This is a genomic window from Streptomyces sp. NPDC026500 (assembly GCF_055567635.1).
The window spans coordinates 284,484-342,154 of record NZ_JBVHQB010000004.1 but is presented as its reverse complement, the minus strand read 5'-3'; the positions used below and the strand labels follow the sequence as shown (position 1 = coordinate 342,154).

Annotated in this window: 47 protein-coding genes (2 of these 47 cut by a window edge); 32 read left to right on the top strand and 15 right to left on the bottom strand. The window is 71.2% G+C overall.

Going from position 1 to position 57,671, the window contains the following annotated elements:
• The 12 genes from ACZ4N5_RS09810 to ACZ4N5_RS09755 all read left to right on the top strand — a co-directional run.
• Window positions 1-921: the 3' portion of an MFS transporter gene (locus ACZ4N5_RS09810; RefSeq protein WP_467756576.1), read on the top strand. Its footprint begins 339 nt before the window's first position; only the last 921 of its 1,260 coding nucleotides appear in the window; its start codon lies off the left edge, out of view; its stop codon occupies window positions 919-921.
• A 9-nt stretch (window positions 922-930) separates the two neighbouring features.
• Window positions 931-2,292 carry a Pup--protein ligase gene (gene pafA, locus ACZ4N5_RS09805; protein ID WP_019066118.1) on the top strand — a complete coding sequence of 454 codons (1,362 nt, stop codon included), beginning with the start codon at window positions 931-933 and terminating at the stop codon, window positions 2,290-2,292.
• A gap of 128 nt (window positions 2,293-2,420) precedes the next feature.
• Complete coding sequence (locus ACZ4N5_RS09800) at window positions 2,421-3,428, top strand: FKBP-type peptidyl-prolyl cis-trans isomerase (RefSeq protein WP_467756575.1); 1,008 nt, start codon at window positions 2,421-2,423, stop codon at window positions 3,426-3,428.
• A 60-nt stretch (window positions 3,429-3,488) separates the two neighbouring features.
• A complete protein-coding gene (locus tag ACZ4N5_RS09795; RefSeq protein ID WP_467756574.1) occupies window positions 3,489-3,860 on the top strand; it encodes an FKBP-type peptidyl-prolyl cis-trans isomerase in 372 nt (123 codons plus the stop codon).
• 225 nt (window positions 3,861-4,085) lie between these two features.
• On the top strand, window positions 4,086-5,039 hold the full coding sequence (locus ACZ4N5_RS09790; protein WP_467756573.1) for a helix-turn-helix transcriptional regulator: 954 nt from the start codon (window positions 4,086-4,088) through the stop codon (window positions 5,037-5,039).
• A 16-nt stretch (window positions 5,040-5,055) separates the two neighbouring features.
• Window positions 5,056-6,081: a helix-turn-helix transcriptional regulator gene (locus tag ACZ4N5_RS09785; protein ID WP_355839830.1), complete on the top strand. Its 1,026-nt coding sequence runs from the start codon at window positions 5,056-5,058 to the stop codon at window positions 6,079-6,081.
• Window positions 6,082-6,272: 191 nt separating this feature from the next.
• Entirely contained in the window at window positions 6,273-6,533 is a 261-nt protein-coding gene (locus tag ACZ4N5_RS09780; RefSeq protein WP_467756572.1) for a hypothetical protein, read from the top strand.
• 10 nt (window positions 6,534-6,543) lie between these two features.
• Complete coding sequence (locus ACZ4N5_RS09775; protein ID WP_467756571.1) at window positions 6,544-6,738, top strand: hypothetical protein; 195 nt, start codon at window positions 6,544-6,546, stop codon at window positions 6,736-6,738.
• 237 nt (window positions 6,739-6,975) lie between these two features.
• Window positions 6,976-7,260 (top strand): Sec-independent protein translocase subunit TatA, encoded by a 285-nt coding sequence (tatA, locus tag ACZ4N5_RS09770; protein WP_467756570.1) that lies wholly within the window; start codon window positions 6,976-6,978, stop codon window positions 7,258-7,260.
• Between the two features lie 47 nt (window positions 7,261-7,307).
• Complete coding sequence (gene tatC, locus ACZ4N5_RS09765) at window positions 7,308-8,255, top strand: twin-arginine translocase subunit TatC (RefSeq protein ID WP_467756569.1); 948 nt, start codon at window positions 7,308-7,310, stop codon at window positions 8,253-8,255.
• 29 nt (window positions 8,256-8,284) lie between these two features.
• Window positions 8,285-9,175 (top strand): diacylglycerol kinase, encoded by an 891-nt coding sequence (locus ACZ4N5_RS09760; RefSeq protein ID WP_467756568.1) that lies wholly within the window; start codon window positions 8,285-8,287, stop codon window positions 9,173-9,175.
• Window positions 9,176-9,215: 40 nt separating this feature from the next.
• On the top strand, window positions 9,216-12,077 hold the full coding sequence (locus ACZ4N5_RS09755; RefSeq protein ID WP_467756567.1) for a DEAD/DEAH box helicase: 2,862 nt from the start codon (window positions 9,216-9,218) through the stop codon (window positions 12,075-12,077).
• Window positions 12,078-12,511: 434 nt separating this feature from the next.
• Here ACZ4N5_RS09755 and atzF read toward each other — a convergent pair whose 3' ends face one another.
• The 4 genes from atzF to ACZ4N5_RS09735 form a co-directional block, all read right to left on the bottom strand.
• Entirely contained in the window at window positions 12,512-14,176 is a 1,665-nt protein-coding gene (atzF, locus tag ACZ4N5_RS09750) for an allophanate hydrolase (RefSeq protein ID WP_467756566.1), read from the bottom strand.
• Between the two features lie 677 nt (window positions 14,177-14,853).
• Entirely contained in the window at window positions 14,854-18,384 is a 3,531-nt protein-coding gene (locus ACZ4N5_RS09745; RefSeq protein WP_467756565.1) for a 5-oxoprolinase/urea amidolyase family protein, read from the bottom strand.
• Window positions 18,381-18,980 carry an urea amidolyase associated protein UAAP2 gene (locus tag ACZ4N5_RS09740; RefSeq protein WP_467756564.1) on the bottom strand — a complete coding sequence of 200 codons (600 nt, stop codon included), beginning with the start codon at window positions 18,978-18,980 and terminating at the stop codon, window positions 18,381-18,383. Before ACZ4N5_RS09740 ends, ACZ4N5_RS09745 begins: the two co-directional genes overlap by 4 nt.
• Entirely contained in the window at window positions 18,977-19,801 is an 825-nt protein-coding gene (locus ACZ4N5_RS09735; protein ID WP_467756563.1) for an urea amidolyase associated protein UAAP1, read from the bottom strand. Before ACZ4N5_RS09735 ends, ACZ4N5_RS09740 begins: the two co-directional genes overlap by 4 nt.
• 215 nt (window positions 19,802-20,016) lie before the next feature.
• Here ACZ4N5_RS09735 and ACZ4N5_RS09730 point away from each other — a divergent pair, with 215 nt between their 5' ends.
• From ACZ4N5_RS09730 to ACZ4N5_RS09705, 6 genes are all read left to right on the top strand, one after another.
• Window positions 20,017-20,643, top strand: coding sequence for a TetR/AcrR family transcriptional regulator (locus tag ACZ4N5_RS09730; RefSeq protein WP_467756562.1), 627 nt, complete (start codon window positions 20,017-20,019; stop codon window positions 20,641-20,643).
• 363 nt (window positions 20,644-21,006) lie between these two features.
• Entirely contained in the window at window positions 21,007-22,593 is a 1,587-nt protein-coding gene (locus ACZ4N5_RS09725; RefSeq protein ID WP_467756561.1) for a sensor histidine kinase, read from the top strand.
• The gene (locus ACZ4N5_RS09720) at window positions 22,590-22,997 is read left to right on the top strand and encodes a roadblock/LC7 domain-containing protein (protein WP_355839804.1); all 408 of its coding nucleotides are present in this window, start codon (window positions 22,590-22,592) and stop codon (window positions 22,995-22,997) included. Before ACZ4N5_RS09725 ends, ACZ4N5_RS09720 begins: the two co-directional genes overlap by 4 nt.
• On the top strand, window positions 22,994-23,440 hold the full coding sequence (locus ACZ4N5_RS09715) for a DUF742 domain-containing protein (protein ID WP_467756560.1): 447 nt from the start codon (window positions 22,994-22,996) through the stop codon (window positions 23,438-23,440). Before ACZ4N5_RS09720 ends, ACZ4N5_RS09715 begins: the two co-directional genes overlap by 4 nt.
• Window positions 23,421-24,041, top strand: coding sequence for a GTP-binding protein (locus ACZ4N5_RS09710; RefSeq protein WP_467756559.1), 621 nt, complete (start codon window positions 23,421-23,423; stop codon window positions 24,039-24,041). The genes ACZ4N5_RS09715 and ACZ4N5_RS09710 overlap by 20 nt, the downstream gene beginning before the upstream one ends.
• A gap of 73 nt (window positions 24,042-24,114) precedes the next feature.
• A complete protein-coding gene (locus ACZ4N5_RS09705) occupies window positions 24,115-25,599 on the top strand; it encodes a cytochrome P450 (protein WP_467756558.1) in 1,485 nt (494 codons plus the stop codon).
• On the opposite strand, the gene ACZ4N5_RS09700 is transcribed toward ACZ4N5_RS09705, so the two are convergent.
• Together ACZ4N5_RS09700 and ACZ4N5_RS09695 are read right to left on the bottom strand one after the other, a co-directional pair.
• A complete protein-coding gene (locus tag ACZ4N5_RS09700) occupies window positions 25,593-26,552 on the bottom strand; it encodes an RluA family pseudouridine synthase (RefSeq protein WP_467756557.1) in 960 nt (319 codons plus the stop codon). The genes ACZ4N5_RS09705 and ACZ4N5_RS09700 overlap by 7 nt on opposite strands.
• Before the next feature lie 4 nt (window positions 26,553-26,556).
• Window positions 26,557-28,107, bottom strand: a complete 1,551-nt coding sequence (locus tag ACZ4N5_RS09695; protein ID WP_467756556.1) for an amino acid permease — start codon at window positions 28,105-28,107, stop codon at window positions 26,557-26,559.
• Window positions 28,108-28,340: 233 nt separating this feature from the next.
• On the opposite strand from ACZ4N5_RS09695, the gene ACZ4N5_RS09690 reads away from it, so the two are divergent.
• The 3 genes from ACZ4N5_RS09690 (at window position 28,341) to ACZ4N5_RS09680 (ending at window position 31,025) form a co-directional block, all read left to right on the top strand.
• Entirely contained in the window at window positions 28,341-28,988 is a 648-nt protein-coding gene (locus tag ACZ4N5_RS09690) for a PadR family transcriptional regulator (RefSeq protein ID WP_467756555.1), read from the top strand.
• A 247-nt stretch (window positions 28,989-29,235) separates the two neighbouring features.
• A complete protein-coding gene (locus tag ACZ4N5_RS09685) occupies window positions 29,236-30,252 on the top strand; it encodes an ATP-binding cassette domain-containing protein (RefSeq protein ID WP_467756554.1) in 1,017 nt (338 codons plus the stop codon).
• Entirely contained in the window at window positions 30,249-31,025 is a 777-nt protein-coding gene (locus tag ACZ4N5_RS09680; protein ID WP_467756553.1) for an ABC transporter permease, read from the top strand. Before ACZ4N5_RS09685 ends, ACZ4N5_RS09680 begins: the two co-directional genes overlap by 4 nt.
• 107 nt (window positions 31,026-31,132) lie before the next feature.
• Here ACZ4N5_RS09680 and ACZ4N5_RS09675 read toward each other — a convergent pair whose 3' ends face one another.
• A complete protein-coding gene (locus ACZ4N5_RS09675; protein WP_467756552.1) occupies window positions 31,133-31,969 on the bottom strand; it encodes a siderophore-interacting protein in 837 nt (278 codons plus the stop codon).
• 102 nt (window positions 31,970-32,071) lie between these two features.
• Entirely contained in the window at window positions 32,072-33,010 is a 939-nt protein-coding gene (locus ACZ4N5_RS09670; RefSeq protein WP_467756729.1) for a 5'-3' exonuclease, read from the bottom strand.
• Window positions 33,011-33,181: 171 nt separating this feature from the next.
• On the opposite strand from ACZ4N5_RS09670, the gene ACZ4N5_RS09665 reads away from it, so the two are divergent.
• The 4 genes from ACZ4N5_RS09665 to ACZ4N5_RS09650 all read left to right on the top strand — a co-directional run bounded on the left by ACZ4N5_RS09665 (window position 33,182) and on the right by ACZ4N5_RS09650 (window position 39,091).
• Window positions 33,182-34,261 carry a quaternary amine ABC transporter ATP-binding protein gene (locus ACZ4N5_RS09665; RefSeq protein ID WP_467756551.1) on the top strand — a complete coding sequence of 360 codons (1,080 nt, stop codon included), beginning with the start codon at window positions 33,182-33,184 and terminating at the stop codon, window positions 34,259-34,261.
• A complete protein-coding gene (locus ACZ4N5_RS09660) occupies window positions 34,254-36,869 on the top strand; it encodes an ABC transporter permease/substrate binding protein (RefSeq protein ID WP_467756550.1) in 2,616 nt (871 codons plus the stop codon). Before ACZ4N5_RS09665 ends, ACZ4N5_RS09660 begins: the two co-directional genes overlap by 8 nt.
• A gap of 815 nt (window positions 36,870-37,684) precedes the next feature.
• On the top strand, window positions 37,685-38,266 hold the full coding sequence (locus tag ACZ4N5_RS09655) for a helix-turn-helix domain-containing protein (protein WP_467756549.1): 582 nt from the start codon (window positions 37,685-37,687) through the stop codon (window positions 38,264-38,266).
• A 99-nt stretch (window positions 38,267-38,365) separates the two neighbouring features.
• Window positions 38,366-39,091, top strand: a complete 726-nt coding sequence (locus tag ACZ4N5_RS09650) for a helical backbone metal receptor (protein WP_467756548.1) — start codon at window positions 38,366-38,368, stop codon at window positions 39,089-39,091.
• Window positions 39,092-39,347: 256 nt separating this feature from the next.
• Here the strand turns inward: ACZ4N5_RS09650 and ACZ4N5_RS09645 are convergent, their stop codons facing one another.
• From ACZ4N5_RS09645 to ACZ4N5_RS09630, 4 genes are all read right to left on the bottom strand, one after another.
• A complete protein-coding gene (locus ACZ4N5_RS09645) occupies window positions 39,348-41,108 on the bottom strand; it encodes a choline/carnitine O-acyltransferase (RefSeq protein WP_467756547.1) in 1,761 nt (586 codons plus the stop codon).
• A gap of 59 nt (window positions 41,109-41,167) precedes the next feature.
• Window positions 41,168-42,013: a class I SAM-dependent methyltransferase gene (locus tag ACZ4N5_RS09640; protein ID WP_467756546.1), complete on the bottom strand. Its 846-nt coding sequence runs from the start codon at window positions 42,011-42,013 to the stop codon at window positions 41,168-41,170.
• A gap of 68 nt (window positions 42,014-42,081) precedes the next feature.
• Window positions 42,082-42,951, bottom strand: coding sequence for a HalD/BesD family halogenase (locus ACZ4N5_RS09635; protein WP_467756545.1), 870 nt, complete (start codon window positions 42,949-42,951; stop codon window positions 42,082-42,084).
• 561 nt (window positions 42,952-43,512) lie between these two features.
• Window positions 43,513-44,670 (bottom strand): TDT family transporter, encoded by a 1,158-nt coding sequence (locus ACZ4N5_RS09630; RefSeq protein ID WP_467756544.1) that lies wholly within the window; start codon window positions 44,668-44,670, stop codon window positions 43,513-43,515.
• 95 nt (window positions 44,671-44,765) lie between these two features.
• On the opposite strand from ACZ4N5_RS09630, the gene ACZ4N5_RS09625 reads away from it, so the two are divergent.
• Window positions 44,766-45,692 (top strand): LysR family transcriptional regulator, encoded by a 927-nt coding sequence (locus ACZ4N5_RS09625; RefSeq protein WP_467756543.1) that lies wholly within the window; start codon window positions 44,766-44,768, stop codon window positions 45,690-45,692.
• 162 nt (window positions 45,693-45,854) lie between these two features.
• Here ACZ4N5_RS09625 and ACZ4N5_RS09620 read toward each other — a convergent pair whose 3' ends face one another.
• Complete coding sequence (locus tag ACZ4N5_RS09620) at window positions 45,855-46,535, bottom strand: gamma-glutamyl-gamma-aminobutyrate hydrolase family protein (protein ID WP_467756542.1); 681 nt, start codon at window positions 46,533-46,535, stop codon at window positions 45,855-45,857.
• 160 nt (window positions 46,536-46,695) lie between these two features.
• Window positions 46,696-47,433: a FadR/GntR family transcriptional regulator gene (locus ACZ4N5_RS09615; RefSeq protein ID WP_467756541.1), complete on the bottom strand. Its 738-nt coding sequence runs from the start codon at window positions 47,431-47,433 to the stop codon at window positions 46,696-46,698.
• A 77-nt stretch (window positions 47,434-47,510) separates the two neighbouring features.
• Here ACZ4N5_RS09615 and ACZ4N5_RS09610 point away from each other — a divergent pair, with 77 nt between their 5' ends.
• The 4 genes from ACZ4N5_RS09610 (at window position 47,511) to ACZ4N5_RS09595 (ending at window position 52,133) form a co-directional block, all read left to right on the top strand.
• Window positions 47,511-48,881, top strand: coding sequence for a glutamine synthetase family protein (locus ACZ4N5_RS09610; protein ID WP_467756540.1), 1,371 nt, complete (start codon window positions 47,511-47,513; stop codon window positions 48,879-48,881).
• A gap of 8 nt (window positions 48,882-48,889) precedes the next feature.
• Entirely contained in the window at window positions 48,890-50,305 is a 1,416-nt protein-coding gene (locus ACZ4N5_RS09605) for an aldehyde dehydrogenase family protein (RefSeq protein ID WP_467756539.1), read from the top strand.
• Window positions 50,302-51,093, top strand: a complete 792-nt coding sequence (locus tag ACZ4N5_RS09600; RefSeq protein ID WP_467756538.1) for a 3-oxoacyl-ACP reductase — start codon at window positions 50,302-50,304, stop codon at window positions 51,091-51,093. Before ACZ4N5_RS09605 ends, ACZ4N5_RS09600 begins: the two co-directional genes overlap by 4 nt.
• Before the next feature lie 98 nt (window positions 51,094-51,191).
• Window positions 51,192-52,133: a DUF2510 domain-containing protein gene (locus tag ACZ4N5_RS09595; RefSeq protein WP_467756537.1), complete on the top strand. Its 942-nt coding sequence runs from the start codon at window positions 51,192-51,194 to the stop codon at window positions 52,131-52,133.
• 135 nt (window positions 52,134-52,268) lie between these two features.
• Here ACZ4N5_RS09595 and ACZ4N5_RS09590 read toward each other — a convergent pair whose 3' ends face one another.
• Window positions 52,269-53,471, bottom strand: coding sequence for an amino acid deaminase/aldolase (locus tag ACZ4N5_RS09590; RefSeq protein ID WP_467756536.1), 1,203 nt, complete (start codon window positions 53,469-53,471; stop codon window positions 52,269-52,271).
• A gap of 2,457 nt (window positions 53,472-55,928) precedes the next feature.
• On the opposite strand from ACZ4N5_RS09590, the gene ACZ4N5_RS09585 reads away from it, so the two are divergent.
• Both ACZ4N5_RS09585 and mycP read left to right on the top strand, forming a co-directional pair.
• Window positions 55,929-56,762, top strand: a complete 834-nt coding sequence (locus ACZ4N5_RS09585; protein WP_467756535.1) for a hypothetical protein — start codon at window positions 55,929-55,931, stop codon at window positions 56,760-56,762.
• Window positions 56,759-57,671 carry the 5' portion of a type VII secretion-associated serine protease mycosin gene (mycP, locus tag ACZ4N5_RS09580; RefSeq protein WP_467756534.1) on the top strand. 485 nt of this gene lie beyond the right edge of the window, so only the first 913 of its 1,398 coding nucleotides appear in the window; the start codon lies at window positions 56,759-56,761; the stop codon falls past the right edge of the window. The genes ACZ4N5_RS09585 and mycP overlap by 4 nt, the downstream gene beginning before the upstream one ends.

Below are 57,671 nucleotides of genomic sequence, written 5' to 3'. Positions count from 1 at the left end.
CTCTTCACGCCTCCTCTGGAGGGCGGCCTGCGGGCCTTGTGGCCCTCCGTCCTGCGCAGGGAGGAGCAGGTGCACACGGCCTACGCGATGGACGCCGTGGCGCAGGAAGTCATGTTCACCGTCGGGCCTTTGCTGGTGACCCTGTGCGTCTCGCTCTGGTCCGCGCGGGCGGCGCTGCTGATCCTGAGCGTCATCGGCGTCCTGGGTGCCCTCTCCGTGGTTCTCTCGCCGCCCTCGCGCGCGTGGCGTTCGGCCCCGCGCGAGGCGCACTGGCTCGGTGCCCTGCGCTCGCCGGGGCTGCTGGCCCTGCTCGGGGCCTTCCTGTTCGTCGGGATCGCGCTCGGCTCGATCACGGTCGCCGCGCTGTCGTACGCCGACGCGCACGGCGGGGACGCGGTGTACGGCTGGCTGATGGCGGGCATCGGCCTCGGTGCGCTGCTGGGCGGCCTGGTCTACGGCGCGCGTCAGTGGCGCGGGGCTCCGGAGCGGCGACTGCGGGTGCTCGTCGCCCTGCTGGCGGTGTGTTACGTCCCGCTGATGCTGGTGCCCGGTCCGGTCGCCATGACGGCTCTGGCCACCCTCGCCGGGGTGTTCCTCGCGCCCTGCATCGCCTGTGCCTTCGTCCTGGTGGACCGGCATGCTCCGGCCGGTACCGTCACCGAGGCTTTCTCCTGGCTTGTGACGACGTTCACCGTGGGCGCGTCGGTCGGAACGGGCCTCGCGGGGCCCGTCGTCGAGTGGGGCGGGGCGGCCCGGGGCTTCGCCGTTCCGGGGGTCGCGGGCGCGGCCGCGCTGGTGGTTCTGCTGGCCACGGGCCGGGTCCTCGCAGCTACCGGGAGGGGCGCGGTCGTTGCGGTCTCATCGGAAAATGATCCAAACCGAGCCGTCGAACCCCGTTTCAGCTCAGGGGATCGGGCGTAATGTTCAGTCATGGACCGCCGCATTTTCGGGCTGGAGAACGAGTACGGCGTCACGTGTACGTTCAGGGGACAGCGCCGCCTGTCTCCCGACGAGGTGGCGCGGTACCTCTTCCGCCGTGTCGTGTCATGGGGCCGCAGCAGCAATGTCTTTCTGCGGAACGGTGCCCGCCTTTATCTCGACGTGGGATCACATCCGGAATACGCGACACCCGAATGTGACAACGTGACGGAACTCGTCACCCACGACAAGGCCGGCGAGCGCATTCTCGAAGGACTCCTGGTGGACGCCGAACGACGCCTGCACGAGGAAGGAATCGCGGGCGACGTCTATCTGTTCAAGAACAACACCGACTCGGCAGGCAACTCCTACGGATGCCACGAGAACTATCTGGTGGCCCGGCACGGGGAGTTCTCCCGACTCGCGGACATCCTCATTCCGTTCCTCGTCACGAGGCAGCTGCTGTGCGGTGCCGGCAAGGTGCTGCAGACTCCGCGCGGTGCCGTGTACTGCGTCAGCCAGCGAGCCGAGCACATCTGGGAGGGTGTCAGCTCCGCGACGACCCGCTCCCGGCCCATCATCAACACGCGTGACGAGCCGCACGCGGACGCCGAGCGCTACCGCCGACTGCATGTCATCGTCGGCGACTCGAACATGTCCGAGACGACCATGCTCCTCAAGGTCGGTGCCACCGACCTCGTGCTGCGCATGATCGAGGCGGGCACCGTCATGCGCGACCTCACCCTGGAGAACCCCATCCGGGCGATCCGCGAGGTCAGCCACGACATCACGGGCCGGCGCAAGGTGCGCCTGGCCAGTGGCCGCGAGGCCTCCGCGCTCGAGGTGCAGCGCGAGTACTACGAGAAGGCCGTGGATTTCTGCGAGCGCCGCGGCATCCGTACGGGAACGGTCGAACAGGTCCTCGAACTGTGGGGTCGTGTGCTCGACTCGATCGAGGCCGAGGACCTCGACCGGATCGGCACCGAGATCGACTGGGTCATGAAGTACCAGCTCATCGAGCGGTACCGGGCCAAGCACAACATGACCATGTCGCACCCCCGGGTCGCGCAGATAGACCTCGCCTACCACGACATCCACCGTCGTCGTGGCCTCTACTACCTGCTGGAGAGGAAGGGGCAAGCCGCGCGGATCTGCAACGACTTGAAGATCTTCGAGGGCAAGTCCGTGCCGCCGCAGACCACTCGGGCGCGGCTGCGCGGTGACTTCATCCGACGTGCTCAGGAACAGCGCCGGGACTTCACCGTCGACTGGGTGCACCTGAAGCTGAACGACCAGGCGCAGCGCACGGTGTTGTGCAAGGACCCGTTCCGTTCGGTGGACGACCGGGTGGAGAAGCTCATCGCCGGAATGTGAGCCGGGAGTTCCGCGGGTTAAGCGGAACGCAACGCGGGGCGCCGTACGTTTTCCGTACGGCGCCCTTCTCACGTCGTAGAGTTGCGCGCACGCCATCAACCAAGATCGACCGATACGAGGCCCCCACCGTGCGCCGACGCTCACTCCTTCTCTCCGTACCCGCTGGACTGGTCACACTCGCCGGATGCGGTGACGACGGCAAGTCAGACACGGCCAAGTCCAGCAGCAGCCCGTCGCCTTCGGCCTCCGCTGCGGCCTCTGCGCCGCCTCCGCCGAAGATCGTCGACGGCCCGCTGCCGGCGATCACCGCCGGTACGAAGTTCGGTGAGAAGCCGACCGTGGCCAAGGGCACGGGGGAGCCCTCGAAGGACCTCGCGGTCAGGACGGTCATCGCGGGCGGCGGTCAGACGGTCGCGGAGAACGACTACATCCAGGCGAACTACCTGGGTCAGATCTGGGCCACGGCGAAGGTCTTCGACAACTCCTACGACCGCAAGACGCCGCTGGTCATCCAGCTCGCGCAGGGCGGCATCATCGACGGCTGGCGTTACGCACTGGTGGGCAAGAAGGCTGGCAGCCGCGTCGAGATGTCCATCCCCCCGACCTGGGGTTACGGCACGCAGGGCAACGCGCAGGCGGGCATCAAGGGCACCGACACGCTGGTGTTCGTCGTCGACATCGAGAACACGTTCAACTCGAAGAGTTCCGCCAAGGGCAAGAACGTCGCGCAGAGCGACGCCGCGCTGCCGAAGGTCGGGACGAACACGAACGGTGACGCCCCCACGATCACGGTACCGAAGTCGGACCCTCCCACGGCGCTCGTGGCGAACTATGTGATCGAGGGCGACGGCGACGAGGTCAAGGCCGACAGCAGCGTCCTGGTGCAGTACGAGGGCGTGCTCTGGGACAGCGGCAAGGAGTTCGACTCCACGTACAAGCGGGGTCAGCTGACGTCGTTCGGGCTGCAGCAGGTCGTCAAGGGCTGGGCGCAGGGGCTGACCGGCAAGAAGGTGGGCAGCCGCGTTCTCATCGTGATCCCGCCGAAGCTGGGCTACGGCGACAAGCCGCCGGCCGGCAGCGGTATCGAGAAGGACTCCACTCTCGTCTTCTCGGTCGACATCCTGGCGAAGATGTAGATCCCTCGGTGATGTAAGACTGTCAGCGTTGCCCATACGTACACAAGCAGGAGCAAAGACGTGAGCATCGAGAAGCCCGAGATCGACTTCCCGGGCGGCGAGCCCCCGGCGGACCTCGAGATCAAGGACATCTGGGAGGGTGACGGCGCGGTCGCCAAGGCCGGCGACTTCGTCAAGGTCCACTACGTGGGCGTGGCCTTCTCCACCGGCGAGGAGTTCGACGCCTCCTGGAACCGCGGCGCCCCGCTGTCGTTCCAGCTCGGCGTCGGCCAGGTCATCAGCGGCTGGGACAAGGGCGTGCAGGGCATGAAGGTCGGCGGTCGCCGCCAGCTGGTCATCCCCGCGCACCTCGCGTACGGCGACCGCGGCGCGGGTGCCGCCATCGCTCCCGGCGAGACGCTGATCTTCGTCTGCGACCTGGTCGCGGTCTGAGGATGGCATCGGACCGCGTTCCGGTCCGGTCGTCAGGAAGAACGGATCATGGAGAGCGGATCATGGACAATGGGTCCGGTCCGATCTTCGTACGCCGCATGATCAGGGTCTGACCGGATCTGATCATCTGGGGCCCATGCCTGTCCGGGCATGGGCCCTCGGCTTTTGCCGCGACACTCCGGAGCGGTACGGTCATCGGTCGGAAGCACCATAGGAAGGGCGTCGATGGCCATTGCCAAGGCCGAGCGGCTGATGAACCTCGCACTGTGTCTGCTCGGGACGCGGCGGCCGCTCAGCAAGCGCGAACTCCGCGAGTCCATCGAGGCCTATCTGGAAGCCGGGTCGGACGACTCCTTCAACCGGATGTTCGAGCGGGACAAGGACGATCTGCGCGAACTCGGCCTGGTCATCGAGACGGTGGAGAACCTCGACGGCGAGGTCGGCTATCTCGCCCGCCGCGACAGCAACCGCCTGCCGCCGATCACCCTCGACGCCGAGGAGGCCGCGGCCCTCGGTCTGGCCGCCAAGGTCTGGCAGCAGGCCCGGCTGGCCGGTGCCGCGAGCGGCGCGCTGCAGAAGCTGCGTGCCGCGGGTCTGCCCGAGGACGTGGACCCGTACGGGGCGCACGGTGCCCTGGAGCCGCACATCCCCGTCCACGAGGCCGCCTTCGAGCCCCTGATGCTCGCCTGCCGAGACCGCCGCCCGGTCGTCTTCGACTACCGCAAGGCCACGGCCGCGCACCCCGAGACCCGGCATGTCGAGCCCTGGGCCCTGGAGTGCTGGCGCGGCCACTGGTATCTCGCGGGCTGGGACCGTGACCGTGCCGCCGAGCGCGTCTTCCGGCTCTCCCGGATCACCGGCAAGGTCCGTGCGCGTGCCGGCCGGTACACGGCCGAGGTCCCCGATGTCGTCACCGTGCGCGAGACGGTCGCCGGCTGGGCGGGGGAGATCACCGACCGCTCAGCGCTGATCCGGCTGCGTTCCGGCTCGGGCTACCCGCTGCGGGCCAAGGCCGTCTCCGTGCGGGAACTGGGCGGCGGCTGGGACGAGTTGGAGATTCCGTACGGGCACGGACTGGACGCCTGGCTCGTCGAGTTCGGGCCGGACGTCGTGGTCGTGGAGCCCGCCGAACTGCGGGCCGATGTGGTCGACCGGCTGCGCGCCGTGGCCAAGGGCTGAGGGGAAAAGTAAGAAAGTGGCAGGAAAACCGGCCAGGCCCACGAACGCGATCGACCAGACCCGGCGGATGCTCTCCCTGGTGACGTATCTGCGCGAGCGCCCCGGCGCCCGTGTCAGCGATGTCGCCCGTGCCTTCGGGATCACCGAGGACGAGCTGATCTCCGACCTCGACGTGCTGCCGCTGTGCGGGACCAGCTTCCGCGGCGGGGATCTGCTCGACATCGACACCGACGGCGACCGGATCTGGTGGCACAACCCCGACGACGTCGCCGAGCCGCTGCGGATCGCCGCCGACGAGGCGACCGCGCTGCTGGTGGCCGCCCGCGCGGTGTCCACCCTGCCCGGCCTGCGCGAGGGCGACCGGCAGGCGCTGCTGCGGGCCACCGCCAAGGTGGAGGCCGCCTCGGGCGAGGCGGCGGGGGCCAGCTCCCGGCTGTCGGTGACCTTCGAGTCCGAGGGCGGTGTCTTCGCCGACGTGGACCGGGCGATCTCCGAGCGGCGCCGACTGTGGATCCGCTACTACTCGCCCTCGCGGGACGAGCTGAGCGAACGCGAGATCGACCCGATCCGCCTGGTCAGCGTCGGTCACACCTACGTGGAGGCATGGTGCCGCCGCTCCGAGGCGCGCCGTACCTTCCGGCTCGACCGGGTCGCCGAGATCCGCATCCTGGACGAGCCGTCCGCGCCGCCCGAGGTCGAGCTGCGGGACCTCTCCGAGGGGCTGGTCCAGCCCGCGGCCGAGGACCCCGAGGTGGTCGTCGAGGTCGGTCCGGGCGGGCGCTGGGTCGCCGAGTACTACCCGCACGACAGCGCGGATGAGCTGCCGGACGGCGGGCTGCGTATCACCCTGCGGACCCCCGATCCCACGTCGCTGCGGCGGCTGGCCCTGCGCCTCGGCGGTGACGGCCGGATCGTCTCGCCGCAGGACCTCGCGGACAGCGCCCGGAGTGCGGCCCGCGAGGCGCTCGCCGCCTACGACGGGCCGGCCGGGCTCGAAGGGGTCGAGGACAGGCCGTACGAGGGGCGGGAGCAAGGGCTTTGAACACGTCGTCGATGTCTGGTGCGCCGGGAAGGCCGGGTGCCTCGGAGAAGTCGGGTGCCGTGCTGCGGGCGGGGACGCCGGGACGCGCCGGGGCGCCCTCGGGTACGCCGGGGACGCAGGGACGGACCGGGTTGCCCTCGGGCGCGCCGGGGATGTCCGGACGGACCGGTTCGCCCTCGGGGGCGCCGGAGATGTCGGTCGGGACGGCCTTCGCCGGGATGCGAAGGGTGGTCGAGGTGATGTTCAAGGCCGCCTGCCCCGACTGCCGGGCCGGCTTCGAGCTCACGCCGGGCGCCCTGCGCCTGGCCATCGGCGCCAGCAGCCGCACCACGTTCTACTCGTTCACGTGCCCCGCGTGCGGTTCCGCCGTCCGCAAGCCCGCGGGGGAACGCATCGTCGAACTGCTCACCGGGGGCGGGGTCCGCACACTGCGGGTGCACTCCACCCTCTAGGGTCGTCTTCATGTTCTGGCCGATGTTTGCGATCGCCGCGGGTTTCCTGGGAATCACGGTTCTCGGAGTTCTCGCCGTCCGTGTCTTCCTGGAAGCGGAGCGTCTGGGCCGACAGGTGGCCGACTCCGCGCACCGTATCGGCACGGCCTCCGACGACCTGGAACGGGCCGCTGTCAGGGCCGCACGCTCTATGGATGCGGTATGAGTCGTTCCATGGATGCGCAATGAGTCACGCCAGCCTGTCGACTTCATGTCGGGGCCAGGTACGCTCAGGGGCGCGGCCCGGAGAATGAGGCGCGGGCCGCGAACTGGGAGTACGCACAGGGATTCCCCCGCGTTCACCCCTGAGCGTTACGATCGCTGACATCAAGATGATCGGACACATGTCCGACCCATCGGACAGCACCCCGACCATGCAGCCTCGGTGAGAAGGTAAAGACTTATGTTCGGAAGGCTCGGAGCTCCCGAGATCATTCTCATCCTCGTCGTCATCATCCTGCTGTTCGGCGCGAAGAAGCTTCCGGACATGGCGCGCTCCCTCGGCAAGTCCGCCCGGATCCTCAAGAGCGAGGCGAAGGCGATGAAGGAAGAGGGCAGCACCCCGGCCCCGGCCGGCCCGCCCAGCACCGACGAGCAGACTCCCGCTCAGCGCACCATCCAGGCCGCTCCCGGCGACGTGACCAGCTCGCGCCCGGTCAACGAGCCGACGGACACGACCCAGCGCTGACGCAGGGCCGGTGACATCCGGCCCGCCGCATGAGATGAGGATGTGGGTTGCTCAAGTCTGCCCGCAACACGGAGAGGGATCCCGAGGGGCGCATGCCCCTCGCGGACCATCTTCGCGAGCTCCGCAACCGGCTCGCGAAGGCGGTGCTGGCCATCGTCATAGTGACGATCGTCACAGCCTTCTACTACAACAGCATCATCAACTTCTTCACCAAGCCGGTCCTGGACTCCATCGGGTGTCCGGAGACCTTCGCCGAGCTGGCGAAGCAGCCCAAGAACCATCAGTGCGCGCAGATCACCATCAACGGTCTGCTCGCCCCGTTCACCCTGGCGCTGAAGGTCTCCCTGATGGCGGGCGTCGTGCTCGCCTCGCCGGTCTGGCTCTACCAGCTCTGGGCGTTCGTCGCGCCGGGTCTGCACAAGAGTGAGAAGAAGTACGCGTACGCGTTCGTCGGCACGGGCGTTCCGCTCTTCTTCGGCGGCGCCTTCTTCGCCTACAAGGTGCTCCCCACCACGGCGAAGGTGCTGATGCAGTTCACGCCGAGCGGCGTGAAGAACCTTCTGCCGCTGGACGACCTGCTCGACCTGGTCACGCGCATGGTGGTGGTCTTCGGTCTCTCCTTCGAGCTGCCGCTGCTCCTGGTGATGCTCAACCTCACGGGCATCCTCACCGGTCAGCGCATGCTCGGCTGGTGGCGCGGAATGATCATCGGCATCACGGTCTTCGCCGCCGTGGCCACTCCCAGCACCGATCCGCTGACGATGCTGGCGCTCGCCGGGCCGATCTGGATCCTGTACTTCGGCGCGGTCGTGTTCTCGTTGCTCAACGACCGGCGCAAGCGTCGGCGCGCCGAGTCCGGGCCGGCCGACGACGAGGCGTCCGACCTCGACCTCACCCCCGAGGATATCGGCGGCATCGAGAACGTGACGGCTTCCCGGACCCTTCCGGAGCAGGCCAGCACGGACCGGGTCAACGGTTATGACGACGTGACCTGACGAAGCCCGGGACCTCGTAGGGTCACCCTGTGACCAGCGAGATCACCCTCTTCGTCAACCCCACCGCGGGCCGCGGCCGGGGCGCCCGAGCGGCGCTGCCGGCCGCTTCCGCTTTGCGTGCCGCGGGATTCTCCGTCCGCACGGTCCTCGGCGAGGACGCGGCGGACGCCCTGGCGCGGGCGCGCGAGGCGGTCGCGGGCGGCACCGGCGCACTTGTCGCGGTCGGCGGCGACGGCATGGCGAACCTCGCTCTCCAGGCCGTCGCCGGGACCCGAACCCCGTTCGGCCTGGTCGCCGCCGGGACCGGCAACGACTTCGCGCGCGCCCTCGGCCTGCCCGTGGGCGACCCGGCGGCCGCGGGGCGACTGATCGCCGACGGCCTCAAGAGCGACCGGCTGCGTGATGTCGACCTGGGCCGGGTGAACGGCACCTGGTTCGGCACCGTCCTCGCCTCCGGGTTCGACTCCCGGGTCAACGACCGCGGGAACCGGATGCGCCTGCCCGCAGGCCGCTTCAAGTACGACGTCGCCATGCTCGCCGAACTGGCAGCCTTCCGGCCCTTCCCGTACCGCATCACGCTGGACGACGGCGAGACCCGGGAGATCGAGGCGACGCTCGTGGCCGTCGGCAACGGATCGTCGTACGGCGGCGGCATGAGGATCTGCCCCGGCGCCGACCTCGGTGACGGGCTGTTCGACATCACGGTGGTCGGGGACTGCACCCGCACGACGCTGCTCAAGATCTTCCCCAGGGTCTACCGGGGCACCCACGTCGACCATCCCGTAGTGAGTGTCCACCGGGCGGCCCGGGTCGAGCTCCTCGCCGAGGGCATCACCGGCTACGCCGACGGGGAGCCGCTCGGGCCGCTGCCCCTCGTAGCGGAGTGCATACCGGCAGCCGTACGCGTCGCACTTCCCTGAGCTGCGGGGATCCGAGGTTTCTCGGCATCTGATAAGGATAATGATCGTCCTCATGTCAGTGGCTCCCGGTAGTCTCGAAAGCACGATGACAGAGGACCTCTCACCGGCCGAGCGGTATGCAGCAGCACGCAGGCGCGCTGTCGAGCAGGCCACCGCGCTCGCCTCCTTCCGCGAGATGTACGACTTCGGCCTCGACCCCTTCCAGATCGAGGCCTGCCGGGCGCTCGAAGCGGGCAAGGGCGTGCTGGTGGCGGCGCCCACCGGCTCGGGCAAGACGATCGTCGGCGAGTTCGCCGTCCACCTCGCCCTCCAGCAGGGCAAGAAGTGCTTCTACACGACACCGATCAAGGCACTCTCCAACCAGAAGTACGCCGACCTGTGCCGCCGTTACGGCGCGGACAAGGTCGGCCTGCTCACCGGCGACAACAGCGTCAACTCCGAGGCCCCGGTGGTCGTCATGACCACCGAAGTCCTGCGCAACATGCTGTACGCGGGCTCGCAGACCCTCCTCGGACTCGGCTATGTGGTGATGGACGAGGTGCACTACCTCTCCGACCGCTTCCGCGGCGCCGTCTGGGAGGAAGTGATCATTCACCTCCCCGAGTCGGTGACCCTGGTGTCGCTGTCGGCGACCGTGTCGAACGCCGAGGAGTTCGGCGACTGGCTGGACACCGTGCGCGGCGACACCCAGGTGATCGTCTCCGAGCACCGGCCCGTCCCGCTGTTCCAGCACGTGCTGGCCGGACGGCGGATGTACGACCTCTTCGAGGAGGGCGAGGGCCAGCGCAAGGCCGTCAACCCCGACCTCACGCGCATGGCGCGCATGGAGGCGAGCCGTCCGTCGTACCAGGACCGTAAACGGGGCCGCGCGATGCGCGAGGCCGACCGGGAGCGTGAGCGCAGACAGCGTTCGCGCATCTGGACGCCCGGCCGTCCCGAGGTCATCGAGCGGCTCGACGCCGAAGGACTCCTGCCCGCCATCACGTTCATCTTCAGCCGCGCGGCCTGCGAGGCCGCCGTGCAGCAGTGCCTCTACGCAGGTCTGCGGCTGAACGACGACGCGGCGCGTGCGCGCGTCCGTGAACTCGTCGAGGAGCGCACCGCCTCCATCCCGGACGAGGACCTGCACGTCCTCGGCTACTTCGAATGGCTGGAGGGCCTGGAGCGCGGCATCGCGGCCCACCACGCGGGCATGCTGCCCACCTTCAAGGAGGTCGTCGAGGAACTCTTCGTCCGCGGCCTCGTCAAGGCGGTCTTCGCGACGGAGACCCTGGCGCTGGGCATCAACATGCCTGCCCGTTCGGTGGTGTTGGAGAAGCTCGTCAAGTGGAACGGCGAGCAGCACGCCGACATCACCCCCGGCGAGTACACCCAGCTGACCGGCCGCGCCGGCCGCCGCGGCATCGACGTCGAGGGTCACGCGGTCGTGCTGTGGCAGCGCGGCTTCAGCCCCGAACACCTCGCGGGACTCGCGGGCACCCGCACCTATCCGCTGCGCTCCAGCTTCAAGCCGTCGTACAACATGGCGGTCAACCTGGTCGAGCAGTTCGGGCGGCACCGCTCGCGCGAGCTGCTGGAGACGTCCTTCGCGCAGTTCCAGGCCGACAAGTCGGTCGTCGGGATCTCCCGGCAGGTACAGCGCAACGAGGAGGGTCTCGAGGGCTACAAGGAGTCCATGACCTGCCACCTCGGGGACTTCGACGCGTACATGGGGCTGCGCCGCGAACTCAAGGACCGCGAGACCGACCTGGCGCGGCAGGGCATGTCGCAGCGCCGTGCCGAAGCGGCCGTCGCCCTGGAGAAGTTGAAGCCGGGTGACGTGATCCATGTGCCGACCGGCAAGTATGCCGGGCTCGCGCTGGTGCTGGACCCAGGGCTGCCCGCCGGCAGGTCGAACGGCCACCGGGGCTTCGAGCAGCACGACGGCCCGCGCCCGCTGGTGCTCACCGCCGAGCGCCAGGTGAAGCGGCTGGCCTCGATGGACTTCCCGGTGCCGGTCGAGGCGTTCGACCGGATGCGCATCCCCAAGTCGTTCAACCCGCGCTCGCCGCAGTCCCGTCGGGACCTGGCGTCCGCTCTGCGCACCAAGGCCGGGCACATCGTCCCGGACCGGCACCGCAAGAGGCGCTCCGAGGCCGCCGACGACCGTGAGATCGCCCGGCTGCGCACGGCGATCCGCGCGCACCCCTGCCACGGGTGCAACGACCGCGAGGACCACGCCCGTTGGGCCGAGCGCTACCACCGCCTGCAGCGTGACACCTCGCAGCTGGAGCGCCGTATCGAGGGCCGGACGAACACCATCGCCCGCACCTTCGACCGGATCGTCGCCCTCCTCACCGAGCTGGACTATCTGCGCGCCGACGATGTCACCGAGCACGGCAAGCGGCTCGCCCGGCTGTACGGCGAACTCGACCTGCTCGCCAGCGAATGTCTGCGCGCCGGCATCTGGGACGGCCTCTCCCCGGCCGAACTGGCCGCCTGCGTCTCGGCGTTGGTGTACGAGTCCAGGGTCGCCGACGACGCGATGGCGCCGAAGGTGCCGTCCGGCAAGGCCAAGGCCGCGCTCGGCGAGATGGTGCGCATCTGGGGCCGTCTCGACGCGCTGGAGGAGGACTTCGGGATCAACCAGACCGAGGGCGTCGGGCAGCGGGAGCCGGACCTCGGATTCGCCTGGGCCGCCCACGAGTGGGCTTCCGGCAAGGGCCTCGACGAAGTGCTGCGCGAGGCCGAGATGCCCGCCGGTGACTTCGTGCGCTGGTGCAAGCAGGTCATCGACGTCCTCGGCCAGATCGCGGCCGCCGCGCCCGTCTCGGGCGGCGGGAACTCTACGGTCGCGAAGAACGCGCGCAAGGCGGTCGACGCGTTGCTGCGCGGGGTGGTGGCCTACTCGTCGGTGGGCTGACGACCGGCGCCCTGGCCGTCGGTGAGCCGAGTCGACGTGGCCGGTGGCGTGCCGACCTCCCGTCCGGGAGGCGGCGCCCCACCGGCCACGCCTGTTTCTGCGGGGTGCGGGCGGCGATTCAGCTCCCGCCCCGGCGGGGTGCGGCCGAGGGCTCCGCGCCGGTTTTCGACGGGGTGCACCCGGCGGCCGGCTCCGGTCCCGGTGGGGTGCGGTCGGCGGCTCGGCGTCTGTCTTCGGCGTGCTGCGGCCTGCGGCTTCGCTCGCGTCTCGGCGGGGTGTATCCGGCGGTCCCGAGCCCGTGTCGGTGGGGTGCGGCGTACGGCTCCGTGTCTGTCTTCGGCGTGCTGCGGTCCGCGGCTTCGCTCGCGTCTCGGCGGGGTGTATCCGGCGGTCCCGAGCCCGTGTCGGTGGGGGGCGTCGGTGGCTCGGGTGGATCAGTGGTTCGGGTGGCGGCTCACGTACGCGCGCCAGCCGCCGTACTCCGTGATGTCGGGCGCGCCGTCCAGCGCACCGGGTTCGCACAGGAATCCGGGCACGCTGCTGCCGTCGGCCAGTTCGACGCTGCCCAGCGTCATCGGGCGGGGGAGCGCCGCGAGCAGGCGTCCGAGGCCGTCCGCGGGGAGACTCCACACCTCGGCCTCGACGGCGGAGCCGCCCGCGCCGACATGGACGAGCCCCGGCTTCGGCGGGCTGGTGGCCAGGGCGTGCAGACGGTACACGGCGGCGGTGGTGGTCGTACGGTCGAGGCGGGCGCCCAGGGACAGCAGCTGCGTGTTGAGCGGCTGGCCGGACAGATGCGCCCCCACCACGGCCAGGCGGGTCTCCGGCTCCAGCGAGCGGGCGATCCGGGCGAGCCGCTCGTCGGTGAACGCAGGGCCGATCAGCATCACGCCGAAGGGGAGCCCGGCGGGCGTCCGCCCGGCCGGGACGGCGACGGCCGCCAGGTCGAAGAGGTTCGTGGAGTTGGTGAAGCGGCCCAGCCGGGCGTTGGAGCCCAGCGGGTCGGCGGCGACCTCGGCGAGTGTGGGATGGCCGGGCGCGGTGGGCAGGAGCAGTGCGTCCGCGTCGGCCAGTTCGGCGAGCGCCCGGGTGCGCAGGGAGGCCAGCCGCTCCTGGTCGGCGTACAACTGGTGGGCCGGGATGTCCCGGGCGCGGGTGATGATCCCCGCGACGGTCGGGTCGAGACCGGCGCCTCCCTCGGCGGTCAGTTTGTCGGCAAAGCTCCCCACTGCCGTATAGCGCTCGGCGACGAACGCGCCCTCGTAGAGCATCGCGGCGGCCTCGGTGAACGGGGCGAGGTCGAGAGCGCGCACCTCGGCCCCCGCCGCGACGAGCCGGTCCACCACCGCTTCGTACGCCTCGGCCCAGCCCTCGTCCAGCTCGCCGAGCTGTGCCGTCGGCGGGACGGCGACGCGCCACGGGCCGGGCGCGCGCTGCGCGAGGGGCGGCAGCTCGCGACCGGAGGGGGACGCCAGGTGGGCGAGGGCCTGTTCGGCCTCCGGGAGGGTGCGGGCGAACACGGTCACGCAGTCCAAGGAGGCGCAGGCCGGGACGACACCGGTCGTCGGCACCAGGCCGCGGGTCGGTTTCAGGCCGACGATGCCGTTGAACGCGGCGGGGACGCGGCCGGAGCCTGCGGTGTCCGTGCCGAGGGCGAGGTCGACGATGCCGAGGGCCACCGCCACGGCGGAACCCGAGCTGGAGCCGCCGCTGATCCGTTCCGGGTCCAGGGCGCCCCGGACGGCGCCGTGGGGAGAGCGGGTGCCGACCAGGCCGGTGGCGAACTGGTCGAGATTCGTGGTGCCGAGGACGACGGCTCCGGCGGCCCGGAGGCGGGCGACCGCGGGGGCGTCGGCCTCCGGGGTGTACGCGTAGGCCGGGCAGCCCGCGGTGGTGGGCAGGCCCGCCACGTCGATGTTGCCCTTCACGGCGAGGAGCTTGCCGGCGAGCGGGAGGCGCTCGCCTGCGGCGACCCGGGCGTCCACGGCACGGGCTTCGTTCTCGGCCTCCGCCCGGGGGCGCAGGTCGATCCAGATCTCGGGGCGGTCCACGGCCTCGATACGGGCGTACGCCATACGGACTCGGGTGAGGGCGGACATCGGGACTCCTTGTGCTGGGGCGGTTCCCCGCCGGCGGTCCGGCGTACGTGGCGCGCCCCCGGTCGCCCTGCGGATCCCCTGTTCCGGTGGAACGGAAACCCGGCGGGACGGGAACGCGCCCGAGACCCGGACGGGTGCGTCGCGTCCGCCGACCCGCGCTCGGAGGCGGGCAGGCGGCGCGGACGGGCGCGGCGGCAGTCGGCCAGGCGGACGGGGGTCGGCCGAACGGAGGGGAGCCGGTGCGGACGATGCGGACGGTGCGGATGGTGCGGATGGCGGTGAGGGGTCAGGGTGCCGACGGTTCCAGGGGTTGGCAATTGCTTGCCGGAGAGTGCATGCGAGGCCGAGTTAGCTCGATCGTGTGATGGTCGGCTCGTGGGCTTGCGGTCTCCTGGGCCGACTGGGTTAGCGTGATCGTGCGATTTGGGACGTCAGGTACGGCGTCGGCGTGCGGGGCCCCCGCTCCACCGGAGAGATGGTCCGGGGCGTCCCCGTCGCCTCTGGCCGTACCTAACTGGCCAGGTCGTGCAGGAAGCTGGCCTCTCGGGATCGGACCACGCACAGGATGTGTGTCGCCGCCCCGGGGTTGAGTACGCCGGGGACCTGGGGGTACCTCCCACGCCCTTAAGGCAGTGGGGGAGCGCTCAAGACCGTTCGGGGCGTGCGGCTGAATGGGCTCACCCCTGCTCAGTCTTGAGGAACGGTGCGAGCACCAGCAGTGCCGTGCCTGCCTCCACCTGGTCGCCAGGTTTGGTGAGGATCTGCTGGACCACGCCGTCGACCGGGGCAGGGACGCGTGACTCCATCTTCATCGCCTCCAGGGCGAGCAGCGGTTGCCCCGCCGTCACCCGCTCGCCCGGCTCCACGTTCAGCTGCCACACCGACGCGGCGAACTCGGCCTCGATCACCCGGCCGCCCTCCGGGACACTCACCTCGACGGCCGGCGCCGACGGGGCCCCCGCCGCCTCCGCGCGGGTGAACTCGCCCGCCGCCTCCCAGGCGTCCCGCTCGGCGGAGAACGCGCCGCCCTGCCGGGACCGGAACTCCGCGACGGACTCGGCATTCTCGGCGAGGAAGTCCTCGTACGCGGCGAGCGAGAAGGTGCCCTCCTCGACGCGCGGCACGAAGCGGCCGGAGATGATGTCGGCCCGCAGCTCCAGGAGTTCGTCGGCCTCCACCGGGTACCACTTGATCCGGTCGAAGAAGCGCAGCAGCCAGGGCGAGCCCGGCTCGAACGCACCGCGCTGCTGCCAGCCCGACCACACCTGGGTCGTACGGCCGACGAACTGGTAGCCGCCGGGGCCCTCCATGCCGTAGACGCAGAGGTAGGCGCCTCCGATGCCGACCGAGTTCTCGGCGGTCCAGGTGCGGGCCGGGTTGTACTTGGTGGTCACCAGGCGGTGGCGCGGGTCCAGCGGGGTGGCGACCGGCGCGCCCAGGTACACATCGCCCAGGCCGAGGACGAGATACTCCGCGTCGAAGACCGTGCGGTACACGTCGTCCACGGAGTCCAGGCCGTTCACGCGGCGGATGAACTCGATGTTCCACGGGCACCAGGGAGCGTCGTCGCGGACACCGGCCATGTAGCGGGCGATGGCCTCGCGGGTGGCCGGGTCGTCCCAGGACAGCGGGAGATGGACGGTCCGGGAGGGGACGACGAGCTGGTCGCTCGGCGGCAGGGCGCGGACCGTTCGCCGTACGGTGTCCAGGAGTTCGCGCTGGGGCAGCCGGCGCGGGTCCGCCTGGATCTGGAGTGAGCGGATGCCAGGTGTCAGGTCGGTGACGCCGTCGAGGTCCGCCTCCGTCACCGCCTCCATCAGCGCGTGGACCCGCATGCGCAGGGCCAGGTCCAGTTGCATGGGCCCGAACTCGACCAGCAGGTTGTCGTCGCCGCTGCGGCGGTACGTCACATCGCCGTCCCGGGCCAGCACCCCGCCGTCGACGATCGCGGGCCGCGCCGAACCGTCGTCGGCGAGCGGCGCGAAGCGCACCGTGTCGCCGGGCCGGAACTGGCCGAGCTTCCAGCGTTCCGTGCTGACGACGGTCGCCGGACAGACGAAGCCGCCGAGCGAGGGGCCGTCCGGGCCGAGCAGCACCGGCATGTCGCCGGTGTAGTCGACGGCCCCCACCGAGTAGGGCGTGTCGTGGATGTTGGACGGGTGCAGGCCGGCCTCGCCGCCGTCCGTGCGGGCCCAGCGGGGCTTCGGCCCGATGAGCCGTACCCCGGTGCGGGCCGAGTTGAAGTGGACCTTCCAGTCGGCGGCGTAGAAGTCGTGGATGTCGTCCTCGGTGAAGAACTCCGGTGCGGCGTGCGGTCCTTCGAGGGCGCCGACCTGCCATTCGGCAGTGAAGCCGGGTCGCTCACCGGGTGGCACGGGTGCCCCGAGTGCCGTGACCGCGCCGCCGTGCAGTACGTCGCCGGTCCGCAGGGTCCGGCCCCCGTGGCCGCCGAACCGGCCGAGCGTGAAGGTGGAGGCGCTGCCGAGGAACGCGGGCACGTCCAGGCCGCCGCCCGCGAACAGTACGTAGGTGCGCAGGCCGTGCTCGGCGGGCGCGCCGACCTCCAGTACCGCCCCGGCCGACACGGTCACCGGCTCCCACTGGGCGATGGCCGTCCCGTCCACCGTGACCGGCGCGGGAGCGCCTGTGACACAGACCGTCGTGGCGTGGGTGAACCTCAACGCCGGTCCTTGAAGGGTGCATTCGAGTCCCGGCGCGCCCTCGGGGTTGCCGAGCGCACGGTTGCCGAGCCGGAAGGAGAGGTCGTCCATCGGGCCGCACGGCGGTACCCCGACCTGCCAGTAGCCGGTGCGGCCGGGCCAGTCCTGCACGGTGGTGAGCGTGCCGCCGGACACGACCTCGACGCGCGGGGTGGGATCGGTGACACCCGCCAGAGTGGCTGTGGAGTGCGTCGCCCGACGGAAGGACGGTTCGGCGAGCGCGGCCCGCACCAGGCCGAGGTTGGTCTCGATCCCGTCCACCCGGGTTCTGGCCAGTGCCTCGTCGAGCCGCTCCAGGGCGTGCGCCCGGTCCGGCCCGTACGCGATGATCTTCGCGAGCATCGGGTCGTACGACGTGGTCACCTCGGTGCCCGTCTCGACCCAGCCGTCCACGCGGACGCCGCCGGGGAACTCGACCCGTGTCAACAGGCCCGCGCTCGGCCGGTGTTCGCGCGAGGGGTCCTCGGCGTACACCCGTGCCTCGACGGCGTGACCGCGGGGCGCCCCCGGATCCCGTACGACATCGGACTCGCCCCGGGCCAGGCGCAGCATCCAGGCGACCAGGTCGACGCCGTAGATCTCCTCGGTGACCGGATGCTCCACCTGGAGACGGGTGTTGACCTCAAGGAAGTACGCCTCCTCGCGGGCGGCGTCGTAGACGAACTCGACGGTTCCGGCCGAGCGGTAGCCGACCGAGGCGCACAACTCGCGTGCGGCGGTGGTGAGTCGGTCGCGTACGGGGGACGGTATGCCCGGAGCGGGCGCCTCCTCCAGGACCTTCTGGTTGCGGCGCTGGAGCGAGCAGTCGCGGTCGCCGAAGGTGACGACACGGCCCCGGCCGTCGCCGAAGACCTGCACTTCGACATGGCGGGCGTGTTCGACCAGGCGTTCGAGGAAGACTCCGGCGGAGGAGAAGGAGGCCGTCGCGACGCGCTGCACCCGGTCCCAGGCCTCGGTCAGTTCATCGGCGGATCGACATGCCGACATGCCGATGCCGCCGCCACCGCCGGTGGCCTTGAGCATGACCGGGTAGCCGATGCGGTCGGCCGCCTCCAAGGCCTCGGGGAGGCCGGAGAGCAGTCCCGTCCCCGGTGCCAGCGGCACCCCCGCGGCCTCGGCCGCCGCCCGCGCCGTGTGCTTGGCGCCGAACAGCTCCAGTTGCTCCGGTGTCGGCCCGACGAACACGATCCCGGCGTCCTCGCAGCGCCGTGCGAACGCCGCGTCCTCGGACAGGAATCCGTACCCGGGGTGGATGGCCCCGGCCCCGGTGTCCTTGGCCGCCTTCAGGACCAGGTCGCCGTCGAGGTAGGACTCCTTCGCGGGGGCCGGGCCGAGGCGTACGGCCTCGTCGGCGAGCCGTACGTGGGGCGCGGCGCGGTCGGCGTCGGAGTGCACGGCGACCGTGCGCAGCCCCAGTTCGCGGGCGGTCCGGATGATCCGGACGGCGATCTCGCCGCGGTTGGCGATCAGCAGGGTGTCGAAGGTCATGCGGACGCCCCGATCGTCATCGCGACCGCCGTCGGTTCGAAGCCGTTGCACGGGTTGTTGATCTGGGGGCAGTTGGAGACCAGCACGATCACATCGCGTTCGGCGCGCAGGGTCAGCCGCAGTCCCGGCGCGGAGATGCCGTCGACGATGCCGAGGGTGCCGTCCTTCTCGACGGGCACGTTCATGTACCAGTTGATGTTCGAGACGAGATCGCGCTTGCCGAGGCCGTAACGGGCGCCCTCCGCGAGGAAGTTGTCCACGCAGGCGTGCTGGGACCAGGTGTGGTGCCCGTAGCGCAGGGTGTTCGACTCCTTCGAGCAGGCGCCGCCGACCGTGTCGTGCCGGCCGACCTCGTCCTCGACGACGGTCATCAGCGGGGTGTGCTCGTTGGACATCAGCACGCTGCCCGTGGTCAGGAAGATGTTCCCCTGCGCCTGGATGGTGTCGGGCGCGCTGTAGCGGACGGCGGTGTCCTCGGCGTCGTACACCAGGAAGTCGACGGCCTGGTTGCCGTGCAGATCGGTGACGGTGAGCGTCTGACCGCTGCGGACGACGGCGGACCAGGCGGCCCGGGCCGGGACGGTGACGTGCGTCATGCGAGCCCCCTCGTGGCAAGGAATTCGGTGGTGTTGAGGAAGGCGCGGCGGCCCTCGGGCGTGGCCTCCCACAGCGGGTCGCCCGCCGCGGTCGCCCCTGCGCGCCAGGCCAGCACCTCCAGGGGGGTGCTCGTGTAGTCGGGGCGCGGATCGGCCGGGTGCGGCACGTTCGCGATCAGCACGGTGACGTCCTGCTCGGCGCGCAGGGTGACGCTGCCACCGGGTCCGGCCGAGTCGGTGAAGTCGAGTGAGCCGTCGTCGCCGATCTCCACGCCCTGGAAGAACGAGAGGGAGGGCGGCAGATCGCGGGGCGTGAGCCCGTTCTTGGCGGCGGCCAGTTTGAACAGCTCGCGTCCGGCCGGGGACGCGGACTGCGGAGTGCCGTCCCCGTACCGCTCCGTGTTGCGTACGAGTGTGGAGGTGCCGCACAGGGCGTCGTGCCGTCCGGAGGAGTCGGCGACCACCGAGGCCAGCACCCGGCCCTGGTCGGAGAGGAGCAACTGCCCCTGGCCCAGATAGGCGTTCCACTGGACCTTGACGGTGTCGGCGACGTTCAGGCGCTCCCACGGGCGGTCCGCGACGTACAGCAGGAGGTGCGCACAGGCCTCGCCGGTGAGGTCGGTCAGGCGCAGTTCGGTGCCCCGGGCCAGCACCTTGTGCGTGTAGTTGCCGCCTGCCACGGTCTCCGCCCACACCAGATGGCCCGCCTCGCAGGGCGGCGCCGGCCAGTCGCCCGCGGGGACCACGGGCATGGCCTCCGCGCGGGTGCCCTGCTGGGCGCGGGCGTGGTCGCGTGCTCCGTAGGTGGTCGCTGTCGCCATCGCGGGTCCTCCGGCTCCTCGGTCATTTCTGTCGCCCGACAGAAATTAGGGGCGGGGTGGGTCGCGGCCGTGTCCCGTGTGTTGCCGCGCGGTTACCTGTCCCTCACGGACGGTGCGCCGCCGGGTAGGGCGGGGTCCGCGCCCCGGCGGCCGGTGTCGGTCGCGCGCGTCGCGCCGACCCGGCGGCGCACGTCGTGTGTGCGAGGATCGAACGCATGGGAACGGGTGGCGCACGACGGGTCGGCAGGCCTCGGGCCGCGCAGCGGCCGGACAGCGGGCTCACGCCGCGCGCCGAACTGCTCGACGCCGCCGCCGAGTTGTTCACGACGCGGGGCTACGCGGCCACCACAACCCGCGCCGTCGCCGAGCGGGCGGGCATGCGCCAGGCGTCCATGTACCACTACGTGTCCGGCAAGGAGGAGCTGCTCGCCGAGCTCCTGGAGTCCACGGTCACGCCGTCACTGGCGTTCGCCCGCGAGCTCCTCGCCGACGACGCGGCGCCCGCGGAGGGCCGGCTGTGGGAGCTGTGCCGCACCGACGTGGAGGTGCTCTGCGGGGGCCCGCACAACCTCGGCGGCCTCTATCTGCTGCCCGAGGTGCGCACCGAACGCTTCGCCGGCTTCCATGCCGTACGTGCCGAACTCAAGGACACCTACCGCCAGTTGCTCGCCGCCACGGCGGCAGGCGGCGCGCTCGCCAAGAGCGAGCTGGATCTGCGGACGGATCTGCTGTTCGGGCTGATCGAGGGAGTCATCCTCGTGCATCGCTCCGATCCGCAGCGCCCGGTGTCCGCCTTCGCCGAGGCCACGGCGGACGCGGCGCTGCGCATCGCCGGAATCTGAGCCTTCACCGCCGCTTCCTCACCGCCGTTTCTCCGGCGCCGCTGCGCATCGACCGAGCCGCGGTAACCCCCGGTGGGGCGCGGTTTCGCATGCCCGCACGGCATCACGCACCGTGTGCGTATGGAGGCGCAGCGTGCAAATGGGGCTGAGGGTACTCCAGTCCTATGGGCGATTTCAGGTGCTTGCTGAATATGACACAGCGATGATCCGGTCGGACTAAGCTCGCCCGCAGCGCACCGAGTTGAGATGTAATCGTGCGCTTGTTCCCAAAAGTTCCGAAGATCTCGTTTGATCCGTGCCGATCCGTGCCGTTTCCCCCACAAACCTCCCCCACCCCCAGCCGACTTGTCTCAGAGGGCATACATGGTGAGTGTTCAATCGCCTCCCGGTGACAGTGAACTTCCCTACGCGCGCGTGCTGTTGCTGCCGGCCATACTGATGGCGGTGGCGACCGGCGCCGCCGTCGCCGCGGTGACGGAGCCCGCCCGGGCCGCGGTCGCCCTGTGCGGCGGCTTCGCCACACTGCTGGTCATCGCGATCGGCGGCGAAGCGGTCCGCCGCGGCCGCGTCGCCCGTGAGCTGCGGGCCGACTTCGCGCGCCGCACCGCCTCCCTGGAACAGCGCATCGCCGCGCACGATCAGGAGATCGTGCGCTTCACCCGGGAAGTCCTGCCGTACGCGATCGACCGACTGCACGACGGGGACTCCCCCTCGGAGGTCGTTCGCACCCTGGGCCGCGACAACCCGGAGCTTTACGAAGTCCCCAAGTCCCAGAAGGACTTGCTGAAGAAACTGCTCAAGATCGTCGACACCGAGGAGTCGATGCGCGACGCCGCGCAGCGCTCCTTCGTCAACATCGCCCGGCGCGTCCAGGCCATCGTCCACCAGCAGAACAACGAACTCCGCGAGATGGAGGAGGACCACGGGCGCAACCCCGAGGTCTTCGACGACCTGCTGCGCATCGACCACGGCACCGCGCTGATCGGCCGGCTCGCCGACTCCATCGCCGTGCTCGGCGGCGGCCGCCCCGGACGCCAATGGCCGGAGCCCGTACCGCTGTTCAGCGTTCTGCGCGGCGCGATGTCCCGCATCCTGGAGTACCGGCGCATCGAGCTGCACAACATCGTCGACATCGCCGTCAACGGCGTGTCCGTCGAACCGCTCATCCACGCCCTGGCCGAGCTCCTGGACAACGCCACCCGGTACTCGCCGCCGCACACCAAGGTGCACGTCACCGCCATCGAGGTGCAGACCGGCATCGCCATCGAGATCGAGGACGGCGGCGTCAGCCTCAGCGACGAGGCCCGCGGCAAGATCGAGGAGCTGCTCCGGCTGGCCGCGGCGGGCGTCGACCCGAACGTGATGGGCCAGGCGCCCCGGCTCGGCATGGCCGTCGTCGGACGACTCGCGCAGATGTACAGCATGCAGATCTCGCTGCGCCAGTCCGCGTACGGCGGTGTCCGCGCCGTCCTCGTCGCCCCGCGCGACATGCTCACCACCGACTTCGCCCCCGGTCTCGCGCACGGCATCGGAGCCACCTCCGTGGCCGGCATCGACAACGGCGGGGTCGAGGGACCGGCGCGCAAGCCCAAGAAGCGCCGGCCGACCACGGGCCCCCGCATCCCCTCGTCGAGCGGCGACCTCCGCGAGGACGACGTCCCGGTGGTCACCGAGTGGACGCCGGGCGGTCTGCCGCAGCGCCGCAGCCGGGTCAAGGTCCCGCTCAGCCAGCGGTACGCCGAGGCGCGTGCAGAGCAGGAGGCCGCCGAGGCCGCAGGCGCCTCGTCCTTGTGGGAGCCCGAGCCCGAACCGCAGGAGAAGGAGCCCGAACCCGGTCTGTGGGTCGAGGCGTTCATGAACGGACTCAAGGGCGACCCCGATCCGACCGCACTCAGCACGGACAACCAGCAGGCCCCTGCCGAGGCCGACGACGAGGGGGACCTCAAGTGATCCAGCAGCGAGCCAACTTCGACTGGATGCTCAAGGATCTCGCCGACGGAGTGCCGGGCATCCAGCAGATCGTGGTGCTCTCCGCCGACGGACTGCGCATCGCGCGCTACGGCGGCGATCCGGACGCGGCCGACCGGGTCGCCGCGGCCTGCGCGGGACTGCAGAGCCTGGCCGGTGCCGTCGCGAGCGAGATCCCCAAGAGCGACGGCCGGATGCGGATGGTCATCATCGAGATCAACGGCGGCTACTTCTACCTGATGTCGGCGGGAGCCAACGCCTACCTCGCGGTGCTCGCCAACCAGACCGCGGAACCGGGGCTGATGAGCAACCGCATGCGTGACCTCGTCGTACGGATCGGCGCCCATCTGACGAGTCCGCCGAGGCGCAACGGGCAGACCGTATGACTCCTCCGCAACGCCGGCGGCGCCAACCCAAGGAGCGGCCCCCGGACCCTCCCGCAACGGCTTCCCCCCTCGTGGCCCCGGAAGGCCACGAGGGGGAGGACGGCCAAGGCAAACCGAAGAACCCCGAGCGGCTGTACGTGCTCACGGGCGGCGGTGAGGGCGGCGACCGGGCCGAGGTCGACCTGGTCACGCTGGTCGTAGCACGCGCCGCCGCGCCGCCCGCCACCCAGCCGGAGCAGTCGGCGCTGCTGCGCCTGTGCAAGACCCCTTTGTCCGTGGCCGAGATCTCGGCCTATCTCAATCTGCCGTTCAGCGTGGTGACCGTCCTGCTCACCGAGCTGCTGGCGGCCGAACTGGTACAGGCGCGCGCCCCGATCGTCCGCCAGGCGCTCCCCGACCGTTCCCTCCTCGAAGCGGTGATGCATGGACTTCAAAAGCTCTGACACCATCACGGGCCCTCGCGCCGAGGACCACCTGCCGCACACCGCACAGGCGGCGGTGAAGATCGTGATCGTGGGCGGCTTCGGAGTCGGCAAGACGACCATGGTGGGCTCCGTCAGCGAGATCAAGCCGCTGACGACCGAGGAGACCATGACGCAGGCCGGCATCGGAGTCGACGACAACTACGGGTCCGAGACCAAGACGGCCACCACCGTGGCCATGGACTTCGGCCGGATCTCCATCACGGACCAGCTGGTGCTCTACCTGTTCGGCACACCCGGCCAGGAGCGCTTCTGGTTCCTGTGGAACGGCCTGTTCGAGGGAGCGCTCGGCGCGGTGGTCCTGATCGACACCCGCCGTCTGGAAGTCAGCTTCGACGTGATCGGCCGCCTGGAGGAGCGCGGAGTTCCGTTCGTCGTCGCGATAAACGACTTCCCCGACGCGCCCCGGTACCCGGTCGAGGATCTGCGGGCCGCGCTCGACCTGTCCGACGAGATCCCGATCGTGAAGTGCGACGCCCGCCGCAGGGCCTCGAGCCGCGACACGTTGATGACACTCATGCGGTTCCTGCATTCGCTGGCGATGACCTCCGCGCGCGTCTGAACGTCGTACGGTGACGGCATCCGCACGCCAACTCCCTATCCACAGAACGCATTTGAGCTTCGGAGCGATCATTGTGACGACCGAATCCCATTCCCAGACCGATACGGACGAACCAGCGTTCGGCCCACCGCCCGGCTGCCCCGCCCACGGTATGGGCCCCGGCGTCGGTCCGGGCGGGCTGCGCCGCCTGTACGGGCCCGAGGCGGAGGACCTGGGAGCGTTGTACGAAAAGCTCCGTGCCGAACACGGAGGCGTCGCACCCGTGTTACTGCACAACGACGTGCCGATCTGGGTGGTCCTCGGCCATGCCGAGAACCTGCACATGGTCAGCACGCCCTCGCACTTCGCGCGCGACAGCCGTCTGTGGACCGCGGTCAAGGACGGTACCGCGGGCGCTGACCATCCGCTCGCCCCGCACATCGCCTGGCAGCCCATCTGCTCCCACGCCGAGGGGGACGAGCACCTGCGCTTACGCGGAGCGGTCACCGGCGCCATGTCGACCATCGACTTCCGCAGCCTGCGGCGCTACATCAACCGCGCGACGCAGCGCCTGGTCAACGCGTTCTGCGAGCTCGGCGAGGCCGATCTGGTCGGACAGTTCGCCGAGCATCTGCCGATGTCCGTGCTCTGCGAGATCATCGGCATGCCCGAGGACTACAACGACCGCATGGTGCAGGCCACCCGTGACCTTCTCAAGGGCACGGACACCGCGATCGCCAGCAACGAGTACGTCATGAGCCTGCTGACGCAGCACACCCTGCGGCGCCGTGCCGAACCCGACGAGGACTTCACCAGTCACCTCATCAACCACCCGGCCCGGCTCACCGACGACGAGGTGGCCCAGCATCTGCGGCTCGTCCTGCTCGCCGCGTACGAGGCCACCGCCAACCTCATCGCCAATGTGCTGCGCATGGTGCTCACCGACCCGCGTTTTCGTGCCCAGTTGAACGGCGGGCAGATGACCGTGCCCGAGGCGGTCGAGCAGTCCCTGTGGAACGAGCCGCCGTTCAGCGCCGTCCTCGGCTACTTCGCCAAGCAGGAGACGGAGCTCGGCGGTCAGCGCATCCGCAAGGGCGACGGACTGCTGTTCGGGATCGCGCCGGGCAACGTCGACCCCCGGATCCGTCCCGACCTGGCCGCGAGCATGCAGGGCAACCGCTCGCACCTCGCCTTCGGCGGCGGTCCCCACGAGTGCCCGGGTCAGGACATCGGCCGTGCCATCGCCGATGTCGGCGTCGACGCCCTGCTGTTGCGGCTGCCGGACGTCGAACTCGACTGCGACGAGAGCGACCTGCGCTGGCGGGGATCGATGTCCTCGCGCCACCTCGTCGATCTGCCCGTACGGTTCGAGCCCAAGCCGACGCAGGACATCATGCAACGGCCCTCCGTCCGGGCGCTGCCCGCCCAGCGGTCCCACTGGCAGGTCACGACCGATGCCACGGCACCCGCCGGGCCCGCACCGCAGCCGGTGGCTCCAGCACCCGTCCCGGCCGCTCCCGAGCCCGCCCGCCGGCCGGGCGCCTGGCAGCGCTTCCTGCGCTGGTGGCGCGGCTACTGATCCCCGGCGGTCCGGGCCGACCAGGCGTCGTACGAGCCCCACGCCTCCAATACCCGTTCACTCACGAACCGATGAGCCCGTCCGGTGACCGGATCGGTGAACTCCAGTGTCCGCGCCAGCAGTTGCAGCGGACGCCGGAAGTCGCCAGCCGGCACCGGACCGGTCACCACCGGGTACAGCGGATCGCCGAGGATGGGCACGCCCAACGCGCTCATGTGCACCCGGAGTTGATGGGTCTGGCCGGTACGGGGAGTCAGCCGGTAGCGACCGAGACCGTCCCGGCGTTCCACCAGTTCGATCCCGCTGACCGCGTTCGGCTCGCCCGCCACCTCTCGCGCGGCCATCACCCCGCGCTCCTTGAGGATGCGGCTGGTGACCGTGCGCGGCAGGCCGAGCCCGGTGGCGTACGGCGCCACGGCCTCGTACTCCTTGCCGACCAGCCGGTCGCGGAACAGTGACTGGTACGCGCCGCGTTCCCCGGGCCGTACGGTGAAGAGCACGAGCCCGGCGGTCAGCCGGTCGAGGCGGTGCGCGGCGCCCAGTTCCGGCAGGTCCAGCTCCCGGCGCAGCCGGGCGAGGGCCGTCTCGGCGACATGGCTGCCGCGCGGTGTGGTGGCGAGGAAGTGCGGCTTGTCGGCGACGACGATGTGCTCGTCCCGGTAGACCACGTCGAGCGGGAACGGCACCGGCTCCTCGTCGGGCAGCTCCCGGTGGAACCACACGAACATCCCGGGCGTGTAGGCCGCTTCGGCGGTCAGCGGCCGTCCGTCCTCGCAGACGATCAGCCCCTCGTCGATCATCGTGTCGATGACCCCGTCGCCCGCCGCGAGCCGCTCCACCAGATACTCCCGCACGGTGGACCGGCTCCCCTCCCGCGGCAGTCTGATCCGCACGGGGTCGACCCCGTGGCGCTGCGGGAGGGGAGAGGGCGGGATCCGGGGCTTGCGTCTCACCCGGTCAAGCGTACGAGGCCGGGACCACCTCGGGAACCTCCGCCACCGTCGCCCGCGCCCCGAAGGCCCGGTAGCCCGCGCCCGCGACCAGCGTCACACCGAGGAACAGCAGGGTGAACCAGCGGAAGTACCAGTGCCCGCCCGCCGGGTCGTACACCGCGGCGCGCGGCCAGGCCAGGTTGACCGTCATGAAGAGGCCGTAGACGAGGGCGAGCGCGTTGACGGGGACACCCCATCGGCCGAGGGAGAAGAGCGGGGCGCCCGTCTCGTCGGTGCCGTCCGCGGTGAACTGCCCGCGCAGCCGCCGTACCAGCAGCGGCCCGGTGACCATCGCGTACGCGAGGTACAGCATCACGATGCAGGTGGTGCCGATCGCCAGGAACGCGTCCGGTGAGGCGAAGTTCAGGAGCAGCAGGGCGGCCGCGAGGACGCCGACGAGCAGGGCGGGGGCGCTCGGAATGCCGGTGCGCGGGTCGACCTTCGCGAGACGGCCGGAGAACGGGAGCTGGTTGTCGCGGGCCATCGAGAAGAGCATGCGGCAGGCGGCTGTCTGGATCGCCAGGGTCGCCACCGCGATGGCCACCACCACGTCGGCGAGCAGCGCGCGGCCGACCCCGTCGCCGAGGCTGCTGGTCAGGACGTAGCTCAGGCCGTCGACGCCGAGGCGGCCGTCGGTCAGGCTCGGGGCGGCGAGCAGTCCGCCGAGCACGATCAGCCCGCCGAGCAGGCCCGCCGCGCCGAGCGCGGTGAGGATCGTACGGGGCGCGGTGCGCCGCGGGTGGTGGGTCTCCTCGCTCATCTCGCCGGCGCTGTCGAAGCCGATCATCACGTAGGCGGCCATGAACGAGCCCACCATCAGCGCCCCGAACAGGCCGGTGCCGCCTCCGCCGGTGTGGAAGGTGATGCCGGGGGAGCGCTCGGAGTGGGTGAGCAGCAGCACGATGATCAGGACGGCGCCGATGATCTCGGCGGTGACGCCGATCCGGTTGATCGCGGACATCACGCGGTTGTCGAGGACGTTCACCAGTGTGGTCAGGACGAGCAGGACGACACCCAGGACGGCCGCGTTGGCGGCGCCGTCGGGACTGGTCGGGGCCGGATCGCCGCCGACCAGCTGGAAGCCGGACCAGATCGCGGGCAGCACCATCTGCAGGGCGAGCGCCGCGGCGGCGACCACGACGATCTGCCCGATCACCATGATCCAGCCGGCGAACCAGCCGAAGGAGAGGTTCGACAGGCGCGAGGACCACTGGTAGATCGCGCCGGAGATCGGGTAGCGCGCGGCCAGTTCCGCGAAGCAGGCGGCGACCGCCAGCTGGCCGATCAGCACGGCCGGCCAGGTCCAGAAGAAGACCGGGCCGCCGAAGGCGTACCCGAAGGCGAAGAACTGGAAGACCGTCGTGAGGACGGAGATGAAAGAGAACCCGGCGGCGAACGAGGCGTACCGGCCGAGGCTGCGGTGCAGCTCCTGGCGGTAGCCGAACTCGGTCAGCGAGCGGTCGTCGGAGGACTCCGGCGGATCGGGTCGTACGTCGGAGGGGGCGGTGGTGGTCACGGCGGCACCTGCCTTCGGCGCGGAAGGGAGAGGGATTCCCAGGAATTCCTGTCGGGTGACAGAAATTAGGGAGACCCTGTTTCGCCCGCGTGACGCGGTCGTGTCGGCGGCGGGCCTAAGTTCTCACGCGCCCGGTGTCCCTGCTCCAACGCGATACATCGCGTGTGTTGACGTGCTCTCTGAATACGCGATATGTTCGGCTACGGATATTCGGAGACGAGTCGAGAGGTGTGATGGCGATGAAGCGACGCAAGCTGAGCAACCCGCTGGCGCTCGCCGTCATGACGACGCTCTGGCAGAAGCCGATGCATCCGTACGAGATCGCCCAGACGTTGCGCCGTCAGGGCAAGGACAGCAGCACGAAGATCAACTACGGGTCTCTGTACACGGTGGTGCAGAACCTGGAGAAGCACGGCTTCGTCGAGGTCACCGATGTGGAGCGGCAGGGCAACCGTCCGGAGCGCACGATCTACGGCATCACCGAGGCCGGGCGCGAGGAGATGACCGAATGGCTCTCCGATCTGATGGCCGTCCCGGCGCGTGAGTACCCGATCTTCGAGACCGCGCTCTCGCTCATGGGGGTACTGCCTCCGGACGAGGTGGCCCGGCTGCTCGCGGAGCGGCTCAACTCTCTCGAAGTACAGGCCGCGAGCGCCCGCGGCGGTCTCGCGAAGCTGTACGAGACGCTGCCCCGGCTCTTCCTCGTGGAGAGCGAGTACCAGCTGCACATGATCGAGGCGCAGGCGGAGTGGGTCCGGAGCTTCCTCAAGGAGCTCAGGGGCGGCACGCTCCCCGGCGTCGAGGCGTGGCGGACCTTCCACGAGACGGGGGAGATCCCGCCCGAGTTCCAGGACGCGGAGGAACGCCACTTCGAGCAGTGACCCGAAGGAGAACAGACCCCGGCAGGACTGTTGCACCAGTCCCGCCAGGGTCTCGAACCCCGAACTGAATCCGCCGTGCGGCAGTTCCAGGCGATCGAGGTGCGGCACACCCAGGATAGCCCGGCGCTCTTCACGCGGATCAGCTCGGCAGTCACCCGAGATCACCCGAGATCACTCGGGATCACTCGGGAATCCGAGATCACTCGGCTTCACGCCGAGCATCCGCTCACTTGGGAGAGCAGTCGCCATGAGCAGTACTCGTGCGCCCGCGGTTGAGGCGCGTCAACTGATCAAGACCTATTCCGGAGATGTCACCGCGCTCAGCGGCATGGACATCACCGTGGAGCAGGGCACCGTCTTCGGCCTCCTCGGCCCGAACGGCGCCGGCAAGTCCACCACCGTCAAGATCCTCACCACCCTGGCCCGCCCCGACTCGGGCACCGCCACCGTCGCGGGCCACGACGTACTGCGCCACCCGGACCGGGTGCGGCGCGCGATCGGCGTGGTCGCCCAGAGCTCGGGCGCCGACCCGGTGGCGACCGGCCGGGAGAACCTCCGGCTCCAGGGCAGGCTCTACGGTCTGAAGGGCGCGGGCCTGGACCGCCGGGTCGACGAACTCCTGGAGCGGTTCACCCTCGCCGACGCCGCCCAGCGCCCGGTCAAGGGCTACTCGGGCGGCATGCGACGGCGCCTGGACGTGGCGCTCGGCCTGGTCCACCGCCCCGAGGTGCTCTTCCTCGACGAGCCCACCACCGGCCTCGACCCCGAGGCGCGCACCGCGATGTGGGACGAGATCGCCCGGCTCGCCGGCGACGAGGGCCTGACCATCCTGCTCACCACGCACTACCTGGAAGAGGCCGATCGGCTCGCCGAACGCATCGCCATCGTCGACCGCGGCCGTGTCGTCGTCGAGGGCACCCCGGACGCCCTGAAGGGCGAACTCCGTGGCGACGCCGTCCATGTGGAACTGAGCGAGGCGGTCGGCGAAGCCGGCCGTACGCTGCTGGAGGGCACCCTCGGCTCACTGCCGGGCGTGCATCAGGTGCTGCTCGACGGGCGGCGGATCAGCGTCCGCGCCGACGACGGCGGGGCCGCGGTACCCGCCCTGCTCGGAGCCCTGGACCGGGCCGGGGTCGAGGTCGCCTCCGCGACCGTCGCCCGGCCCTCGCTCGACGACGTCTATCTCCGCTACGCGGGCCGCCGTTACTCGGAAGCCGAGGCGGAAGGCGCCGCTCCCTTCGTTCTCGCCGGAGGTGCCCGATGAGCACGGCCGTTTCGCAGACCTGGTACATGACGCAGCGACAGCTGATGGTGTTCGCCCGCCAGCCCGCGTACGCGATCATCACCCTGATCCAGCCGGTGATCTGGCTCTTCCTGTTCGGCAGTCTCTTCAAGAAGGTCGTCGAGCTCGGCGGCTTCGGCACCACCTCCTACCTCGACTACCTGGTGCCGGGCGTGGTCGTGATGAGCGCCCTCAGCTCCAACATGTGGGCCGGCATGGGCACGTTGGAGGAGATCCAGCGGGGCACGCTCAACCGCTTCCTCACCACCCCGGTCAGCCGGGCCGCGCTGATGAACGGCAACGTCGTCAACAACGGCCTGATCACCGCCCTGCAGTCGGTCGTCATCGTGCTCCTCGGACTCGTCGGGGGCGCCGACTACCCGGGCGGCGTCGGCGGTGTGGCGATCCTGGTCCTCGCCTCGGTCCTGCTCGGCACGGTGTTCGGAGCGCTGTCCAACGCGCTGGGCATGCTGGTGCAGGAGCGGGAGTCGATCATCGGCATCAACACCTTCCTGCTGCTGCCGCTCACGTTCCTGTCCAGCGCCTTCATGGCGCCCTCGCAGATGCCCGGCTGGATTCGGCACACCGCCGACTTCAACCCGCTCAACTGGGCCATGGTCGCGGGCCGTTCGGCGATGTCCGAGCACCCCGACTGGGGTGACGTGCTCAGCCGGACGGGCGGCCTGCTCGCGCTCGCGGTGGCGGCGGTCTGGCTGTCGATCCGCACGTTCCGGTCGTACCAGCGCTCGGTCTAGCCCGTCGGGCGGTCATCATCCGCCGAACGGCACGTACGTACACGTCAGGAGGCGGCCCGTGCGACGCGGGTCCGCCTCCTGACGACGTACGGGGTGGTGAGCCGGCGTCAGGCCGACGCCTCCTGCTCCGCCTCCACCTGGGCGTTCCACGCGCGCTTCGACGCCTGCCAGCCGTCCTCGTTGTGACCGAGGCGCCAGTAACCGGAGATGGACAGGTCGTCGCGTGAAATCCCGCGCTCGACCCGCAGCAGCCCCCGCAGCTCCTTCACGAAGGCCGCCTCGCCGTGCACGAACGCGTGCACCCGGCCCTCGGGGAACTCCAGGGCTCGCAGGGCCTCCACCAGGGCCGCGCCGACGGGTCGGCCACCGCGGTGCAGCCAGACGACCTCCGCGTCGGAGTCGATCTTCTGCTCCTCCTCGGGTCCGGAGACCTCGACGAAGGCGCGCACGACGGCGGCGTCGGGCAGTGACTCCAGGGCGGCGGCGATCGCGGGCAGCGCGCTCTCGTCACCGGCGAGCAGATGCCAGTCGGCGCTCGTGTCGGGTGCGTAGGCGCCACCGGGACCCATGAACCGGACGACCTCGCCCGGCTGCACCCGAAGGGCCCACGGCCCGGCGAGCCCCTCGTCCCCGTGCACCACGAAGTCCAGTGTCAGCTCACGCACTTCGGGGTCCCAGGCGCGCACGGTGTACGTCCGCGTCACCGGCCACTGCTCGCGCGGGAACTCCTCGCGGATGCGCTCCAGGTCGAAGGGCTCGGGATAGGTGACGCCCGCGGGGCCGAACAGCAGCTTCACATAGTGGTCGGTGCTGGTGCCCGTGGCGAAGTCCGCCAGGGTGTCGCCTCCCAGCACCACTCGTTGCATGTGGGGGGTCAGCCGCTCGGTCCGCACGACCTTCGCGGAGTGGGGCTTCCGGGGCTTGCGTTCCGGGCGCTCTGCCATGACTGCCTCCTGATTTCACATGCTTAGGCTTACCTAAGTTAGCATCCCTTCCTCTGTGGCACCTAGGCATGAAGTGATATCCCTCGCGTCAGAAGCGTTCAGCTATGACTGCAAAGTCGTGAGCAGGCGGTGCAACGAGCCGCCCAGGCCCCAGCGCGCGGCCAGTTCGTCCAGCGCGGCGGGATGGCGCGGCGCGTGCGGCAGTGCCGTGTCCACCTCGGGAAGCGGCACATCGCCGGCCACCTTGACGACCGTCGGCGCCACGGCGAGGTACGGCCGCGACTCGTCGAGCCGCTTGCGCTGAGAAGGCGTCAGCTTGGCCTTGGGGTCGTCGACCGCGGCCATGATCCCGGCCAGGTCGCCGAACTCGGCGAGCAGTTTGGCGGCCGTCTTCTCCCCGATGCCGGGCACTCCGGGCAGCCCGTCGCTCGGATCGCCGCGCAGCAGCGCCAGATCCGCGTACCCCGGACCGTTCACGCCGTACTTCTCGCGCAGCCAGGCCTCGTCGGTGAGCTGGAGCGTGCCGACACCCTTGAGGGGATACAGCACGCGCACCTCCCGCTTGTCGTCGACGAGTTGATACAGGTCGCGGTCTCCGGTGACGATGTCGACCGGGCCGGTGGCGCGCCCGGTGAACGTGCCGATCACGTCGTCGGCCTCGTACCGTTCGACCCCCACGCGCGCGATGCCCAGCGCGTCCAGGACGTCTTCGATGACGGGCACCTGCGGGGAGAGCGTGTCCGGCACCTCCTCCTCGTCCGGGCCGGTCTCGGTCTCCACCGCGACCCGGTGCGCCTTGTACGAAGGGATCAGGTCGACCCGCCACTGCGGGCGCCAGTCCGCGTCCATGCAGGCCACCAGATCGTCCGGCCGGTGGTCCTTGACCAGGCGGTCGATGAACTCCAGCAGCCCGCGCACGGCGTTCACCGGTGTGCCGTCAGGGGCCTTCACGGATTCCGGCACGCCGAAATAGGCGCGGAAGTACAGCGAGGCGGTGTCGAGGAGCATGAGTCGTCGCGTCTGCAGTGTCACGCTCCGCATCATGCCGTACACCACTGACAGTGACCTGGACCACTCCGGTGTTTGCTCCGTGTAAGCGGGGGCAGGCGCCGCCTCTGAACGGACTCGGTTGTGCATTCAACCGTCACCAGTCGTCGGGAACGTCGAAAGCGTTTGTTCAACCCGTTCCCCGCGTCCGAACGAGAGGCACACGTGTCATCCAGGCTTGAGGCCGACCATCTGTACAAGGTGTTCGGAAGACGATCGGAAGCGGCCGTGGAGCGGCTCCGCCAGGGGGCCGACCGTGAGGAACTGCGCGCCGACGGCACCACAGCCGCCGTGATCGACGCGTCCTTCACGGTGGAACCGGGGCAGATCTTCGTCGTCATGGGCCTGTCCGGATCCGGCAAGTCCACGCTGCTGCGCATGCTCAACGGACTGCTGGAGCCCACCGCGGGACACGTGCGCTTCGACGGTGAGGACCTCACCGCGCTCAGCGCGCGCGAACTGCGCGAGGTCCGCTCCCGGAAGATCAGCATGGTCTTCCAGCACTTCGCGCTGTTCCCGCACCGCAGCGTGCTGGAGAACGCCGGCTACGGCCTGGAGGTCCAGGGCGTACCGGCCGCCGAACGCAGGGAACGGGCGGCCACGGCCCTCGAACTGGCCGGACTCGCGGGCTGGGAGAAGTCCTGGCCCGACGAACTGTCCGGCGGTATGCAGCAGCGTGTGGGTCTCGCCCGCGCGCTCGCCACCGACGCCGATCTGCTGCTCATGGACGAGTCGTTCAGCGCACTCGACCCGCTGATCCGCCGGGACATGCAGGACCAGCTGATCGAGCTCCAGAAGAAGCTCAAGAAGACCATCGTCTTCATCACGCACGACCTCAACGAGGCGATGCGCCTCGGTGACCGGATCGCCGTCATGCGCGACGGCCGCATCGTCCAGATCGGCACCGCCGAGGACATCCTCGTCCGGCCCGCCGACGACTACGTCGCCTCCTTCACCCAGGACGTCGACCGCTCTCGGGTGCTGACCGCGGGCGCCGTCATGGACACGGACCTGCGCGGCGACGAGGCCGACTGCTCCTGCGAGACCGCCACTCCCGACACCCCGTTCGTGGAGCTCTGCGCGATCAGCGCCCGGCTGTCCCATCCGGTCGCGGTGGTCGACAAGCAGCGCACCCTCGTCGGGGTCGTCCCCCGGCAGCGGCTCGTCGGCTTCCTCGGCGACGAGCAGGGCACACCCGAGCGGTGTCCCAGCCCGCGGAACGAGGAGGTGAAGGCCGGTGCCTAGGATCCCCTTCGGCGACTGGGTCAACGACGCGGTCGACTGGCTGCTGAACCACATGGCTTGGCTCTTCGACTTCCTCAAGACCGTCTTCTCGGGCACTTACGACGGCATCGACGCCGTCCTCCAGGCGCCCCAACCGCTGCTCCTCGCCGGCATCTTCGCCGTCATCGCCTTCTGGCTGCGCGGCACCTCCGCCGGTGTCCTCACCTTCGCCGGATTCGCCTTCATCGACTCCCTCGAACTGTGGGAGGACGCGATGGTGACCCTGTCCCTGGTCCTCGTCGCGACGCTCATCGCGCTCGTCGTCTCGGTGCCCGTCGGCATCTGGGCGGCCCGCTCCGGCCGGGTCAGCGGCATCGTCCGGCCGGTCCTGGACTTCATGCAGACGCTGCCCGCGATGATCTACCTCATCCCGGCGATCCTGTTCTTCGGCACCGGTGCCCCCGCCGGCATCGTCGCCACCCTGATCTTCGCGCTGGCCCCCGGTGTCCGCATGACCGAACTGGGCATCCGCCAGGTCGACAAGGACCTCGTCGAGGCCGCCGACGCGTTCGGCACCACGCCGCGCGACACCCTGCTGCGCATCCAGCTTCCGCTCGCGCTGCCCACCGTCATGGCGGGCGTCAACCAGGTCATCATGCTGGGCCTGTCCATGGCGGCCATCGCGGGCATGGTCGGCACCGGCGGTCTCGGCGGCGATGTCAACGAGGCCATCGGCCAGCTGAACGTCGGCCTCGGCTCCGAGGCCGGCGTCGCCATCGTCATCCTCGCGATCTACCTCGACCGCATGACCGGCGCGCTGGGCACCCAGGTCTCGCCGCTCGGCCGCCGCGCCGCCGCCAAGGCGCGCGCGGCGCAGGGCCTGAAGATCTGGTCGTACCGCCCCCGTCCCGTCGTCGCCATGGCGGGCGTCGTCGTGCTCGCCCTGGTCGCGGGCGGCATGGGAATTTTCGGCGGTGCCGGCTCGGCCTCCACCGCGGCCGACGGCGAGAACGTCGGCCAGGGCAAGAAGGTCACCATCGGCTACATCCCCTGGGACGAGGGCGTCGCCTCCACCTTCCTCTGGCAGGAGATCCTGGAGCGACGCGGCTTCCAGGTGGAGACCAGGCAGTTCGACGCGGGCCCGCTGTACACCTCGCTGGCCCAGGGCGACATCGACTTCGAGACCGACTCCTGGCTGCCGACCACGCACGCCCAGTACTGGAAGAAGTACGGCAAGCAGCTCGACGACCTGGGTTCCTGGTACGGCCCGACGTCCCTGGAACTGTCCGTGCCCGCCTACATGAAGGGCATCGACTCCCTCGAGGACCTCAAGGGCAAGGCCGGCACCTTCGGCGGCAAGATCACCGGCATCGAGTCCAGCGCCGGAATGATGGGCCTGCTCAAGAGCAAGGTGCTCAAGGCGTACGGGCTCGACAAGGAGTACAAGGTCGTCGACAGCTCCACCCCCGCGATGCTGGCCGAGCTGAAGCGCGCGTACGCCAAGAAGGCGCCGATCGTCGCCACCCTGTGGTCGCCGCACTGGGCCTACAGCGACTACAAGCTGAAGAAGCTCAAGGACCCGAAGGGCGCCTGGGGCAAGGGTGACGGGGTGCACACCCTCTCCCGCAAGGGCTTCGCCCAGGACAACGCGGTCGTCGGTCAGTGGCTGAAGAACTTCAGGATGACCGAGAAGCAGCTGACCGGTCTCGAAGCCGAGATCAACCAGGCCGGCAAGGGCAGGCAGCAGGACGCCGTGCGCGCCTGGCTGAAGAAGAACCCCGCGGTCGTCGACAAGCTCGCCCCGGTGAAGGGCTCCGCGTCCGCCGCCCCGGCCGAGGCGAAGCGCCCGCTGGACGTCGCCTGGTTCCCCTGGGACGAGGACGTCGCCGTCACCTACCTCTGGAAGAACGTCCTGGCCCGGCGCGGCTACACGCTGAACCTCAAGCAGATGGACGTCGGCCCGGTCTACACCGGCCTGGCCTCCGGCGACCTCGACCTCAACTTCGACGCCTGGCTGCCGTACGCCCAGTCCAACTACTGGGACCAGCACAAGAACGACCTGAAGGACCTGGGCACCTGGTACAAGCCGACCTCCCTGGAGATCGCCGTCCCCTCGTACGTCAAGGACGTCAAGTCCCTCGCCGACCTCAAGGGCAAGGGCAGGACGTTCGACGGGAAGATCATCGGGATCGAGCCGGGCACCGGTGAGATGAACCTCCTCAAGAACAAGGTGCTTCCGGGATACGGCCTCGACAAGGAGTACAAGGTCGTCGACGGTTCGACGCCCGCGATGCTGGCCGAGCTGAAGCGCGCGTACGCCAAGAAGGAGCCGGTCGCGGTCGTCCTGTGGTCCCCGCACTGGGCGTACAGCGAGTACAGGCTCACCAAGCTCGCCGACGACAGGAAGCTGTTCGGCGAGGGCAACACGATCCGGACGATCGCCGGCAAGAAGTTCCCCGGCCAGTACCCGAAGCTCACCGAGTGGATCAGGCAGTTCAGGATGAGCGAGAGTGAACTCGGCAGCCTGGAGAGCGAGATCAAGCGGCGGGGGCAGGGGCACGAGGAGGACGCCGTCGCCGGGTGGCTCAAGGAGCACCCGGACATGGTGCAGCGGATGACTCCGCAGTAGGCGACGAGCCGCTCACTCCGAGGCGCGGCGAGCGGTTCAGTCCGAGGCGCAGCCAGGAGACACCGGTTCACCCCGAGGCGCGGCCACGGGGCAGTGGTTCACTCCGAGGCGCGGCCACGGGGCAGTGGTTCACTCCGAGCGTGCTGAGCGGTTCGCGGTTCACTCCGAGGGGTGGTCCTCGTCGTACGGGTTCTCTTGACCCGTGCGGCGCGGGCCACCCCTCGCGGCGTTCCCGGGGCCCGTGGAACCCCTCCCTGTCCGGGTGGATGCCGGTCCGCACGCGCGGGCGACGACGCGGGTGGTCACGTACTGGCGTACGAGAGAGATCCGGACAACCGTTACGCGGTGCGCGACCGCACCCTCCCGCCGCGTTTTCGGCCCACGGCGTCGACCGCGGGTCCGAGGTGCCGGCCGCCCCCGCGCACCGCTCCGAGGGCCCGTCGCACATCAGCTCCGTGCGCGGCGGTGGGGCCGAACCCGTCGGCCACCGCGGGCCGCCGTGCGACGCGGAGGCCAACTGCGCACCGGGAGAACGGACTTCAGGCTCCGATCCGGCGGCCGGCGGGTCCGGACGGGCATCCCGCCCTGGTGATCGGCCCTTTCGCCTCGCGCGAGGGGGCCGCGGCGCCGGGCGCGCGACGGCTCGCGCGGTGGCGCGAACTGTAACCCTCACACTCCCTCGATGTGACAGCGATGTGACGGGTGCATGAAACGGTTTGCCGAACATGCGTAGGGTGCAAACAACTCATCAGAAGCGGCGGACCGGAAATCCGGACGGTTCGCGGACCGACGACGCGAGGGAGGGAGCCGGAGCGATGGGCGACCACAAAGAACAGCCCCTTCGGGTGGGTGCGGCCGTACGGCGACGGCGTCGGGCACTGCGGCTCACCCTTGCCGTCGTGGCCGAGCGAAGTGGCCTGTCGGTGCCCTTTCTCAGCCAGGTGGAGAACGAGCGGGCGCGGCCCAGCAGAAGTTCCCTGGAGAGAGTCGCCGACGCCCTCGGCACCACCGCCGTCGACCTGCTCGCCGCCGCCGACCCGGCGTGCAGTGTCGACGTCGTGCGCGCCGACGCCGGTGCCGAGTTCACTTCCGAGGCCCACGCGCGCCCTCTGGTGCGCGGTCACCACCAGCTGCATGCCACCGAGTTCACCGGCGATCACGAAGAGGGACGCGAACTCCAGCACCGCAACGACAAGTTGATGTACGTCGCCGACGGTGCCGTCGAGGTCGAGGCGGAGGGGCGTGCCCATCGGCTGGGGCGCGGGGACACGCTCTATCTGACGGGCGGGGTGCGGCACCGCTGGCGTGCCACCGTGCCGGACACCCGGGTGGTCGTCGTCGAGGTCGCCGACCACATCGACGCGGTGGAGGACCGGCACAACCTCGGCAGGCGCTGAGGGGCGCGGCCGAGGGCGGCGCGGGCGGGAACGAGGCGGGAAAAGACGGCGCGGGAGAGGATGGCGGGAGAGCGGACGGCGACGGAGAGGCGGAAGGGTATGCGGGTGGTGTCCCTCGTGCCCTCGCTCACGGAGGCCGTCGCCGTGTCCGTGCCCGCCGCCCTGGTCGGCGCGACCGACTGGTGCAGCCACCCCGCGGACCTCGACGTCGTACGGATCGGGGGCACCAAGAACCCCGACGTCGACGCCGTCGTACGGCTCGCGCCCGACCTCGTCGTCGCCAACGAGGAGGAGAACCGGGAGCCCGATCTGGCCGCCCTGCGCGAGGCGGGCATCGAAGTACTGGTCACCGAGGTGCGGGACGTGCCGGGGGCCTTTCGCGAACTGGACCGGGTGCTCGGCGCGTGCGGCGCGCTCAGTCGCCCGCGCTGGCTGGACGCGGCGGAGGCCGCGTGGACGGAGCCGGCCGCTCCCGGCCGCCGTACGACCGCGATCGTGCCGATCTGGCGACGGCCCTGGATGGTGCTGGGCCGGGACACCTTCGCCGGAGACGTTCTCGCCAGGCTCGGCGTCGACAACGTGTACGCGCAGCACGAGGACCGCTACCCCCGCGTCCCGCTCCCCGAGCTGACCGCGGCGGCCCCGGATCTCGTGGTGCTGCCCGACGAGCCGTACCGCTTCACCGCCGACGACGGGCCCGAGGCCTTCCCGGGGCTGCCGCACGCCCTCGTCGACGGCCGCCTGCTGACCTGGTACGGACCGTCGCTGGCCGAGGCGCCCGCGCGGCTCAGCGAGGCGCTGCGAGCAGCACATCCGCGGATGTAGCTTCGCGGCATGGCCGGGTGGTCGACTCCAGCTCATGCCCCTGATCGACGCGATCCCCGCAGTCGAAGGCCGACGAGGACGCCCTCGCCGCAACCCGGACTCGTCTTCGCCGGCCACGGCTACGATCACGCCTCTACCGCGACCAGTCCGCGCCCTCCGCATCGGGCCCCCACGACGAGGAGCCGATCCTCGCCGCCGGACCGTGGTCCCCGACCAGGAGTTCCGGTCGGGACCACGGTCCGGCGGCGGTGTCCGTTCAGTCCCCGGGCCGCACGGGCGCCAGCAGCTCCCGGAGTTCGTCCATCGCCTCCCGGAGCCGGTCGGCGAACGTCCGCATCTGCGCGGCGACCGGCTCGGGCGTGCTCAGGTAGAGGTTGAACCGATCGGGAAGCAGCACATAGGCGACACCGATGCACTGGCTGCTGGTCGACCCGAAGCCGAAGTACTGGATATTGACGGACGGCGCGGAGCTCGTGCTCAGGTAGTCGTCCCGCATGGTCGACCAGCCCGGCGTCCGGTACAGCGAGGGCTGTTCGGTCACCCCGAGCTCGGCCCCCCGCCGACGCTGGATCAGCTCCAGCTCCCACAGGTGCTGCTCGGGCACCTGCCCGGCCTGACACGCCTTGGCGCGCGCCACATGCGCCTCCGTCGCTGCCCGGAACGCGGCGCGCCGGGCGTCCGCGTCCGCCGCCGGGTCCTCCATCGCCGCCACGAAAGCCACCATCTCGGTGGTGACGACGCGCATCGCCTCGGTGCGCCCGTGGCGGTACTGCCGGGTGGCGATCGACTCGTACGTGGCGCCCAGGAGCCCCTTGGCGCGCTGGTGGGCGAGCTGGTAGGCGGCCTGGACGAACGCGTCCGGCGAGACACCCAACTCCTTGGCCGCGCTGCTGCCGAAGTCCGTGAACGACAACGTGCTGGTCGCGGTGTTCTCCCCGTACGCCGCGAACGCGTCGGCGGCGGAGCGCGCCTGGTCCCGCAGCGCGTCGTCCAGTTCGAACACGATCGGCTCCAGCGCCGGCAACCCCTGGGAGCGGGCTCCGGACTGCCGGGACTGCTCCTCGGCCGGGGTGTCGAGCAGGGCGTCGGTGAACGTGAGGATCGTGGTCCCGTCCAGCTCGCAGTGCTCGACGTTGATGCCCGCCCGTCCGTCGGCGAAGACGACGAACGACACGGCCTTGTCGAACCAGCGGTTGCCGCGGTCGCCGTACAGCAGCTGGTCGCAGGCGTCCTGGACATCCGCGGGGGCGAAGTCCTCCAGAGCGACGCAGAACAGCGCGGTCTCGACATCGTCAAGGGCGTCGGCGTTGCGGGGGTGGCAGGCGAGAAGGGACTCCCGGGCGGCCGCCCACTCCGCGCGGGCCATGGTGGTGAGGTGGCCCACCGAGGTGTCCGCGTCGGCGGGGTCGGCCTTCATCACGGAGCGCAGCCCCGCCTCGATGTCATCCAGGCTGTGCGGGACACCGTCCGGCCCCAGCACGTCCAGCCGGAACATACCGCCCCGGAAGAACACCACGACGTGCCGGGCCTCGGACGGGCCCGGCCACTCCTCGGTGTAGGGGGCGCGGACGGTGTCCTGCTGCAGGCCCGGGATACGCGTGCTGGAGAACAGGAACTTGTTCTGCACCATCGACTGAGGTGCTCCGCGCTGCACCACCGGTGGAATCAGCCCCTGATCGAGCTGCCGCTTGTAGTTGAGGGCCCCGGCGACGAGCCCGGCCGCCCGCTGCACCTGCGTCTGGTCGGAGTCCTTGAACAGGAAGAAGAAGTTGGCGTTGAGGGCGATCCGGTCCCGGCGGCCCAGGTATCGGTACGGCCAGAAGGTGTCGAGCCAGCTGTGCACGCCCTCCGTGGCGTCGTATTCCTCCAGCGCGGCATGCAGCACCCGGCCGGGGCCACCGGGTCGGAGGAAGGCGGCAACCTCCGCCTCGGTCGCCGACCGCTCGTCGGCGGTCAGCAGCGGCGTACACCAGGCGAGAAACCTCTCGCAGCTCGCGTCCAGCGTAGGCAGCGGCACGCGCGGGAGGCTGTCCTCCTGGGCGAAGGTCGCGTTGCCTGACGCATCCTGACTGGTCTTCAACTCTGTTCTCGATTCGGATCGTCGGTACCTGTGATGTCGTACGGCCGGGAAAGGTGGAGCTGTGCGTACAGCCAGCCTTCCGCCTCCAGCCCCCGTGGATCCACCCCTGCGGCCGACATGCTGTCGAGCACGAGCGCCTGCTCCTGCGGGGAGGCGAACCGCCGCTGTCTGAACACCTCGCCGACGCGGACGGTCCGGTAGCCCAGACTCGCCAACGCGCGCTCGACGCGGTCGAACGGGAACATCCGCAGCACGAAGTGCGCCATCCAGGGCCGGCGGACGCCCTGCGCCCGGACGACTCGCGTGAGCGTCCGCTCGGTGACGTAGCCGACGCAGCCCGTCGAGATCACCAGGTCCGTACCCGAGAGCTGGGCGCGCTGTCCCGGTGTGGGCTCGTGCTCCTCCAGGTCGGCGTGCACCACGTCGTCGAGGAACCCGGCCTCGAGAGCGTAGGACAGTGCGCTGCCGGAGGTGTCGAGGCCGACGAAGCGGATCGCCTGCGGGGGTTGGCGTGACCGGGCCAGCTCCCGGTCGCGGGCCAGCAGAGCCTCGCGGCTCTCACCCGCACGCTCCTCGTCGCCGTAGCGCGCGTACAGCTCGTCCATGGTCGCGTCGTACTTCAGCAGGGCGGCGTTGATTCCGTACGAGCAGCCGATGTCCAGCACCTGCGGTACCGCGACGTGCTGGGACTCCCGGTACTCCGTGATGATCTTGGCGAAGTAGGGCTTGGCCTGCTGCGGAACGCCGTAGTCGAGCGGGCGCAGCGCCGTGAAATAGGATCGCGGATCGGGCTGGTCGTAGATGTGGTCGAGTGAGACTTTTCCGGTCACGTCGAAACGCACAGGGCTTACTCCTCCGTGGGATCGCGCAGGGGGAAACGGCCTACGGCTACTACGCGTTCTCGCCGCCCCTAGTCCAGGAGCCGGTCGCCGCGGACCGCCCGGCCCTCGGCCGCCAGGTGCTCGGGCAGCACCCGGCCGAAGAGCTGCCGGGTCCGTTCCACGCTCCCGATGACGCCGGGGCGCTCGCTGTAGGCGAATATCGCGGAGTGGCGCGCGACCTCGCCGCGCACCGGGCTCACTCGGTGCAGCGAGTAGCGCCCTTTGAACAACTGCAGGTCACCTGGTTGCAGGGGGAGGCGCCGGGTCAACCGCTCGCCCCGGCCGTCCACCACGTCCCGGACATCGCCGAAATTCTCGTCCCGCGCGGTCCGGATGTTCGGGCAGTACTCGAAGACGCCGCCGGCCTGCGCCTGCTGGGTGAGCATGCTCACGGTGAACTCGTTGGTGTCGAAGTGCCAGGGGTGCTCCATGCCCGGCGCGACGACATTGAGTACCAGGCCGGAGAGCGGGTCCGCCAGCTCGTGCAGCTCCGGCAGTTCGAAGCAGCGGGCGATGAAGTGCCGGAACACCATGTCGGAGTAGAGCCGGCTGATGAGGGAGTCCGCGGGGATGCGGTCCCGCGCGACGAACGCGTTACCCCGCTCGAAGGTCTTCCGGCCCGGATGGTCCTCCGGCAGCGCCGAGTCCACCGCGATGTTGTAGACGTTCACCGTCTCGACGTCGTGGTGCGCCCGGGGGGCGATGGCCGAGCACTCCTGCCGCAGCACATCGCGCAGCGACGGGCGGACGAAGTCCGGCAGCACGGTGCAGCCGAGAGCCGACAGTTCGCGGCGGGCACGGGAGACCACGGCCTGTCCCTGGGCGCTCGCGAGTTCCGACAGGGGATAGCGAGCCGTGTCGACCACCTGATCAAGCGTCAGGGCTTCCAAAGAGCGCATTCGATCCTCTCCACATGCGGGCCGCACCTCTCGTCGGTTCCCTCGCCGGCCCGCGGTTCCACCTCTTACGCACACACGGGACGAGCGACGCGGTCCGTGCGGTCTGCCGGGGACCTCACTCTCGGCTTATCGGCAACTCGGCTGGTAGGAAGGGCACTTGAAGTTCCCACAGCGGTGCTGTGTTGTCTGTGACGCGTCACACTGCCCAACTGTGGGCTCCAGCATGCCTTCGCGGGTTTCGGTACGGCACGGGCCGACCGTCGCGCGGGAGCCGCAGGGACCGGTGCACCCTGCGCGAGGGTCAGCCGGTGAAGCCGGTGATTGCAGGCATCGAGTCGCAGGACGTCAGCCGGTGACCGGGTCACGACGCAGGCCCCACCCGGACTGGCGTAGTTCCCGATCAGGGGGTAACGGCCGCCGCGCTCGGGCTCGACCACCCCGACACCGCCCACCGCCGGGGCGCCCCCGCCATGATCCGCGCAGCGCTGGAAGAGCCGGCGAAGCACGAAACCTGGCCACGTCGATCGATGTGGCCAGGTAGGGGAAGGCGGTTCCAAAAGGCTACTTTCGCGACGGCGCCGCGAGCAGCCTGCCGGTGATCAGGCCGTGTGCGGTGCGGACGGCAGCCACCGACCAGGCGGCCACCAGCAGGGCGTACAGGGCGACGGCGAGCGCGTCGAAGGCGACCAGGCCGGTGTGCCGGGCCAGGCCTTCCGCACCGGTCACGCAGGTCCCGACCGGGAAGGTGAACGCCCACCAGGTCATCGCGAAACCCATGCCCTGGCGGCGTGCCCGTACGACCATCGCGACAGCCAGCGCGAGCCACAGCAGCGCGAAACCCAGCACGGGGACGCCGTAGAGAACCGCGAGGAGCGCGAAGCCCTGGTCGTACGGGGCGGGCACCGCACCGGGCGCGGCGTCCGCGAACTTGCCCACCGCGGTCGTCGACTGGCCCAGCGGACCGAGCACGAGGAAGAGCGTCGGGGTGAGCGCGAGCGGCAGCGGACCCGCGGTGACGAGCCGGGCGAAGATCGTCGGCAGCATCACGAGGGTGGCCAGCAGGCTGATCCCGAACATCGCGACACAGGCGAGGAGCAGCGTCTCCCGGGGCTGTCCGGCCGGCAGGTGGGGAACGAGGAGGGGGCCGAGCGCGGCCGACACCATCGGGGCGACGATCGGCAGCAGCCACACGGGTGACGCCTGTCCGGGCTCGATCCGGTGCCGTACGACCATGAGGTACGGGACGGCCACGGCGGCGGCGAGTCCGATCAGCGTCCCGGCGGCGAACAGGACGGTGTCCACGGCGACCGCCGCCTGTATCCCGATCCAGTCACGGCCGACGAGCAGGGTGCCGCCGCCCACGGCGAGCAGGGCCATCGAGAGGCAGCCGTAGAAGGGGGCCATGGCCGGGTCGAGGAGGTGGGCGCGGGCCTGGTCGCGGTGGTAGGTCCAGTGCAGCGCGCGGGCGGCGAGCAAGGACACCAGCATGGTGAGCGCGACGGCCCATACGACGGTGCAGGCGGTGCGCAGGCCCGGCACGTTTCCGGGCAGTCCGGCTCCCGCCGTCGCCACGATCGCGGTGCCCATCACGGAGGCGTACCAGTTGGGGCCGAGATGCCGGACTGCGGCGAAGCTGCGGCTCCCCGTGACACGGGGGGTGCTTGTGTCGGGGACGGTTCCCGCCTGATGGGCGGACAGGGGCTGGGCTGCGGTGACCATGGCACCACGGTCGCGCTCCCGTCGGCTCCCCACCAGGGAGTGCGGGCCTATGAGGGCATAAGCTGGCTTTATGAGCAGCAGCGCTGAGGATCGCCATGAGTAGCGGTGCTGAGGATCGGCCCGGCGCCGGCATCGCGCACCGGGTGCCCGATCTGGGCGCGCTCGAACTGCTGCTGGCGGTGGCGCGCCTCGGCAGTCTCGGCCGCGCCGCACGCGAGCTGGGGATCACCCAGCCGGCGGCCAGCAGCCGTATTCGTTCCATGGAGCGGCTGCTCGGGGTGGCGCTCGTCGACCGTTCGCCGCGTGGATCCCGGCTCACCCGTGAGGGAGCGCTCGTCACGGACTGGGCGCGCCGGGTGGTGGACGCGGCCGAGGCGTTCGACGCGGGGGCGCAGGCGCTGCGGGACCGGCGCGACTCGCGGCTGCGGGTGGCCGCGAGCATGACCATCGCCGAGTATCTGCTGCCCGGCTGGCTCATCGCGCTGCGCGCGCAGCGCCCCGACACGGCCGTGTCGCTGCTCGCGGGGAACTCCGCCACCGTCGCCGAGCGGCTCCTCGCCGGCGAGGCGGACCTCGGATTCGTCGAGGGACTCTCCGTGCCGTCCGGTCTCGACGCGACCGTCATCGCGCACGACCGGCTGATCGTGGTGACGGCGCCCGGACATCCCTGGGCGCGTCGCCGTGCGCCTCTGGCCGCGGCGGAACTGGCCGCCACGCCGCTCATCCTGCGGGAGGAGGGGTCCGGCACGCGTCAGGTCCTCGACACCGCGCTCGGCGGGCTCGCCCGCCCGCTGATCGAGCTGTCCTCGACGACGGCGGTCAAGGCCTCCGCCGTCAGCGGCGCCGGACCCGCCGTCCTGAGTGAACTCGCCCTCGGTGAGGAGCTCTCCGCCCACCGTCTGGTGAGCATCCCGCTCGCCGACGTCCGGCTCGCCCGCGCCCTGCGGGCCGTCTGGCCGACAGGACACCGCCCCACGGGCCCGGCCCGCGACCTGCTCTCCCTGACGCGGGGGGCCGCCTGACCGCACAGGGGCAGGGGGCCGCCTGACCCACAGGGGTACGGGGGGCCGCCTGACCGCGCAGGCCTCTTCGCTTCTCTGCCCCTGCCCGTCCCGCCCCGGGGGCGCTGCCCCGGACCCCTGCTCCTCGAACGCCGGAGGGGCTGAACTCCGACCCCCGTCCGCTCAGGACGCCGCCGCGACCAGGCCGCGCATCACCCGCAGGTCGTCGCCCATCTCCGGGTGCCACTGGACTCCCAACACCCAGGCGGGGCCGGGGAGTTCGATCGCCTCCACGGTGCCGTCCGCGGCGTGCGCGGAGACCGTGAGACCGTCACCCAGCCGGTCCACCGCCTGATGGTGGTACGTCGGCACAGCGCACGGCTCCGGCACGAGACCGGCGTACCGCGTCCCGGGTGCGGGCGTCACCTCGTGGTGTCCGATGACACCGGTGTCCTTCACATGCCCGTCGAGGTGCTGGACGAGCGTGCCTCCGAGGGCCACGTTCAGGAGCTGGTGGCCCCGGCAGATGCCCAGGAGCGGGGTGCCGGAGTCCAACGCGGCCCGGATCAGGGCGAGTTCCCAGGCGTCGCGCTCGGGAGCGGGCGGCCCCGTACGCGGGGAGCGCTCGGCGCCGTAGCGGGCGGGGTCGACGTCGGGGCCGCCCGCGACGACCACCGCGTCGAGCCGGGCGACGGTCTCGGGCGCCAGGGCCGGATCGTCCGGCGGCAGCATGACGGCGAGTCCCCCCGCCCGCTGCACGAGCTGTGGATAGCCGGCCGGCAGCAGCGCGGCCTCCAGCTCCCACACGCCCCAGCGCGCTCCGGCCTCCAGATACGTACTCACACCGATCAGCGGCCTGCCCACGCGCTTCTCCCTCGGATCCGGGTCGCCACGGCGCCCATGGAACGTCAATGGAAAGGTCTCATACCTTTGCCGGGCGGGGGAGGGGAACGCGCGTGCCCCACGCGTCACGTCCCGGTCGTGGCGCGCCCGCCGTGTCACGACCCCTCGTGTCGCGTCCCGCTCACGCCAGGAACCCGCGCAGCAGCGCCGCCGTGCCCGCGCAGTGCTCCCGCATCATCTCCCGCGCCCCGTCCGCGTCCCCGTCGAGGACCGCCTCGACAAGGGCGGTGTGCTGGCGCTGCGAGTGCTCCAGATTGCGGACGAGGAGCGGGATGCAGTCGAGCAGGTCGTTGACGGAGGCACGGACGGCCGCGTACCGCGCGGTGAGGGAAGGGGAGCCGCACAGCTCCGCCAGGGTGAGGTGGAGCATGGTGTCCAGGCGCCGGTAGTCGGCCAGTGGGGCGTCGTTCGTCCGAGTGAGCGCCTCGCGCAGCCGTACGGCCTGCTGCGCGTCGAGCCCGTGCGTCGCGCACAACCCGGCCGCGCCCACCTCCAGGACCTCGCGGAAACGCAGCACGTCCTCGATGTCGACCGCGGCGACCCGGCGGCGCAGTTCATGCTCGCCCGGTGTGGCGGTGCGCGCCAGCACGAACGTGCCGCCGTACCGGCCGCGCCGCGACTCGACCAGACCCTGGTCCTGGAGCACCTTCAGGACCTCGCGCAGTGTCACCCGGCTGATGCCGAGCCGTTCGGCCAACTCCCGCTCCGCGGGCAGCCGTTCGCCACCCGGCACCAGGCCGAGCCGGACGATCTGGAGGATCTGCTCCAGCGCCTCCTCGAAACCGTTGCCCGCCCGCACCGGCCGCAGCACCGGCGTCAGCCGGTCGTCCGTCCCGCGGTCGGGTTCCGCCCGCGTCATCAGGTCGCGCCCCCTTCCCAAGCAATGGTTCTCCGCAATACCTTATGGCTCTCGGCTGACCCAAGGAGGCTTTTCCGGTGGCAGACCGCACACCCCCGCTCAGCGTCGAAGAACTGCGCCGTCTCGTCGAGGCCGGAGACATCGACACGGTCGTCCTGGCCTTCCCCGACATGCAGGGGCGGCTCCAGGGCAAGCGGTTCGCCGCGGCCTTCTTCCTCGACGAGGTGCTGGAGCACGGCACGGAGGGCTGCAACTACCTCCTGGCCGTCGACACCGACATGAACACCGTCGACGGATACGCCATGTCCTCCTGGGACCGGGGCTACGGCGACTTCGCCATGCACCCCGATCTCGGCACCCTACGGCGCGTCCCGTGGAACGAGGGCACCGCCCTGCTCATCGCCGACCTCGCCTGGAACGACGGCTCCCCGGTGGTGGCCGCGCCCCGCCAGATCCTGCGCCGCCAGCTCGAACGCCTCGCCCGGCTCGGCTACACCGCCCAGGTCGGCACCGAGCTGGAGTTCATCGTCTTCAAGGACACCTACGAGCAGGCCTGGGACACCGGCTACCGGGGACTCACCCCGGCCAACCAGTACAACATCGACTACTCGGTCCTCGGGACCGGTCGCATCGAGCCCCTGCTGCGCCGCATCCGCAACGAGATGCAGGCCGCGGGCCTCACCGTCGAGTCCGCCAAGGGCGAGTGCAACCCCGGCCAGCACGAGATCGCCTTCAAGTACGACGAGGCCCTCGTCACCTGCGACCAGCACGCCGTCTACAAGACCGGCGCCAAGGAGATCGCCTCCCAGGAGGGCGTCTCGCTCACCTTCATGGCGAAGTACAACGAGCGTGAGGGCAACTCCTGCCACATCCACCTCTCGCTCGCCGACGCGGACGGAACCAACGTGATGGCCGGCTCCGCCCAGGACCCGGGCGGCATGTCGGAGGTGATGCGCCACTTCCTCGCCGGACAGCTGGCCGCGCTGCGCGACTTCTCGCTCCTGTACGCGCCCAACATCAACTCGTACAAGCGCTTCCAGCCCGGTTCCTTCGCGCCGACCGCCGTCGCCTGGGGGTACGACAACCGCACCTGCTCGCTCCGCGTCGTCGGCCACGGCCGCTCGATGCGCTTCGAGAACCGGCTGCCCGGCGGCGACGTCAACCCGCACCTGGCCGTCGCCGGACTCGTCGCGGCCGGTCTGTACGGCATCGAACAGAAGCTGGAGCTGCCCGAGGCGTGCACCGGCAACGCCTACACCTCCGAGTACGCGCACGTCCCCACCACCCTGCGCGAGGCCGCCGAGCTCTGGGAGAACAGCGCCGTCGCCCGAGCCGCCTTCGGCGACGAGGTGGTCGAGCACTACCGCAACATGGCGCGCGTCGAGCTGGAGGCCTTCGACGCCGCGGTGACCGACTGGGAGCTGCGCCGCTCCTTCGAACGCATGTGAGGACCCCCTTGTCGCACCCGTACACCTCGTACCCGTACACCTCGCCCCCGTACGACCACGAGCTCCAGGTACTGAACCCCGCCACCGAGGAGGTCGTCGCCACCGTCCCGGCCGCCACCGCCCAGGACGTCGCGGACGCCGTCGTACGGGCCACGAAGGCGCAGGTGCGCTGGGCCGCCCTCGCGCCGGCCGACCGGGCCCGGCTGCTGCGCCGCTTCGCGGCCGTCGTCGACGGCCACATCGAGGAGCTGGCCCGCCTGGAGGTCCGCGAGGCCGGCCACACCCTCGGCAACGCCCGCTGGGAGGCGGGCAACGTCCGCGATCTGCTCGACTACGCGGCCGGCGGAGTGGAACGGCTGACCGGCCGCCAGATCCCCGTCGCGGGCGGCCTCGACGTCACCCTCCTCGAACCGCTCGGCGTCGTCGGGGTCATCGCACCCTGGAACTTCCCGCTGCCCATCGCCGCCTGGGGCACCGCACCGGCCCTCGCCGCGGGCAACGCCGTCATCCTCAAACCCGCCGAGACGACCCCGCTGACGGCACTGCGGCTGGCCGAACTCGCCCTGGAGGCGGGCCTGCCCGAACACCTCTTCCAGGTGCTGCCCGGCGCGGGACCCGTCGCGGGCGCCGCACTCGTCGAACACCCCGGCGTAGCGAAGATCGTCTTCACCGGGTCGACGGCCGTGGGCAAACAGGTGCTGGCCAAGGGCTCCGCCCTCCTCAAGCGCGTCACCCTCGAACTCGGTGGCAAGAGCCCCAACATCGTCTTCGCGGACGCCGACATCGAGGCCGCCGCTGCCGCCGCCCCGATGTCCTTCCTCGACAACTCCGGCCAGGACTGCTGCGCCCGCACCCGCATCCTCGTCCAGCGCTCCGTTCACGACCGCTTCCTCGAACTCGTCACGCCGGAGGTCGAGTCCGTCGTCGTCGGCGACCCCGCCGACGAGCGGACCCAGATGGGCCCGCTGATCTCCGGGGCCCAGCTGGAGCGCGTACGGTCCTACGTCGACGCCGACGCGCCCGGCATCCGGGGCAAGGCCCCCGAGGGCCCCGGCTTCTGGTTCGCGCCCACCGTCCTCACCGGCGTCGAGCCCGACGCGCGCGTGGCCGTCGAGGAGGTCTTCGGCCCCGTCGCCGTCGTGCTGCCCTTCGAGGACGAGGCCGAGGCGATCCGGCTCGCCAACGCCACCGACTACGGCCTGTCCGGCTCCATCTGGACCCGCGACGTCGGCCGCGCCCTGCGCGTCTCCCAGGCCGTCCGGGCCGGCAACCTGTCCGTCAACTCCCACTCCAGCGTCCGCTACTGGACCCCCTTCGGCGGCTTCAAGCAGTCGGGAATCGGCCGCGAACTCGGCCCGGACGCCCTCACCGCCTTCACCGAGACCAAGAACGTCTTCATCAGCACGGAGGGTCCCGCACAGTGACTTCAGACACCCCTGAGACCATCTGCCGCCGCCTGGTCGGCCGCACCGCCGTCATCACGGGCGCCGCCAGCGGCATCGGCCTCGCCACCGCGCGCCGGCTCGCCTCCGAGGGCGCCCACGTCGTCTGCGGCGACATCGACGAGCAGCACGGCAAGGCCGTGGCCGAGGAGGTCGGCGGGATCTTCGTCAAGGTCGACGTGACCGACCCCGAGCAGGTCGAGACCCTCTTCAGGACGGCGTACGACACCTACGGCTCGGTCGACATCGCCTTCAACAACGCGGGCATCTCGCCGCCGGACGACGACTCCATCCTGGACACGGGCCTGGAGGCCTGGAAGCGCGTCCAGGAGGTCAACCTCACCTCCGTCTACCTGTGCTGCAAGGCCGCCATCCCCTACATGCGCCGCCAGGGCAGGGGCTCCATCATCAACACGGCTTCCTTCGTGGCCCGGATGGGCGCGGCGACCTCCCAGATCTCGTACACGGCCTCCAAGGGCGGTGTGCTGGCCATGTCCCGTGAACTGGGCGTCCAGTTCGCCCGGGAGGGCATCCGGGTCAACGCCCTGTGCCCCGGCCCCGTCAACACCCCGCTGCTGCAGGAGCTGTTCGCGAAGGATCCCGAGCGGGCCGCGCGCCGGCTGGTGCACATCCCGGTCGGGCGGTTCGCCGAGGCGGACGAGATCGCGGCCGCCGTCGCGTTCCTCGCCAGCGACGACTCCTCCTTCGTGAACGCCACCGACTTCCTTGTGGACGGGGGCATTTCGGGCGCGTACGTCACGCCCCTGTAGTCGGGCCACGGGTGCGGTCCGCGGGCGGGACGGCCCGTTCGTGCCCGACCTCGGGGGCACCGTGTACCGTCCGTCCCGGCACGTCCTAGAGTGCCGGGATGAGCATGACGCCTCCGCCCGGCTGGTATCGCGACCCGTCGTACCCGCTCGTCGAGCGCTGGTGGGACGGGACCGTGTGGACCGACCACCGGCGTCAGCCCGAGGCGCCCCAACAGCCCCTTATACAGACCCGGTCGCCCAGCGGCTCCGGCTCCGGCCGGGCCAAGGCAGTCGCGCTCGTGACAGCCGCGGTCGTCCTCGTCGCCGCGATCGTCACGGGCGCCGTGCTGCTGCGCGGCGAGGACAGCGGCGACAAGGCCGCGGCACAGACCACGCCCGCCGTCGCGTCTCCCACGGAGACCGACGGCCCGTCACCGTCATCGGCCGGTCCCTCGCCGTCGGCCGGCGACCCGTCCGTCGTCACGGACGAGCTCGACGGCATCACCTTTCCGGTCCTCGACGGCTGGGCACGACCGCAGTACGTCGTCGACCACGACACGGTGTTGACGACTCCGGGGACCTACGACTGTCCGGGCGACCCCGGTCTGTGCCGGCACGGCCGGGTCGTCTCGCGCACGGCCACGGCCACCGACGTGACGTCCCCGAAGGCCCTCGCAGAGGGGGACATCAAGGACGCCGCCGACAGCGCGTACGACCACGACGTCGTCGGCAGCCGCCCCTTCCGGGGCGTCACCTCCCACCGCCTGGTGGATTCCGGCTCGGTCGCCGTCGCCGGGCGCGCCGGGTACTTCGTGCGCTGGAAGGTCAAGACCGGTGTGGGGCCCGGGGGTTATGTCGAGTCGCTGGCCTTCCCGTCCAGTGTGGGCTCGCAGTCGCTGGTCATCGTCCGCTTCGCCTTCGACGCCGGCGCCGACGGGCCGCCGCTGTCCGACATGGACCGGATCACCAAGGGGATCCGGTCGGTCGGCGACAAGGACGCCGGAGGCGGTGTGGGCAGCAGCATCGGCCCGTCGAATCAGACCGTGACTGGTGACTGGTGACTGGTGACTGGTGACCGGTGTCACGGGCGGGTGACCGGAGTCCCCGCGCACTCGGGTACGGGGGAGGGGGCCGTCTTCACCCGGATCGGCGACGGTGTGGCGCCGCCGGACCGGAGAAGGCGTGGCCCCGCCGGATCAGAGGAAGGTGTGGCCCTCTCCGCGGTAGGTCGGGACTGAGGCCGTGACGGCGTCGCCCTCGACGAGGTGAAGCGTGTCGAACCGCTCGCACAGCTCACCGGCCTTCGCGTGCCGGAACCACACCTTGTCGCCTATGAGCAGATCGTCCGCCGGGGAGCCCAGCAGCGGGGTCTGCACCTCGCCGGGACCCTCCTGGGGGTCGTACGAGAGCCCCTCCGGCAGATACGGGACGGGCAGCCGGTCGGGGCCCGCGGCCCCGGACGCGGGGTATCCACCGCCCAGCACGGTCACCACACCCACCCCCGGCCGACGCACGACGGGCTGGGCGAACAGCGCGGCCGGGCGTCCGCTGAAGGACGTGTAGTTGTCGAAGAGCCTCGGGACATACAGTCCCGACCCGGCCGCGATCTCGGTGACCGCGTCCTCGGCGGCCGTGTGCTGGACGCTGCCGGTGCCGCCGCCGTTGACGAATTCGAGGTCCGGCTCGACGGCCCGTACCGCCCGGACGACCTCCGCGCGCCGCTGGGCGAGCTCCTTGCGGGCGGTGGCCTGCATCAGCCGTACGGCACGCGAGCGCAGCGGCCGTCCCGAGATCGCGTCGCCGACGCCCGCGATGTGGCCCTCGTACGCCATGATCCCCACGAGCTTGAACCCGGGCGCGCGTTTGACGGCGCGGGCCATCTCCGCCACCTGGGCGGGGGAGTGCAGCGGCGAACGCAGCGCTCCGACCCGGACCCGGCCGCCGAACAGCTTGAGCGAGGTGTCCAGCTCCAGGCAGACCCGCACGACCTCGGTGCCACCCTGGCGAGCCTCGTCCATGAGACGGAGCTGCGCCGGGTCGTCGACCATGACGGTCACTGCGGCGGCGAGCTTGGGGTCGGCGGTCAGCTCGGCGTAGCCCTTGCGGTCGGCCGACGGATAGGCGAGCAGGACGTCGTCGAAACCGGACCTGGCCAGCCACAGCGACTCGGCGAGGGTGAAGGACATGATCCCCGCGAAGCCGTCCCGGTCCAGGACGCGTTCCAGGAGGGTGCGGCAGCGGACGGACTTGCTGGCGACACGGATCGGCTTGCCGCCGGCCCGGCGGACGAGGTCGTCCGCGTTCGCGTCGAAGGCCTCCAGGTCCACGATCGCGACGGGGGCGTCGAGGTGAGCGGTGGCCCGGTCGTAGCGGGCCCTGTCGGCGGCACGGGCAGTCATGAGCGAAGACTGCCAGACTCGATTACCGCAGGGTAGGGGGACGTTCCGGGCAGATGCCCCGGTGCCTCGAACTGGTTCCCGCCGGACGCGCGTCAACCCGTAGAGTGACGCGGACGCAGGGAGGAACGACCTTGCCCCGGCGGGCCCTGCCCGGGGTGACGGTCCACCGGTGCGGGTATGCGTGCCCGTGGCGAGCCTCTTGCGCACACGCGAAACGGTTCGCCGAGCTCCGGGGCGGCCGACAGCCCGGTACGAGGAAACGGGGGGTGCATGAGTACGGAAGCGCGGCGTGCCTCGAATCTCCAGCGGCCCACCGCCTCATCCGCCGAGCCCGCGCAGACCTCCCAGACTCCACCGGCTCCGACGAACCCTCCGGTTCCGTCGAACCCTCCGGTTCCGTCGAACCCACCGGCTCGGTCGGCTCCGGCCAACCCGCCGGTTCCGTTGATTCCTCCGGCTCCGGCGGCCCGGTCCGCTCGGACGACTCCGGCCGACGGACCGACTCCCCCGAAGCCGTCCCGGTCGCCCGAGCCGTCCCTGTCGGGCGGGGAGGACTGGTCTGCCGAGGATCCCTCGCCGGCCACGCAGGGGTCCGCGTCCCGGTCCGGGCACGCCGGGTCCGACCGCGCTCCGGCGGTCCCGCCGCGCCCCGCGAGCCCGCCCCGTGGCGTGGCTCCGTCGGTGCCGCCCCAGCCCGTCGGGCCGCCGTCGACGCGGGAGTGGGCCGGTTCTCCGGGCGGGCCGTCCGCCGGCGAAGGCGGGTTCCGGCCCGCCGGCGACGTCTCCGCGCCGACTTCCGCCACGACTTCCCCTTCGGCTTCCACCTCCGCGCAGACCTCCACGCCGGGACCCGTGCGGGCCTCGCGGGTGCCTTCGCCGCCGCGTTCCTTCGACTTCTTCGAAACCGCGACAGAAACGGACGAAACCCCCGGCACGCCGGGTGCCCCGAGGTCGGCTTCGCCTTCCGGGCCGGGGCCTGTCTCGTCCGGTGGTCCGGGGTCTGCCCCGGCGGGTGGTTCGGGGTCTGCCCCGGCGGGTGGTTCGGGGTCCGCTTCGTCCGGTGGACCGGCGTCGGCCTCGCCCGGTGCGCAGGGGTCCGCCCCGGCGGGTGGTCCGGGGTCCGGTTCGTACGGCAGGCCGGCGTCGGCCTCGTCCAGTGCGTCGGGGTCCGCCTCGGCGGGTGCGCGAGGGTCCGCTTCGTCCGGTGGACCGGCGTCGGCCTCGCCCGGTGCGCAGGGGTCCGCTTCGTCCGGCGGACCGACGTCCGCGGCGCCCGACGCGCCCGGGGCAGCCGCGCCCGGTACGCCGAGGCTCGCCTCGTCCGGTGCCCCGGGGGCTGCCTCGCCCGCCGCGCCGACGTCCGTCTCGCCCGGTCGGCCGTGGTCCGCCACCTCCGCCGCGGCGGACGCCCCGACCGGTACGCCGGGCGCCGACGCGCCTTGGTCGGCCTCGACCGGTACGCCGGAGGCCGACGCGCCTCGGTCAGCCCCGACCCGTACGCCGGGGGCCGACGCGCCTCGGTCCGCCTCGACCGGTACGTCACCGTCCGGGGCCGAGCGCCCGGCGACGGCGTCCACCGCTCCTCGCCCCGCGCCGGAAGCCGTCCCGTACGGCTCCACGGCATCCCCTTCGGAGCGCCCGGCCACGCCCTCGGCGGCCTCGGAGCGCTCCGCGTCGGACGCCGCTCCGCAGGGTCCTGCATCCGCATCAGCGTCCGCGTCCCGGCCGGAGGCCCGGCGCTTCCCCCACCTGCGCCCCGAGGCGCGGCCGGGGTCGTCGAACCCGCCGCCCCCCGCGGCCTCCGCACGCTTCCCGGACGCGCCGCCCGCGTCCGCCGAGCCGGCGCGTCCCGATGGGGCGCACCCCGCCGGACCGTCGCGGCCCGGCGGGACCCAGCGCCCCGGGGCGCGCCCCGCCCGGCTGTCGCACCCCGCAGCGCCGCAGCGCCCGTCCGAGCCTCGGCGCGCCTTCGAACCCCCGCGCCCCTCCGACCCGGCGCCCGCCTTCGACCCCTCGCGGCCCTCCGCGCCCCCGCGGTTCTCCGGTCCGGCGCGCGCCTTCGACCCCTCGTGCCCCTCCGACCCCTCGCCGCCGTCCGAGCCCTCGCGGTTCTCCGGTCCGGCGCGCGCCTTCGATCCCTCGCGGCCCGCCGCGTCCTCCCGCCCCTCGGAGCTTCTCCGTCCGTCCGAGCCCCCACGCGCCTCCGCACCCCCGCGCCCGTCCGAGCCTTCACGGCCCTCCGACCTCTCACGGCCCTCCGAGTCTCTGCCTGGGTCCGAGTCCGTGGCGTCGTCGCGGACCGGGACGGCAGGGCGGCCCGCCGTGTCCGGGGAGCGGCTCGCGGAGACGATCCGGGGGCTGCGGCCCGGACGGGTCGAGCAGCCTCCTGTGCCCTCCACGCCCACGCCCTCGTTCACCCCGCCTCCGTCGGCAACCCCCGCCGAGGGAGCCCCGGGCGTGCAGCGCCCCTTCGTATCGTTCGCGGAGCCCGAGACGTACGGCGCCGACACCGCCCGGACGCGTCCGTTCCGTGGGCGGGCCCGGCCTCGTACCGTGGCCGCCGCGGCCTGTGTCGTTCTCGGGCTCGGGCTCATCGGCGGTGCGGTGACCGGGAGTTGGCTCACCGGCGACAACGCGGACGGACCCGGTTCGCCCGGTGCCTTCGCGGCGGCCGGAGAGCTCTGGCACAGCGTCCCCGTGGACCAGCTCTTCCCGCCGAGCGTGCGCGGCGACGGAGCGGGCCCCGGCGGCTCCGACCGCACCTGGACGCGGATCGCCGTCGCCCCGGACACCGGCTGCAAGGGCGCCTTCGACCCGCTGCTGCGCCAGGCCCTCGCCCCCGTCGGCTGCCTGCGGCTGCTGCGCGCCACCTATGTGGACGCGACCCGGAGCCATGTCACCACCGTCGGCCTGCTGTTCACCAAGGCGGACGCGGCGGGCATGACCTCGCTGAAGGCCCGCTTCCGCAAGGAGGGCCTGGACCGGCGCACCGACCTGCTGCCCCGTCCCTACGCGGCGAAGGGCACCGCCGCCGAGGGCTTCGGCAAGGCTCAGCGCGCTTCCTGGACCGAGGCGGTCCTCACGGACGCCCCCGTCGTCGTGTACGCGGTCTCCGGGTTCGCCGACGGGCGCACGGTCACCACCCCGCAGCCCGCCGCGGACGCGATGAAGCCGGACTCGACCACGGCCGCGGCCCAGGCGGGTCTCGGCCACGAGGCGCAAGGCCTCGCCGACCGGGTCGAGCGAGGCCTCCGCAAGACCGTCACCTCGGCCACGGAGAAGCCGTCATGACCCGCAAGGCCGGCCCCGCCAGCCCTATCCAGCAGACCGGCACGGCCGGCACGACCGGCACGACCGGAGTGACCGTGGTGACCCGCACGGCCGGAGCGCCGACCGCGTGTGCGGAGAGCGTCCCGGTCCGTCGGAGCCCGGTGCCGGGACTGCTCCGCACGGCCCCCGCCGCCGACAACACCCGGCGCCTGCGCGCGGTCCTCGGGGCCCGCGTACCCCGGCTCACCCGCCGGTCCGGCGCGCTCGCGGCCGTCCTCGCCGCATCGCTCGCCCTGGTGCCCTCGACCGCAGCGCACGCCGACGGCATACGTGCCCAGCAGTGGGGCCTCGACGCGATGCACACACAGCAGGCGTGGCGTACGACCAAGGGCAAGGGCATCACCGTCGCCGTCCTCGACACCGGCGTCGACTCCCAGCACCCGGACCTCACGGGCAATGTGCTCGCCGACAAGGACATGGTCGGCTTCGGCGCGAGCCGCGGTGACCGGGCCTGGGCCCGGCACGGCACCGCCATGGCGGGCATCATCGCCGGGCACGGCCACGGGCAGGGTGACGCGAACGGCGTCATGGGCATCGCCCCGGAGGCGAAGATCCTGCCCGTCCGCGTCATCCTCGAAGACAAGGACCCGGCGCGCTCCAAGGCCCGCAACACCCGTGGCAACGCACTCGCCGAGGGCATCCGCTGGGCCACCGACCACGGCGCCGACGTCATCAACCTCTCCCTCGGCGACGACTCCAAGTCCGCCCACCCCGAGCCCGCCGAGGACGAAGCCGTCCAGTACGCGCTGAAGAAGGGTGCCGTCGTCGTCGCCTCGGCCGGCAACGGCGGGGAGAAGGGCGACCACATCTCGTACCCCGCCGCGTACCCCGGTGTGATCGCGGCGACCGCCGTCGACCGCTACGGAACCC

Coding starts and splice junctions, on each gene's coding strand:
- pafA (WP_019066118.1), top strand. CDS start 931: ATGGACCGCCGCATTTTCGGGCTGGAGAACGAGTACGGCGTCACGTGT.
- ACZ4N5_RS09790 (WP_467756573.1), top strand. CDS start 4,086: ATGGCCATTGCCAAGGCCGAGCGGCTGATGAACCTCGCACTGTGTCTG.
- ACZ4N5_RS09780 (WP_467756572.1), top strand. CDS start 6,273: ATGTCGGTCGGGACGGCCTTCGCCGGGATGCGAAGGGTGGTCGAGGTG.
- ACZ4N5_RS09775 (WP_467756571.1), top strand. CDS start 6,544: ATGTTCTGGCCGATGTTTGCGATCGCCGCGGGTTTCCTGGGAATCACG.
- tatA (WP_467756570.1), top strand. CDS start 6,976: ATGTTCGGAAGGCTCGGAGCTCCCGAGATCATTCTCATCCTCGTCGTC.
- ACZ4N5_RS09755 (WP_467756567.1), top strand. CDS start 9,216: ATGATCGTCCTCATGTCAGTGGCTCCCGGTAGTCTCGAAAGCACGATG.
- atzF (WP_467756566.1), bottom strand. CDS start 14,176: ATGTCCGCCCTCACCCGAGTCCGTATGGCGTACGCCCGTATCGAGGCC.
- ACZ4N5_RS09745 (WP_467756565.1), bottom strand. CDS start 18,384: ATGACCTTCGACACCCTGCTGATCGCCAACCGCGGCGAGATCGCCGTC.
- ACZ4N5_RS09740 (WP_467756564.1), bottom strand. CDS start 18,980: ATGACGCACGTCACCGTCCCGGCCCGGGCCGCCTGGTCCGCCGTCGTC.
- ACZ4N5_RS09735 (WP_467756563.1), bottom strand. CDS start 19,801: ATGGCGACAGCGACCACCTACGGAGCACGCGACCACGCCCGCGCCCAG.
- ACZ4N5_RS09730 (WP_467756562.1), top strand. CDS start 20,017: ATGGGAACGGGTGGCGCACGACGGGTCGGCAGGCCTCGGGCCGCGCAG.
- ACZ4N5_RS09725 (WP_467756561.1), top strand. CDS start 21,007: ATGGTGAGTGTTCAATCGCCTCCCGGTGACAGTGAACTTCCCTACGCG.
- ACZ4N5_RS09715 (WP_467756560.1), top strand. CDS start 22,994: ATGACTCCTCCGCAACGCCGGCGGCGCCAACCCAAGGAGCGGCCCCCG.
- ACZ4N5_RS09710 (WP_467756559.1), top strand. CDS start 23,421: ATGGACTTCAAAAGCTCTGACACCATCACGGGCCCTCGCGCCGAGGAC.
- ACZ4N5_RS09690 (WP_467756555.1), top strand. CDS start 28,341: ATGGCGATGAAGCGACGCAAGCTGAGCAACCCGCTGGCGCTCGCCGTC.
- ACZ4N5_RS09685 (WP_467756554.1), top strand. CDS start 29,236: ATGAGCAGTACTCGTGCGCCCGCGGTTGAGGCGCGTCAACTGATCAAG.
- ACZ4N5_RS09680 (WP_467756553.1), top strand. CDS start 30,249: ATGAGCACGGCCGTTTCGCAGACCTGGTACATGACGCAGCGACAGCTG.
- ACZ4N5_RS09675 (WP_467756552.1), bottom strand. CDS start 31,969: ATGGCAGAGCGCCCGGAACGCAAGCCCCGGAAGCCCCACTCCGCGAAG.
- ACZ4N5_RS09670 (WP_467756729.1), bottom strand. CDS start 33,010: ATGCGGAGCGTGACACTGCAGACGCGACGACTCATGCTCCTCGACACC.
- ACZ4N5_RS09655 (WP_467756549.1), top strand. CDS start 37,685: ATGGGCGACCACAAAGAACAGCCCCTTCGGGTGGGTGCGGCCGTACGG.
- ACZ4N5_RS09650 (WP_467756548.1), top strand. CDS start 38,366: ATGCGGGTGGTGTCCCTCGTGCCCTCGCTCACGGAGGCCGTCGCCGTG.
- ACZ4N5_RS09635 (WP_467756545.1), bottom strand. CDS start 42,951: ATGCGCTCTTTGGAAGCCCTGACGCTTGATCAGGTGGTCGACACGGCT.
- ACZ4N5_RS09630 (WP_467756544.1), bottom strand. CDS start 44,670: ATGGTCACCGCAGCCCAGCCCCTGTCCGCCCATCAGGCGGGAACCGTC.
- ACZ4N5_RS09625 (WP_467756543.1), top strand. CDS start 44,766: ATGAGTAGCGGTGCTGAGGATCGGCCCGGCGCCGGCATCGCGCACCGG.
- ACZ4N5_RS09615 (WP_467756541.1), bottom strand. CDS start 47,433: ATGACGCGGGCGGAACCCGACCGCGGGACGGACGACCGGCTGACGCCG.
- ACZ4N5_RS09595 (WP_467756537.1), top strand. CDS start 51,192: ATGAGCATGACGCCTCCGCCCGGCTGGTATCGCGACCCGTCGTACCCG.
- ACZ4N5_RS09590 (WP_467756536.1), bottom strand. CDS start 53,471: ATGACTGCCCGTGCCGCCGACAGGGCCCGCTACGACCGGGCCACCGCT.